Annotated in this window: 49 protein-coding genes and 1 pseudogene (1 of these 50 only partly in view); 20 read left to right on the top strand and 30 right to left on the bottom strand. The window is 59.9% G+C overall.

Translation table 11 applies throughout. From position 1 onward, the window contains the following. The first annotated feature begins 144 nt into the window (after positions 1-144). Positions 145-597: a thiol-disulfide oxidoreductase DCC family protein gene (locus tag V9L13_RS04595; RefSeq protein ID WP_338801639.1), complete on the top strand. Its 453-nt coding sequence runs from the start codon at positions 145-147 to the stop codon at positions 595-597. A gap of 8 nt (positions 598-605) precedes the next feature. Here V9L13_RS04595 and V9L13_RS04590 read toward each other — a convergent pair whose 3' ends face one another. Next, positions 606-1,097 carry a DUF2269 domain-containing protein gene (locus V9L13_RS04590; RefSeq protein ID WP_338801638.1) on the bottom strand — a complete coding sequence of 164 codons (492 nt, stop codon included), beginning with the start codon at positions 1,095-1,097 and terminating at the stop codon, positions 606-608. 2 nt (positions 1,098-1,099) lie between these two features. Continuing rightward, the gene (locus V9L13_RS04585) at positions 1,100-2,215 is read right to left on the bottom strand and encodes a saccharopine dehydrogenase NADP-binding domain-containing protein (protein WP_338801637.1); all 1,116 of its coding nucleotides are present in this window, start codon (positions 2,213-2,215) and stop codon (positions 1,100-1,102) included. Between the two features lie 136 nt (positions 2,216-2,351). Between V9L13_RS04585 and V9L13_RS04580 the strand changes: the two genes are divergently transcribed. From V9L13_RS04580 to V9L13_RS04560, 5 genes are all read left to right on the top strand, one after another. Beyond that, a complete protein-coding gene (locus V9L13_RS04580; protein WP_338801636.1) occupies positions 2,352-3,152 on the top strand; it encodes an FAD-dependent oxidoreductase in 801 nt (266 codons plus the stop codon). 124 nt (positions 3,153-3,276) lie between these two features. Beyond that, positions 3,277-3,579 (top strand): metalloregulator ArsR/SmtB family transcription factor, encoded by a 303-nt coding sequence (locus V9L13_RS04575; protein WP_003224321.1) that lies wholly within the window; start codon positions 3,277-3,279, stop codon positions 3,577-3,579. A 61-nt stretch (positions 3,580-3,640) separates the two neighbouring features. Beyond that, positions 3,641-4,615, top strand: a complete 975-nt coding sequence (locus V9L13_RS04570; protein WP_338801635.1) for a zinc-dependent alcohol dehydrogenase family protein — start codon at positions 3,641-3,643, stop codon at positions 4,613-4,615. A gap of 41 nt (positions 4,616-4,656) precedes the next feature. Continuing rightward, the gene (locus tag V9L13_RS04565) at positions 4,657-4,986 is read left to right on the top strand and encodes an antibiotic biosynthesis monooxygenase (RefSeq protein WP_003224317.1); all 330 of its coding nucleotides are present in this window, start codon (positions 4,657-4,659) and stop codon (positions 4,984-4,986) included. Between the two features lie 239 nt (positions 4,987-5,225). Then, positions 5,226-5,966, top strand: a complete 741-nt coding sequence (locus V9L13_RS04560; RefSeq protein WP_003224315.1) for an NAD(P)-dependent oxidoreductase — start codon at positions 5,226-5,228, stop codon at positions 5,964-5,966. 144 nt (positions 5,967-6,110) lie between these two features. Here V9L13_RS04560 and V9L13_RS04555 read toward each other — a convergent pair whose 3' ends face one another. Beyond that, positions 6,111-6,416 carry a DUF6506 family protein gene (locus V9L13_RS04555; protein ID WP_003224312.1) on the bottom strand — a complete coding sequence of 102 codons (306 nt, stop codon included), beginning with the start codon at positions 6,414-6,416 and terminating at the stop codon, positions 6,111-6,113. A 126-nt stretch (positions 6,417-6,542) separates the two neighbouring features. Between V9L13_RS04555 and soxR the strand changes: the two genes are divergently transcribed. Next, positions 6,543-7,019: a redox-sensitive transcriptional activator SoxR gene (soxR, locus tag V9L13_RS04550; protein ID WP_103486166.1), complete on the top strand. Its 477-nt coding sequence runs from the start codon at positions 6,543-6,545 to the stop codon at positions 7,017-7,019. A 597-nt stretch (positions 7,020-7,616) separates the two neighbouring features. After that, positions 7,617-7,979, top strand: a complete 363-nt coding sequence (locus tag V9L13_RS04545) for a DUF6124 family protein (protein ID WP_338801634.1) — start codon at positions 7,617-7,619, stop codon at positions 7,977-7,979. 128 nt (positions 7,980-8,107) lie between these two features. Here the strand turns inward: V9L13_RS04545 and V9L13_RS04540 are convergent, their stop codons facing one another. Beyond that, the gene (locus V9L13_RS04540) at positions 8,108-8,419 is read right to left on the bottom strand and encodes a hypothetical protein (protein ID WP_338801633.1); all 312 of its coding nucleotides are present in this window, start codon (positions 8,417-8,419) and stop codon (positions 8,108-8,110) included. Positions 8,420-8,541: 122 nt separating this feature from the next. Next, a complete protein-coding gene (locus V9L13_RS04535) occupies positions 8,542-9,174 on the bottom strand; it encodes a LysE family translocator (protein WP_103520317.1) in 633 nt (210 codons plus the stop codon). Positions 9,175-9,356: 182 nt separating this feature from the next. On the opposite strand from V9L13_RS04535, the gene V9L13_RS04530 reads away from it, so the two are divergent. Beyond that, a complete protein-coding gene (locus V9L13_RS04530) occupies positions 9,357-9,875 on the top strand; it encodes a DUF1993 domain-containing protein (RefSeq protein WP_338801632.1) in 519 nt (172 codons plus the stop codon). A gap of 19 nt (positions 9,876-9,894) precedes the next feature. Here V9L13_RS04530 and V9L13_RS04525 read toward each other — a convergent pair whose 3' ends face one another. Together V9L13_RS04525 and V9L13_RS04520 are read right to left on the bottom strand one after the other, a co-directional pair. After that, positions 9,895-10,329 carry a GFA family protein gene (locus tag V9L13_RS04525; protein WP_338801631.1) on the bottom strand — a complete coding sequence of 145 codons (435 nt, stop codon included), beginning with the start codon at positions 10,327-10,329 and terminating at the stop codon, positions 9,895-9,897. Positions 10,330-10,495: 166 nt separating this feature from the next. Then, positions 10,496-10,789: a hypothetical protein gene (locus V9L13_RS04520; RefSeq protein ID WP_003224302.1), complete on the bottom strand. Its 294-nt coding sequence runs from the start codon at positions 10,787-10,789 to the stop codon at positions 10,496-10,498. Between the two features lie 325 nt (positions 10,790-11,114). On the opposite strand from V9L13_RS04520, the gene V9L13_RS04515 reads away from it, so the two are divergent. Continuing rightward, on the top strand, positions 11,115-11,675 hold the full coding sequence (locus V9L13_RS04515) for a fasciclin domain-containing protein (RefSeq protein ID WP_003224301.1): 561 nt from the start codon (positions 11,115-11,117) through the stop codon (positions 11,673-11,675). Positions 11,676-11,740: 65 nt separating this feature from the next. On the opposite strand, the gene V9L13_RS04510 is transcribed toward V9L13_RS04515, so the two are convergent. From V9L13_RS04510 to V9L13_RS04500, 3 genes are all read right to left on the bottom strand, one after another. Continuing rightward, positions 11,741-12,973, bottom strand: coding sequence for an NADH:flavin oxidoreductase/NADH oxidase family protein (locus tag V9L13_RS04510; protein WP_338801630.1), 1,233 nt, complete (start codon positions 12,971-12,973; stop codon positions 11,741-11,743). 84 nt (positions 12,974-13,057) lie between these two features. Next, a complete protein-coding gene (locus V9L13_RS04505; protein WP_338801629.1) occupies positions 13,058-13,501 on the bottom strand; it encodes a MerR family transcriptional regulator in 444 nt (147 codons plus the stop codon). Positions 13,502-13,574: 73 nt separating this feature from the next. Further along, positions 13,575-14,270 carry a tRNA (adenine(22)-N(1))-methyltransferase TrmK gene (locus V9L13_RS04500; protein ID WP_338801628.1) on the bottom strand — a complete coding sequence of 232 codons (696 nt, stop codon included), beginning with the start codon at positions 14,268-14,270 and terminating at the stop codon, positions 13,575-13,577. 223 nt (positions 14,271-14,493) lie between these two features. On the opposite strand from V9L13_RS04500, the gene V9L13_RS04495 reads away from it, so the two are divergent. Both V9L13_RS04495 and V9L13_RS04490 read left to right on the top strand, forming a co-directional pair. After that, positions 14,494-15,525 carry an alpha/beta fold hydrolase gene (locus V9L13_RS04495; RefSeq protein ID WP_338801627.1) on the top strand — a complete coding sequence of 344 codons (1,032 nt, stop codon included), beginning with the start codon at positions 14,494-14,496 and terminating at the stop codon, positions 15,523-15,525. A gap of 114 nt (positions 15,526-15,639) precedes the next feature. Then, complete coding sequence (locus V9L13_RS04490; protein WP_003224289.1) at positions 15,640-15,804, top strand: DUF2986 domain-containing protein; 165 nt, start codon at positions 15,640-15,642, stop codon at positions 15,802-15,804. Here the strand turns inward: V9L13_RS04490 and V9L13_RS04485 are convergent. Then, the gene (locus V9L13_RS04485) at positions 15,799-16,395 is read right to left on the bottom strand and encodes a DJ-1/PfpI family protein (protein WP_338801626.1); all 597 of its coding nucleotides are present in this window, start codon (positions 16,393-16,395) and stop codon (positions 15,799-15,801) included. The two genes, V9L13_RS04490 and V9L13_RS04485, sit on opposite strands and share 6 nt — an antisense overlap. Positions 16,396-16,563: 168 nt before the next feature. On the opposite strand from V9L13_RS04485, the pseudogene V9L13_RS04480 reads away from it, so the two are divergent. The 3 genes and pseudogenes from V9L13_RS04480 to V9L13_RS04470 form a co-directional block, all read left to right on the top strand. Further along, a pseudogene (locus V9L13_RS04480) lies at positions 16,564-16,656 on the top strand (hypothetical protein); the annotation flags it as partial. 294 nt (positions 16,657-16,950) lie between these two features. Continuing rightward, complete coding sequence (locus V9L13_RS04475) at positions 16,951-17,127, top strand: GNAT family N-acetyltransferase (protein ID WP_338801625.1); 177 nt, start codon at positions 16,951-16,953, stop codon at positions 17,125-17,127. Between the two features lie 69 nt (positions 17,128-17,196). After that, positions 17,197-18,033, top strand: coding sequence for a PhzF family phenazine biosynthesis protein (locus tag V9L13_RS04470; RefSeq protein WP_338801624.1), 837 nt, complete (start codon positions 17,197-17,199; stop codon positions 18,031-18,033). A gap of 66 nt (positions 18,034-18,099) precedes the next feature. On the opposite strand, the gene V9L13_RS04465 is transcribed toward V9L13_RS04470, so the two are convergent. From V9L13_RS04465 to V9L13_RS04445, 5 genes are all read right to left on the bottom strand, one after another. Continuing rightward, the gene (locus V9L13_RS04465; RefSeq protein WP_003224278.1) at positions 18,100-18,678 is read right to left on the bottom strand and encodes a DUF4337 domain-containing protein; all 579 of its coding nucleotides are present in this window, start codon (positions 18,676-18,678) and stop codon (positions 18,100-18,102) included. A 39-nt stretch (positions 18,679-18,717) separates the two neighbouring features. Next, positions 18,718-20,064: an ATP-binding protein gene (locus tag V9L13_RS04460; protein ID WP_338801623.1), complete on the bottom strand. Its 1,347-nt coding sequence runs from the start codon at positions 20,062-20,064 to the stop codon at positions 18,718-18,720. Then, positions 20,040-20,705 (bottom strand): response regulator, encoded by a 666-nt coding sequence (locus V9L13_RS04455; protein WP_098968331.1) that lies wholly within the window; start codon positions 20,703-20,705, stop codon positions 20,040-20,042. The genes V9L13_RS04460 and V9L13_RS04455 overlap by 25 nt, the downstream gene beginning before the upstream one ends. 98 nt (positions 20,706-20,803) lie before the next feature. Then, positions 20,804-21,241: a hypothetical protein gene (locus V9L13_RS04450; protein ID WP_338801622.1), complete on the bottom strand. Its 438-nt coding sequence runs from the start codon at positions 21,239-21,241 to the stop codon at positions 20,804-20,806. 29 nt (positions 21,242-21,270) lie between these two features. Then, positions 21,271-22,035: a hypothetical protein gene (locus tag V9L13_RS04445; protein WP_338801621.1), complete on the bottom strand. Its 765-nt coding sequence runs from the start codon at positions 22,033-22,035 to the stop codon at positions 21,271-21,273. Positions 22,036-22,229: 194 nt separating this feature from the next. Here V9L13_RS04445 and V9L13_RS04440 point away from each other — a divergent pair, with 194 nt between their 5' ends. The 3 genes from V9L13_RS04440 (at position 22,230) to V9L13_RS04430 (ending at position 26,952) form a co-directional block, all read left to right on the top strand. Continuing rightward, on the top strand, positions 22,230-24,608 hold the full coding sequence (locus V9L13_RS04440) for a DUF3772 domain-containing protein (protein WP_338801620.1): 2,379 nt from the start codon (positions 22,230-22,232) through the stop codon (positions 24,606-24,608). A 223-nt stretch (positions 24,609-24,831) separates the two neighbouring features. Then, positions 24,832-26,013 (top strand): MFS transporter, encoded by a 1,182-nt coding sequence (locus V9L13_RS04435; protein WP_338801619.1) that lies wholly within the window; start codon positions 24,832-24,834, stop codon positions 26,011-26,013. A gap of 33 nt (positions 26,014-26,046) precedes the next feature. Further along, a complete protein-coding gene (locus V9L13_RS04430; RefSeq protein ID WP_045122408.1) occupies positions 26,047-26,952 on the top strand; it encodes a LysR family transcriptional regulator in 906 nt (301 codons plus the stop codon). On the opposite strand, the gene V9L13_RS04425 is transcribed toward V9L13_RS04430, so the two are convergent. The 5 genes from V9L13_RS04425 to V9L13_RS04405 all read right to left on the bottom strand — a co-directional run bounded on the left by V9L13_RS04425 (position 26,926) and on the right by V9L13_RS04405 (position 31,375). Then, the gene (locus V9L13_RS04425; RefSeq protein ID WP_003224271.1) at positions 26,926-27,690 is read right to left on the bottom strand and encodes an ABC transporter permease; all 765 of its coding nucleotides are present in this window, start codon (positions 27,688-27,690) and stop codon (positions 26,926-26,928) included. The genes V9L13_RS04430 and V9L13_RS04425 overlap by 27 nt on opposite strands. Continuing rightward, a complete protein-coding gene (locus V9L13_RS04420) occupies positions 27,690-28,889 on the bottom strand; it encodes an ABC transporter substrate-binding protein (protein ID WP_003224269.1) in 1,200 nt (399 codons plus the stop codon). Before V9L13_RS04420 ends, V9L13_RS04425 begins: the two co-directional genes overlap by 1 nt. Further along, positions 28,855-29,697 (bottom strand): ABC transporter ATP-binding protein, encoded by an 843-nt coding sequence (locus V9L13_RS04415; RefSeq protein ID WP_338801618.1) that lies wholly within the window; start codon positions 29,695-29,697, stop codon positions 28,855-28,857. Before V9L13_RS04415 ends, V9L13_RS04420 begins: the two co-directional genes overlap by 35 nt. Then, positions 29,694-30,764, bottom strand: a complete 1,071-nt coding sequence (locus V9L13_RS04410; RefSeq protein WP_338801617.1) for an acyl-CoA dehydrogenase family protein — start codon at positions 30,762-30,764, stop codon at positions 29,694-29,696. The genes V9L13_RS04415 and V9L13_RS04410 overlap by 4 nt, the downstream gene beginning before the upstream one ends. Before the next feature lie 65 nt (positions 30,765-30,829). Further along, positions 30,830-31,375: a carboxymuconolactone decarboxylase family protein gene (locus V9L13_RS04405; RefSeq protein WP_003224264.1), complete on the bottom strand. Its 546-nt coding sequence runs from the start codon at positions 31,373-31,375 to the stop codon at positions 30,830-30,832. A 103-nt stretch (positions 31,376-31,478) separates the two neighbouring features. Between V9L13_RS04405 and V9L13_RS04400 the strand changes: the two genes are divergently transcribed. Then, the gene (locus V9L13_RS04400) at positions 31,479-32,390 is read left to right on the top strand and encodes an AraC family transcriptional regulator (RefSeq protein WP_338801616.1); all 912 of its coding nucleotides are present in this window, start codon (positions 31,479-31,481) and stop codon (positions 32,388-32,390) included. A gap of 104 nt (positions 32,391-32,494) precedes the next feature. Here V9L13_RS04400 and V9L13_RS04395 read toward each other — a convergent pair whose 3' ends face one another. Next, complete coding sequence (locus V9L13_RS04395) at positions 32,495-33,442, bottom strand: IS110 family transposase (RefSeq protein WP_338801615.1); 948 nt, start codon at positions 33,440-33,442, stop codon at positions 32,495-32,497. A 156-nt stretch (positions 33,443-33,598) separates the two neighbouring features. Then, a complete protein-coding gene (locus V9L13_RS04390) occupies positions 33,599-33,982 on the bottom strand; it encodes a hypothetical protein (protein WP_338801614.1) in 384 nt (127 codons plus the stop codon). A gap of 489 nt (positions 33,983-34,471) precedes the next feature. On the opposite strand from V9L13_RS04390, the gene V9L13_RS04385 reads away from it, so the two are divergent. After that, positions 34,472-34,933 carry a DUF3574 domain-containing protein gene (locus V9L13_RS04385; protein ID WP_338801613.1) on the top strand — a complete coding sequence of 154 codons (462 nt, stop codon included), beginning with the start codon at positions 34,472-34,474 and terminating at the stop codon, positions 34,931-34,933. On the opposite strand, the gene V9L13_RS04380 is transcribed toward V9L13_RS04385, so the two are convergent. The 7 genes from V9L13_RS04380 to V9L13_RS04350 all read right to left on the bottom strand — a co-directional run. Further along, entirely contained in the window at positions 34,930-36,294 is a 1,365-nt protein-coding gene (locus V9L13_RS04380) for an APC family permease (RefSeq protein WP_338801612.1), read from the bottom strand. The two genes, V9L13_RS04385 and V9L13_RS04380, sit on opposite strands and share 4 nt — an antisense overlap. Positions 36,295-36,335: 41 nt before the next feature. Further along, positions 36,336-38,723 (bottom strand): TonB-dependent receptor, encoded by a 2,388-nt coding sequence (locus tag V9L13_RS04375; RefSeq protein ID WP_338801611.1) that lies wholly within the window; start codon positions 38,721-38,723, stop codon positions 36,336-36,338. Positions 38,724-39,259: 536 nt separating this feature from the next. After that, entirely contained in the window at positions 39,260-39,925 is a 666-nt protein-coding gene (locus V9L13_RS04370; protein WP_003224252.1) for a sulfite oxidase-like oxidoreductase, read from the bottom strand. Between the two features lie 40 nt (positions 39,926-39,965). Continuing rightward, a complete protein-coding gene (locus V9L13_RS04365) occupies positions 39,966-41,021 on the bottom strand; it encodes a substrate-binding domain-containing protein (protein ID WP_007966380.1) in 1,056 nt (351 codons plus the stop codon). A 31-nt stretch (positions 41,022-41,052) separates the two neighbouring features. Further along, positions 41,053-42,078, bottom strand: a complete 1,026-nt coding sequence (locus tag V9L13_RS04360) for an ABC transporter permease (RefSeq protein ID WP_338801610.1) — start codon at positions 42,076-42,078, stop codon at positions 41,053-41,055. After that, the gene (locus V9L13_RS04355) at positions 42,071-43,621 is read right to left on the bottom strand and encodes a sugar ABC transporter ATP-binding protein (RefSeq protein WP_338801609.1); all 1,551 of its coding nucleotides are present in this window, start codon (positions 43,619-43,621) and stop codon (positions 42,071-42,073) included. Before V9L13_RS04355 ends, V9L13_RS04360 begins: the two co-directional genes overlap by 8 nt. Before the next feature lie 8 nt (positions 43,622-43,629). Next, positions 43,630-43,915: the final stretch of a methionine ABC transporter permease gene (locus tag V9L13_RS04350; RefSeq protein ID WP_256617482.1), read on the bottom strand. Its footprint extends 374 nt past the window's final position; the window shows 286 of its 660 coding nt (coding positions 375-660); its start codon lies beyond the right edge, outside the window; it ends in the stop codon at positions 43,630-43,632.

Below are 43,915 nucleotides of genomic sequence, written 5' to 3'. Positions count from 1 at the left end.
AATTTCAGTTTTCTGTCGAGTCCCTGAAAAAGCCTGCTTATATATAGACGCAGTGTCGGCGAATGCGCAGCATGTTGCCCAACAACTCCTCTTGCCTAAGGATGATGCCTCGCAATGACTGACCCACTTCTTAGATCATCCCCCATGCCTGGATCCCGAATTCGCCCTTCCCCTGCCCCCCTGCTCAATCCAGGCGAAACCGTGGTTCTGTTCGACGGCGTCTGCAAGCTGTGCAACGGCTGGGCGCGCTTTCTGATTCGCCACGACAACCGGCACCGGATACGCCTGGCGGCGGTGCAATCGCCGGAAGGTCAGGCATTGCTGGCATGGGCCGGTCTGCCGGTGGATCAGTTCGACACCATGGCGGTGATTCGCGACCAACATTACTGGGTGCGCTCGGAGGCATTCTTCGAAGTCGTCGCGCAATTGCCTGCCCGCTGGTGGCCGGTCAGACCTCTGCGAATTTTCCCGCGAGCACTCAGGGATTGGGCCTACGACCGAGTGGCACTGAACCGCTACCGGATCTTCGGCAAGTACGACACCTGCCTGTTGCCCAATCCCGATCACGAACGCCGCTTTCTCAAATCGCCAATGTGAATGCCCCGCTACAACATCAGTTGCAGCCACTGCCCCGGCGTCATCTTCGTCACCATCATCAAGACAATCACGAACATACCGAGAAAACCGCAAACGCCCATCCAGAACCACTGGCGATAAACGGCCCGGTACTCGTCCGCCAGACGAGTACCACGCTCGACCGCACTTACCGCCATCCGCTGCAGGCGCTTCTGCAGCACCAGCACTGGCAGCCAAAGCGAGCCCACTATAAAGAAGAGGATCAGCGACATCAGCACCCAATCCGCGGTCAAGGGCAACCCGGTGAGCCTTGTCAGCCAATAACCTGTCGCAACCTGGATAAAACCGGCCGGCGTAGTGATCCAGGCGTCGTAGCGCACCACCATTCGCGCCACATGCGCAATCACCTGCGGATTGGCCGTGCGACTGGCGGCGATCAGGTACAGATAGGAACCCATGCCGAAACCGAACAGGAAAATCGCGGCAATGACATGCACGTACTTCAGGCCCAGATAGAGCATGCTCAGGGCTGCCCATCAGAAAAGTGCACCGCCAGGCTCAGGTTCTGCGGATCGTTGATCGCGGCCATGTATTCGTCGACGTTGATCTCGCCAACGCAAGGACGGGCACCCGGTTCGGGCAAGTAACCTCGGGCGATCTTCACGGCCAGGGCGACTGCGGCACAGCTTGGGATCTCCGGCCCCTTGTCATTCAGCGCGGTCAATTGCGCCGTCATCGACAACGGCTGGTCATTCAGGTCGACACCCTGCACATCTATATACATCGCACTTTTGCCATCGCCGAAACGTTCGAACCACGTCCCCCAGCGATGCAACCGGGCGGCCCACGCCATGTGGTCACGCACCAGCCCCTTCCTCATCGCCAGAGCAAACAGATAATTGGCCACGCCGCCGAGCTTCAGACCAGCCCCGGCCTTGAAGCTCAACGTGTGCGCACCAAACCGGCTGGCGAAAATATCCATGTCCGGGACATCAACATTGGCCAACGCACGCGTACCAAGATTTTGCAGCTTGCGCAGAGTCAGATCCTCCCACCCCATCACCTCATGTACACGACCATTTCTGAGCTGGCGAATCGGTTTGCCCGCATACGCGAGCACACCCTCGATCGTCGACAACCCCGGCATCTTCGCTGACGAGGAAATACCGTGTTCGATGGAGTCGATGCGTTTGAACCGATAGCGCTGCTCATCGATGATCGCCGACGACAGCGTCGGCACCGAACTGCAGCCACTGAGGAGGGCGACACCCGCCTGCCGGGCTCGGGCATCGAGCACGCCGATGCCATTGACGAATGTCCGGCAATCCGCCAGATCGCAATAGTTGACGCCCGCCTCGATGCAGCTCTCGGCCACCGCATAGGATTGCCCCTGAAACGGGCCGCCGGTGTGAATCACCCACTGAATGTTCATCGCGCGCAGAGCCGGGACGAACCCGGCACCCATGGCATCGCCGCACCAGCTCTCGCAGGTCGCGCCCAGCTCAGCGACTTTACGCGCCAGCTTCTGAGGATCGCGCCCCGAGATCGCCAGTTCGATGCCCGGCGTGTCGATCAGATGCCGACAAACGATACTGCCAAAGTTTCCATACCCGCCAACCACCAACACCCTGAGTACCATCAACGCTTCCCTGAACAATTCAACTACTGACCCATAACCGGGTTCGGCGCAGCTTCCCTTATATCTCTGGGCCAGGCAAGTCTGCGCCCATGAGCCGCGATGTAGTAACGTCAGCGCATCGACAACGGAGGTTGATATGAGCAAACGAATCATCGTCATCGGCGCGGGAATCGTCGGCGCGTCACTGGCGTATCACCTCGCCGCGAAAGGTGCAAAAGTGGTTGTGATCGAGGCCGGTGAAATCGCGTCCGGTGCAACGGGCCGCTCCTTCGCCTGGATCAACACTTCGCACGGCGGTCCGGACTCCGTTGCGCCGCTGCGCGCAGCGGCCATCGCAGAATACCGCCGACTCGAATCCGAACTGCCGGGACTGAAGGTGCGCTGGACCGGTGCGCTGTCTTACGGCGATGGCTGGTTTCAGGCTCCTTCTGTATGTAGCGCGCAGATTCTCGACCTTGAACCCAATCTCAAACATCCTCCAGAACGCGCGTTCCTTGCCGCCGAAGAAGGCGCGCTGGATGCCGTGCAGGCAACGCACGTCTTGATCGCCGGTGCCCAAGACCATGGCGCGACGGTTCTCACACAAACTCCTGTGCTTGGCTTCCAGATTTTGAACGGTCTGGTCACCGGCGTGATCACTGCGGCAAATGAGCTCGATGCCGACATTGTCGTGCTGGCTGCAGGAACCGCGACCCCGCAGTTGGCAGCATGCGTTCTGCCCTCTTCACGTGCCTACGCGCACTCAATCATAACGTCAACGTCAAGCGCGGGCCCACTTCAAGCCATCCTGCGTTTAAAGATTTTTTGCCTGGTGTTTAACAGACACCCTGCGTTGCATTCTGAAGGCTACAACGCCTTACGCCGTTGCCTACGACTACGCCAGAGTCCGTCGGCTTGTGCGCCTGGAGGGCTGTCGGTAACTTGGGGCGGTCACTGATTCGCAGTGATCAAATGTAGTAGCCGTGGTGTTTTTCAGATGTGAGGTAAATCATAACCTTGCCTATTTCTTCCTATTTTGGCGCTCGTATTGACATATCGATAAATCTCGATATCCTCAGCTCATGGAATTACTCGAAATATTCAAAGCCCTCTCCAACCCTACTCGCCTTGAAATCTTGAAAGGCCTGAAGGACCCCGTTAAGAACTTCCCTCCGCAGGATGAAGGAGACGTTCTCACGGTGGGGGTCTGCGTAAGTAGTATTCAGGAAGGCATCGGGCTGTCGCAGTCAACGGTGTCTGGTTATCTTGCAACGCTGCAACGAGTGGGCTTGGTCGAGGTCAAGCGCATCGGTCAATGGACTTACTACAAACGCAATGAAGCCACTATCAGTGCGCTTGCCGAGATCATAGGGACAGATCTCTAATTTTTTATCGCACAATATCGAGATATCTCGATATTCCTTTTTATCGATACAAGGATTCACAATGAAAGCATTGATGCTTAAATCATTTGGCGGCCCGGAATCGTTCGAACTCTGCGACGTGCCCAAGCCAGTGCCGGGTGCGGGACAAGTCCTGGTGCGGGTACACGCAACCTCCATCAACCCCTTGGATTATCAGGTTCGACGTGGCGACTATTCCGACCTAGTGCAACTGCCGGCCATTACCGGACACGACGTCTCGGGGGTTGTCGAAGAAGTCGGGCCGGGGGTGACATCCTTCGCTCCGGGAGACAATGTCTGGTACACCCCGCAGATATTTGAAGGGCCAGGCAGTTATGCCGAATACCACGTTGCGGCCGAAAGCATTATCGGGAAGAAGCCGCCATCGCTGAGCCATCTCGAAGCAGCAAGTCTGACCCTGGTTGGCGGTACGGTGTGGGAAGCACTGACCGGGCGTGCAGCGCTCAGAGTGGGAGAAAGCATCCTGATCCACGGCGGCGCGGGAGGCGTAGGTCATATCGCGATCCAGGTGGCTAAGGCCATTGGAGCGCGGGTCTTCACGACCGTGCGCGAAGCGAACTTCGAGTTTGCACGAGGCATGGGGGCTGATGTGGTCATCGACTATGAAAAGGAGGATTACGTCGACGTCATCAATCGGGAAACGGATGGCCGCGGAGTTGATGTGGTGTTCGACACCATTGGCGGCAATACGTTGGCGCGAAGCCCCGACGTGCTCGCTCAACTCGGCCGCGTGGTCTCGATTGTGGACATTGCCCAGCCGCAGAACCTCGTTCAGGCCTGGGGCAAGAACGCGAGTTATCACTTCGTTTTCACCAGACAGAACCGGGGCAAACTTGATGAGCTGAGCGCATTGGTAGAGCGGGGTCAGCTACGGCCACACGTTGGCGCTGTCTATTCGCTCGCCGACATGGCGCTCGCCCACGCCCGGCTGGAAAGCCCCAACAACGGCATTCAAGGAAAAATCGCGATTGCAGTCGAGCCATCGCTCATTTCGTAAGTGCTTACTTTTAACCGTTCGAGTTATATGAGAGGAACTCCATGATTTATGAAATCGCTCTGCTCCCCGTCCACAAAGAACGCATTGAAAATTTCAGAAGTGCATTTGCCGAGGTCGCTCCCCTGCTTACCCGTGCAAAGGGTTACGGCGGCCACTTGCTGGCGAAAGGGATTGAAAGCCCCGAGCGGTTCAACCTGATAGTGCGCTGGGCTTCACTGGAAGATCACACGCCAGGCTTCGAAGAGAGTGAAGACCATCGGATATTCATGATGGGCCTGGAGGAATATTTTTCGGAAGAACCGAGGGTCTACCACATTGAAGGGGCTGCTTTTTCTGCTGGCGAACAGGTAGTTGCCGATATCGTAGACTAGAGCGACTGACTGCTTTTGGCCAACTGGCTTCTGTCGTGAGCGCCTGCTATGGGTCGAAAGCGATCATTCTCCAGCGTCCGCTTTTGGCCGGAAGCGGCCCATCAACTTACTTGCTGCCTGTGATTGCTGCTTCTTGTCTGCCAGTATTTGGCATTTAAGCGTTTCACTCTTCATGGAAGTTGTGAATCGGTCACAAGGCTGAAAGGCTAGAGTGTCGTTTACCATAAGGACATACGGAAATGAGCAAGCAAAAAATTTTGGTTACCGGGGCTGCTGGCCATATCGGCAGAGCTTTTTGGATCGCGCGAGACGATAAATCAGATCTGCGCCTGGCCGATATAGACGTTTCAAAACTTCCTGACTCGGTCCAACGTTTCTCTCTCGACATCAGGGATCAAGCCAGTTGCCTTGAAGCCTGCGAAGGCATAGACACAGTGATTCATCTCGCTGCTGATCCGAACGCAGACGCTGAATTCACGTCTTCACTGCTGCCTGTAAATATTGTCGGCACCTACAACATGCTGTTTGCCGCAAAAACTCAAGGCTGCAAACGCTTCATATTTGCGAGCAGTGCGCAGGCGATTGAAGGTTATCCAAAGGATGTCCAGGTACATGAATGGATGGCCCCCAGACCCGGGAACCTTTACGGGGTCAGCAAGGCGTTTGGCGAGGCACTGGCTTCGATGTATGCCAACGATGGGCAAATGACAACAATCGCAGTCCGTATTGCAAACGTAGCCGAATTTCACCCTGGGGAAACCCACAGCCCTCGGGACGTAGCTGCATTTATCAGCTATCGGGATGTCGTCGCGTTGCTTGGGCGTTGCGTTGAGGCCGATCTGATCGGATTCCACATTGTCCATGGGGTTTCAGATAACCGCTACAAACGCCTTTCGATTGATAGGACCAGAAAAGCCGTTGGGTACGCGCCCCTCGACGACGCCTTTGAGATTCTGGAAGGACAGGCTCGAGCTGATTGATTGCAGGTGCCCTTGAGTTCCCCGGAGCACAAGCGATGTAGCTTTGCTGAAGTAACGGTGGGTGTCTTTATGCAAGATTAAAAATCGATCAGACAGACTGATTTCGAGCAAGAAAACAGTCCCCACCGTGATTTCAGTTCACAACTATTTTTCTTCAGCAAAGATTTCAACAAGCCTGGCAACCGATGCTCCGCCCGAAAAACCCACGTTGCCGACGGGAATGGTTCCTCCCGTCGCTTCAATGATTTTCCCGACCCAGACAGGCTCGAAGCCACCGCACAGTTCTATGAACTGAACGCCATCCTTGACCAAATCTACGGCAACTTGAACAGCGTCATGTTGCTCGGGTACAGCGACGATCGTATTACGCCGACCCGCGCGGTCGATGACGAATCGATCGGTTTCGGGGTTGGTTTCCGGTGCTTCAAAAATAAATGCCCAACTGACCATCTAACTAATCTCCATGCTGAGTAAGTCACAGAGAAACCGCCAGGCGGGTGACCACTTGTCTGAAGTTGTTTTTTTCTCTGCGCTGATTACACTCTAAAACCTCAAGAATGCTTGAGGTCAACAGCCGTGCAGGAAAGAATTACTGACCATCAAAACCTGAGCGTGGGCCAGGTCGCAAAACGAAGCGGTCTCTCTGTCTCCACGCTTCATTTTTATGAGTCGAAAGGCTTGTTGGCGTCTCAGCGCACAGCCGGCAATCATAGGGTTTATGCGCGCGGCACGCTTCGCCGGATCGCGATCATTCGAATCGCGCAAGCCAGCGGGATTTCGCTGGCGGAAATCAAGACTGCCCTTGAACCCATCCCCCATGACCGGAAGGCTTCTGCCAAGGAATGGGAGACGGTGTCGAAAGACTGGGCATCCTCCCTGAAGCGCCGCATCGAACAACTGACAAAGCTGTCGACCAGTCTGGAGGGCTGCATTGGCTGCGGTTGTCTGACCATGGGTGAATGCCCGCTACTCAATCCACAGGATTCGCTGGGCGAAAAGAATTCGGGTGCCGTGATATTTGATCAGGAACTTGAGAAAAGGCTGAATACGTAATCAGCCCTTTGTGTTCCCAGAGTGAAAAGCGAAGAAGTCAGACCGTGCCAAACCTCATAACTCAATGAATGAAAGGGGAATTCAAGTGTGAGGCGCCGCTTCTGGCGTGGCGACCGCGTTTTCAACTAAAGCGCGGTGGATGGCTGGCAATGCGTTCTGGCCTCCCCTTCTTCACGTGCCTGTACGCACTCAATCACAACGTCAGCGTCATGCGCGGGCCGACTTCACACCATCCTGCGTTTAACGGTTTTACCTGGCGTTTAATAGACACCCCGCGTTACGTCCTGAAGGCTACAACGCCTTGCGCCGTTGCCTACGACTACGCCAGAATCCGCCGGCTTGTGCGCCTGGAGAGCCATCGGTAACTTGGGTCGATCACTGATTCGCAGTGATCGGGTTTAGTAGCCCGTGGTAAATGAAAGCGCATGCGCGTCCGTCAGTCAGGTATTTTCCTACCTGCACTTGATGGCGGCTGTGTGTAGGGCGCCCTCGGGCGCGCCGGCTTTCTTCTTTTCCCCGGTCTACTAACCTGCGCACAGCTGCCACCCCCTGTTTAGTAGCTCGGAGTGGCCGCCAACAAACAGGAAAAAGAAGAACATGGTCAAAGTAACGCCAAACCCGCCAGACATCGATCCGGCCTCCCCCTACGAATCTCTCGATTCAAAGAAACTCCACGAAGCCGCCGAACGCGCCCTCGACCACTACCTCAGCCCTTCCGCCGCGATCATGGCAACCCCTTACCAAACCAGCAGCATGTTTCTCGTCAATCCCGACACCGACACCGAATCCCTTCTCGCCAACGCCTGCGAATCACTCGCCTCGGCGACGGTGATGCTCGGGGATGTGGCTGCACTGGTGGAAGGACCGATGCGCAAAACGCTGTTGGGGATTGCGCAGGTGGTGATGCTTGGGGAGCTAGCGGTGAATCGGGCGCTAGATAGGGTTGAGTTGGTGAAGTAGGTGACTGCTCCGTGGCGGGACATTTTCGTCACGGACATTTACGAACGGCGGATTTCGGCCAGAAGCGGACGTTCGCACCCGACCGCTGACGGCCAGAAGCTGCCTCCCAGAAAGCTATCGCTGAGTGGTCACTCGTCAAACAAGGTCCAGCCATGGCAAATGCCGGCAAAGTCTTTTGCCGTAAAAAATAATGTCAGTTCCTTTGGGTCAAATTCTTTGTAAAGCCAATGCCCAGAAATCGGTCCTCTCGTTATCACGTATTCCAAGCGGTATTTTTGAACAGTTCCAAAACTGAAGGAACGTGAATTCAACTCAAACCTGTCACCTCTGTTGAGCGCCCATAGCTTTTCAACAAGGCAGTCATCAAGCACCACCTCTCCCGCTACCTCAACGAGATACTTTGAATGAAGTTTCTGTTGAAGCCTAACGCTTCTGGCCATACATCAACCTACCTATGAGCAGTCCGAGCATCGGCGCAATAATACTGGAACATGATGATGACCGCTTTGGGTTGAAAAAAGTTAGCCTTGGACGTCCGCTTCAGGCCGAAAGCAGCCCCACCCTACCGCCCGGAAAACAATGCCAACCGACAAGCCAAGCCAAAAAACACCGCCCCCAACACCTGATTCAACCGCCGCGCGATCCGCGCATTACTCGCCAGCTTGTTCCCAACCTTGCTGGCCAAAACAATCACCGCCCCATTCACCAGCAATCCGATCACATTCAGGATTGTCGCAAACACCAACATCTGCAGCACCAGCGAGCCTTTCCCCGGATCAATGAACTGCGGAAACAACGCCAGCACAAACAGCGCCATTTTCGGATTGAGCAGATTGGTCACCAATCCTTGGCGGAAGATACGCAACAACGGGGTGGCTGGCAGGGTTTCGTTGGTGGCCAAGGGTGATACATCGCTGGTGAAGGCTTTCCACGCCAGGAATGCCAGGTACGCGGCGCCGGCGAAGCGGATGATGTCGTAGGCGGCGGGCACGGTGGCGACCAGTTGCGACAGCCCGAGGGCGGCTGCCAGTGCGTGGCAGTAGGTGCCAGCCTGAATGCCGGCGAGGGAGACGAAGCCCGAGGCGCGGCCCTGGCTCAGGCTTCGAGAGGCGATCAGCAGCATGTCCGGGCCGGGGGTCAGGGCTAGCGCAAAACAGGCGCCGGCGAACAGGAGTGCTACGGAAAGATCGATCATGGGGGGCCTCGGTTTTTTTATTGTCTGGGTCGCCTTGCGGGCAAGTCGAAGCAGTTTACCGAACGGTAAATCCCGTGGGGAGGCTCATTCGCAAAGTGCGATGTCGCGGTTATTTTAGATAGCGAATCGACTACCCTTCGCCACTGAGGTTTCACCTTTGAATGACTACACAGGGAATAACCATGTCGATCCATGCAGTGACCCTTCCTCGTTTCGCCCAGATGTTGCGCTCGCTGGCGGCCATCCTGTCCAAGAGCGAGGCTTATGCCCTTGAGCGCGGCTACGACGCGCAAGTTCTGCTCGACGCACGTCTGGCGCCGGACATGCACAACCTCGCCACGCAGGTTCAATACACTTGCACTCAGGCTCAGGACGCCGTGCAGCGGCTGACACAACAACCGCTGACCAAGCTCACACCGCCTGAGAATATGGCGGCGGCCAAGGCCTTGATCGACAGCACACTGGAGATGCTGGCGGCGGCAGATCCGGCGCAGATCGATGCAAGCGCGGACAAGAACATCGCCCTTGAACTGCAAAACGGCATCGCCTTCGATTTGACCGGCCGCGAATACGCCGTGGACTGGGCGATGCCGCAGTTCTACTTTCACCTGATCACCGCGTACAACATCCTGCGCCACAATGGCGTGCCGCTGGGCAAGGCGGATTATGTGCAGCACATGTTTGCTTATCTGCGGAAGTGATTGCAGGTCAGGCTTCGGGTCAATCAGGGTTGACCCGGAGCTCTTGCAGAAGAAATTCCAGTGACTCCACTGCACCGTGATGACTCCGCGCCGAGCGCTGCGTATCCCACGACATCGCATCGTCCACGCAGAAATCACCCACGCATTCCACGTTCAGATCCTCATCGAGCAGTCCGAGCGGAATCCACACGTAAGGCGATTCGCGAAGTGGATTCGGCACGGTCGAGCCGCATTGTGCGCAGAAGTCGTTCCTGTAGCCGCTGGGTTTGACCCAACTGCTGATCGCGTCCTGCCCTGCCTCCCAGCAAAAATCCCGAGCGTTGACCAGCGTGGCGAGGTTGAACCCGACACCGGTTTGCTTACGGCACAGAGAGCAATGGCAGCGATAGAAAAAGCGCGGTTCCACGGTTAGGGAAAAGCGTACTGCGGCGCAAAGACACTGCCCTGTTGTCATGGGGATCTCCTTGGAAAAACAATTGATCAGACGCTGGCATCAGGTTTAGAAACAAGCGCGCCGGCAGAACCTCCGGTTACTCACAGAATGTATTGCGCCACGCGTTGACAGCGATTTGAATGGAACAGTCTATCGATATGGCGATTCTTCCCTTTGCGCTCATAGCCTAACTCAGCTTTTCGACCAAAACCGTGTTCGCCTCAATAGTCATATCGCCAAAGTCGCCCTCTAGAGATAGAACGTTTTCAACAAAGCTGACCCCTTCCAGCTCTCCGAGAACGCGAGAATTTTGAATGTGCAGAGCACCGAGTCTGATGGTCAACTCGGCGCCATCGACATTCCACGCCGTCAGTTTGCATCGACAGCCGTCATTCAGGCTGACGACCATTTCGAAACAGCGATGCGCCTGATCCAACGTGAACGATAAAACGTCGCTACTTTCGAGCGTTTGTACATCCATACTGAGTTTCTTATGTTCAAAAGCGCATTCTAACTCTCTGCTAGCGCCCGGCCATGACTCAGATAAAAAAAGAACCGAGGACGCCCCCCCCCCGCGCATTCCAGGCAGCCTGGAACGCTTACGACATGGCGGCTTGGCGCATCCGAGCACTGGAGAATGTGACCCTGACCAATCCGCGCACAGGTGAAGCCATCCTGCGCAACCAGCCGTATTCCTTATATGTGCACCGCAAAAAATTTTCCGCTCTGCTCTGCATCCGTTTCACTCCCTGCTCCGTACATTCAACACCCTCATTCGAAGGGTCGAAGAATCAAGGAGACGCACCATGCACATGCTCATCAAACGCCTTGCTGTCGCTTGCTTCACCCTGCTCTGCCTCGGCGCCGGATCCAGCTTTGCCGCCGATACCGTGATGGTTGGCGGCGCGGCCATGTATCCGACCAAGACCATCGTCGAAAACGCAGTCAACTCCAAGGATCACACGACACTGGTCGCTGCGGTCAAGGCCGCCGGGCTGGTGGATACGCTCAACAGCAAGGGACCGTTCACCGTCTTCGCCCCCACCAACGAAGCCTTCGCAAAACTGCCCGCCGGCACAGTCGATACATTGGTCAAGCCTGAACACAAGGCGGACCTGACCAAGATCCTGACTTACCACGTCGTCGCCGGCACTCACACGGCCAAACAGCTGATGGACGACGCCAAAATGCACGGCGGCAAAGTGATGCTGAAAACCGTCCAGGGCGAATCGCTGACCGTAATGCTGCACGACGGCAAGCTATGGGTGCAGGACGCCAAGGGCGGCAAAGCTGCCGTTACCATCGCTGACGTCATGCAATCCAATGGCGTGATTCACGTGGTCGATACGGTGCTGATGCCGAATTGACTGGCTGACTTGGCGGGAACTCATCAAAGAGTCCCGCTAAAGTCACGATTGAAAGAACTACCGACTCACGCCGAACGTTTTTCCACCCAGCGCCGATATTGCCGGGTGCGAAACGCCATGGCGATCTGCTGCAAAATCAGCGCCCGCAACGGTGACACGCTCGGATCAGGCTTTTGCGCCCGACTGAGTTTACCCAGCTGAAACTTCACCACCGCCATGTTCGCCAGCGCGGCGATGACCTTGTTTTTCCAGGTGATCGGCGGCAATTGCGGGGCGTTGTCCTTACCCTGCTGCCAGTCGCGCGGCAGGTGCGGATCGATAGCCAACGCGGTACCGATGCCGACCATGTCCACCCCACTCTGCACGACGCTTTCGGCAACTGGACGACGGCGGATGCCGCCGGTGACCATCACCGGCATTTTCGCAACGGTCTGAATATCCCGAGCAAATTCGACGAAATAGGCCTCGCGAGCCAAGGTTCGACCATCGCGCGCTTCACCCTGCATGGCCGGGACTTCGTAGCTGCCGCCGGACAGTTCCACCAGATCCACGCCCAGACCGTTGAGCAGTTCAACGACCTTTTTCGCATCGTCAGAGGTGAATCCGCCGCGCTGGAAATCGGCGGAATTAAGTTTCACCGCTACGGCAAACTCTGCAGAAACCACCGCCCTGACTGCCTTGACGACCTCGACCAACAACCGCGCGCGGTTCTCCAGTGAGCCACCCCACTCGTCCGTCCTTTGATTGGTCAGTGGCGAGAGAAACTGGCTCAACAGATAGCCGTGGGCGGCGTGGATTTCCACGCCAGTGAAGCCGGCCTGTTCACCCAGGCGTGCGGTGTGCGCAAAGCGCTGGATGACGTCTTTGATCACACTGGCGGTCATGGCGTGGGGCGTGGCGAAACGCTTGGACAGTTTGCCCAGCTCCAGCGCCACGGCGGATGGCGCCCAGGTTTTCTGCCCGAGGTTGGACTGCATCTGGCGCCCCGGATGATTGATCTGCAACCAGAACTGCGCACCGGCAGAACGGCCAATCCGCGCCCAGCGCTTGAACTTGTCGAGTTGCTGATCATCCTGCAACACCACGCCCCCCGGTCCGGTCATGGCGCGGCCGTCGACCATCACGTTGCCGGTGATGATCAGCCCGGCACCACCGTCGGCCCATGCCTGATACAGACGCATCAGTTCGGCGGAGGGCGCCTGGTCGGCGTCCGCCATGTTTTCTTCCATGGCGGCTTTGGCGATGCGGTTCTTGATGGTCGAACCGTTGGGTAAGGTCAGGGGGTCGAACACATTCATGGGGCAGTCCTCAACTGGAGATGAGGCCACCATAAGATTGAAGGCAACTTTAAGGTCAATAGCCTTTTTTAGCTGATTCGCGCTTCAAAGCGCCACATCGCGACGCTCTGCTGCGCTCACCACACCTTGTTCGCGCAGACGATTTATCAGCATTTGCGCATTGTCCGCACACGCCACGCCCATGGGCTTGTCTTCAATGCCCTGGATGACGAGCTGAAGTTGCGCTTTGTTCTGCGCCAGGCGTTGCTGCAGAACATCGATTTCTTCAACCTTTTGCTTGAGGCCATTGAGCAACTGCTCGTGCTGCCAGCCACTCGCGTTCATCGGCATCAACTGACGGATTTCCTCCAGGGAGAAACCCGCCGCCTGCGCACCAGTGATGATCTGCAATACCCATTGGGTGTCGGGAGCGTAATCGCGATAGCCGTTGGCTTTGCGCGCGACCGAAGTGATCAACCCGCTCGCCTCGTAAAAACGGATACGCGACGGCGCCAGCCCGCTGATTTTCGCCAGTTCACCGATTCTCATGTCCGACTCCGCAAGAACGTTAACCTTGAAGCTGACTTTAAACCTGAAGGGGTGCAACAGCCAACACGGCAGATCAAGCCAACAGCTCAGTAATCCACTGCACCTGTCGCGCAACCTCTTCCAGCTTCTCCTCGGGCACAGCCTGACGCGCCTGTTTGAAGCTGTTCAGGGTTTTCTGTTTCTGCCTTAACGAACGCTGCCATTTGGCGAGGAATGCCGGGCTGCGCGCCTGCATCTGCAACGGGCCGAAGTACAACTGTTCGGCGCTGTAGCTCAGCGGGCCGCTGCGCTCGGCGACGATGATTTCGTAGAAGAAGCGGTTTTCCTGCAGCACTTCCTCGTCGAGGATGCGGTAGCCGTTGTCCATCAGCCATTGGCGCAGGGGTTGTTCGCCGCCGTTGGGTTGCAGGATCAGCCGTTCGTGCCCGCTCATGCGCGCCTTGCCGCTGTCGAGGATGTCGCGAATCGTCTCGCCGCCCATGCCGCAGAGGCTGATCGCGGTAATCCCGTCGGACGGCTCGATCGCCGCCAGACCGCTGGCCAGACGCACGCTGATGTGCTGCTGAAGATCGTTGTCGCGCACCGTGCGCACCGCGGCATGGAACGGCGTCAACGCCACTTCACCGGCCACCGCCGCAACGATGGCGCCACGGCGCATCAGGGCCACCGGCAGATAGCCGTGATCCGAGCCGATATCCGCCAACCGCGCGCCGTCCGGTACATGCGCCGCCACCCGCTCCAGACGCATGGACAATGTGTGTTCGTTCAACTGCCGCCCTCTTCCCCAGCCATCGCCGGCGCTGCTGGCCGGACAAGGGGCGCGACTGTAGCGGGCAATGGTGGGTATTTCAAATCCGGGCAAGCGCGGTCTTGTTCGGATTCGGCCTGTTACAGCACGGGCGAGACATCCGCTATCTTCTTTGCAACCGGTCTACTAACCTGCCCGCAGCCGTACCTCAAAACAACAAATGCACTCATGGAAGACATCAACCTTGAAAACAGCTCTCGGCGCCCTCCTTCTGATTGGCCTCTCCACCAGCGCACTCGCGGATTCCCACCCCATCGGCTTCCACAGCACAACCCTGCCAGACCCGCAGCGGCCGCTGGAAATGGTTGTCTGGTACCCGGCGACGACCCATGCAACCGCGCAAGTGATCGACGACAGTCCGGTGTTCGTCAGTGCCTCTGCCGTGCGCGATGCGCCGCCGACTGCCGGCGAGCACCCGCTGGTGGTGCTTTCCCATGGTTATCGGGGCAACTGGAGCAACCAGATGTGGCTGGCCAGTGCCTTGGCGGATCAAGGTTACATCGTCGCGGCGGTCAACCATCCCGGCAGCACCACCCATGATCGCAGTCCGCAAGCAGCGGCGCAGTTGTGGCAGCGGCCAGTTGATCTGCGGCGGGTCATCGAAGCCGTTGTGGCGCAGCCGGGAAAATTTGGCGCAGTGGCGCCGCAGCGGATTGCCGTCGTCGGTCATTCGCTCGGTGGCTGGACGGCTCTGGAGATCGCCGGTGCACGCTTCGACCCCGAGCGCTTTGCCGAGGACTGCAAAGCCCATGCGCAGCTCGCCAGTTGCAACGTCTACAAAAAGATGAACCCCGCCAGCACAGCGCAAGCCAAAGCCGACCTCGCTGCCGACCGGCGCTACGAACAGGTCAGCGCCATCGTTTCGCTGGACCTGGGCCTGTCACGCGGCATGACCGACGCAAGCCTCGCGGCGCTCCCCGTACCGGCACTGGTGATTGCCGCCGGCGCACCTTCCGAAGATCTTCCGGCGCAACTGGAGTCCGCCGATCTGGCCAAACGCTTGCCAGCGGCCACCACGCGTTATGTCGAGATCAACGACGCCACCCACTTCAGCTTCACGTCGATCTGCAAACCGGGCGCGATCGAGATGCTCGAGGAAGACGCACCGGGCGATGGCGTCATTTGCCAGGATCGCGACAATGCGCGACCGCGTGAAGTGATCCAGCAGCAGGTGGTGGCGCTGATCAGCGATTTTCTGGCGACGTCGAAGCCATGATCCGGGCAGCCGTTTGATCCTGCATCGCTGCAAGCGACTCGCCAAATCGCTCCGAGCCGGTTTTAATGCGCGCTTGATGGGCATATGCCCGGCTCCCCTTCACCGAGTAGAAACATGAACCGCCAAAAGAAACTGCAGCAGTTGTTCAAGGAAAAGGCCAAAAAAGCCAGCGCCAAACTGGCGCCGAAAAAGCCCAAGTACATCAGCAAGGCTGACCGCGCGAAGATGGCGGCTGAAGCGGCGGCAGAACCGGTTGAGACCGGCGAAAACACTTTATAAAAACGCTGAAATATTGCTCATTGCCCGCGTGACGTAGAGTTCTTTCTCGCCAACCGGTGCCACATAGTGAAGCGCGCTGCGTGCGGCCTCTACACCGGCAAGGCGGGCAATGAACCAGGCCGCCAGGTACTGCGAAGACAAGCACCCGCCCGCGGTGGCGACATTGCCATTGGCCACGAACGGCTGGTTGAGCACGGCAACGCCAGCCTCTTCCACCCAGGGTTTGGTGATCAGATCCGTACAGGCCGGTACCTCGCTGAGCAGGCCGAGCTTCGCCAGAATCAACGTGCCGGAGCACTGGGCACCCAACAATTGGCGAGCCGGATCAAGCTGCAGACGCGACATCAATTCGGCATTCGCCACCACGTCCCGGGTCATCCGCCCGCTTCCCACCAATACCGCGTCCGCGTCGCACGCCTCCTCCAATGACGCCTGTGCCTCAATCAACAGGCCATTCATCGAGCGCACCTTGTCCGTGGGACTGGCGACAGACACGCGCCAACCGGGCTGTTGGACCCGGTTGAGAATACTGAACGCGATCAGCGAATCCAGCTCGTTGAAACCTTCAAAGGTCAGGATGGCGATGTGCATGATGAGCCTCGAGCTTGATGGACGATGCTGCATCGTAAGAGCAGAGAATCACGACAATCAAAAAATTGTCATGGCTACATTTTCAGCTGTAGCCGAGGGGCGCTGTAGCTTTCAGCCCACGCCTGTAGGACAGTTACGTGCATCGAATGATGAAAAGGCCAGTACCCCATGAAGCCGCTGGACCTGACGCGTTTCGACCTCAATCTTCTGGTGGTGCTTGAAGCGCTTTGGGCGGAAAGGCACGTCGGTCGTGCGGCGCAGGTGCCGACGCTGATCCTGAAGCCCGAGGAAGACAAGCTGATCGGCAAAGAGGCTGCAGGGATTCTGCTGAAGGGCATAAAAGGCGCGCAGGAAGTCGTCATGCCGAGAACCGGGCATATGTTCAGATTCTCGCATCCGGCGGCGTATTCGCTGGAGGTCAGGAAGTTTCTGCAGCGGGTCGAGCTTTGAGTGTATTTGGGGCCGTCAGATGCTGCGCGGCATATCGATCCGAATTGCCGTTTATTGTTGCAGCCACTAGCCTCACCAAGCCAAAAGCACAAATCAGAGACCAGCATGACCGTACGCCCCGCCACGGATAGTGACCAGGTAATCCTCCAAAGCAAGGGCGTCGGCTCGCGCATTCTAAAGAAGCTCCAGCTGCAAGCCGCTGCCCGCCAGGTGCCCTTGCAATTGGGCGCTTTTCGCACAAATACTTTGGCGCAGAAGCTCTATGAGAAATCGGGCATCTGACAACAGCGGCCGTGATTCGAATCCATCCGTGAAAAAGATCTTCCCTGATTCAACCTATAAGGACATTCAATGCCACGCGCTCTGCAATTCGAACAAGTCGATGTATTCGCCGATCAACCCTACGAAGGCAATGCACTGGCAGTGGTGGTGAATGCCGATGAGCTGACAACCGAGCAGATGCAAGCGTTTGCCCGCTGGACGCAACTCAGTGAGACCACGTTTCTGCTGAAGCCCGAAACGCCGGGAGCGCATTACCGCGTACGCATTTTTACCCCGCTGCGAGAACTGCCCTTCGCTGGCCACCCCACCCTGGGCAGCTGCAAAGTGTGGCTAGCCCACAACGACAACCCTGAGCATGTCGAGATTATTCAGGAATGCTCGACCGGTTTGATTCGGATACGCAAGCAGGGCCCGCAACTGGCTTTCTCCGCGCCACCGCTGGTGCGCAGCGGACCGCTGGAGGCAGTGACACTACGCCTGATCGAACAAGGGCTTGGCCTCGCCGCCGGGCAGATCCGCGCGAGCCAATGGGTAGACAACGGCCCGGGTTGGGCGGGCGTGTTGCTGGCGAGTCGCGAAGAAGTGCTGGCGATCAAGCCTGATTACGCGGCGCTGCAGGGGCTGAATGTCGGCGTTATTGCGCCGTGGGCAGGGGCCGAAGCTGAAACGGACGTGGAGGTCAGAGCCTTCATCGGCGAGGAATGCACCGAGGACGCCGTCACTGGCAGCCTCAATGCAAGCCTGGCTCAGTGGCTGATCGGCGCGGGCATCCTCAGCGAGCGCTACACCGTCAGCCAGGGCACCACCCTGGGCCGCCGCGGCCGACTGCACATCGAAAGCGTTGACGGCACCGTCTGGGTGGGCGGAGCCGTTCAGCACTGTATTTCCGGCCGGGTGGTTTTTTGATGAAGCATGGAATCCGGGGCGATTAATCCCGCGATAACCGCTACCCCGTGCCGGAGTCCAAGGCGCTCAAATGTGCAGCCAGGCCAGCGATCCCAGCATGACGCCGACACCGGCGGCGCCAAACGAGACGCGCCTCAGCCATTCCTTGCGCGTCAGCAAGGTAATGGCTGCCAGTGAAATGGCGATTTGAATCGCCGTCATGGCCTGGGCCCAGCGGTGATGCTGGTGCAGCACCTGCTCAGATTTTTCCTCCCACTCGCGCGCCTGTTGCTCAAGTACTTCGGCTTTCTTGCGCGCCTCCTCTTTCTGCTCCCCGTAGCGTCGCGCCTCGGCAGCATAGTGGGCGGAATCCAGCCCCGGCAGATGGCTGGCCAGATCCGACAGGTTCTGCCGGCTGGACTTGGCCTGGTAGTAGTTCCATTCGTTGGCGGCTTCGGTCTTCTGGATAGCGGCGTTGTTTTTGTCCATGGCCGCTTCACTTTCCGTCGAGCCGGCCTGATAACTCATCAGGGCGCCGACGGTCGCCATGATCGCCGTCATCACCGCAATCTTGCTGGCAAAGCGATCGCCCTGTGCATGGGCATGATGGGTGGTGTGCTCGATATGTTGCTCGTGGGGGCTAGGGACTTCGAACTCTTCAGGCATGGCTGTCGAACTTGGATGGATGATTGGAGATGGGCGGCATTATGAGGACAACCACAGCGAAACACGCAAGCCACGCTGCGCCACTTCATCGACAAAACTCAACCCCACCCGAACCCCCGTGCGTTCGGCGATCGCCCTGACAATCGACAGCCCCAACCCGGACCCGGCCTCCCCGGTGCCCAGGCTGCGGTAAAACGGATCGAACACCAACGCCTGTTCTGCGGCGCGAATGCCCGGCCCCGAGTCCTTGATTTCGATGAGTGCGCCCTGCTCCGTCCGTTCGACGCTGAGGTCGACTCGTCCGCCCGCCGGGGTATAGCGGATGGCGTTATCCACCAGGTTCTTGATCAGGATGAACAGGTCCAGTTCGTTGATGACGACCTGCACGTCCTCAACGCTGTCAACGCCGATATCGATGGCTTTGTTCTCTGCCAGTGGCAGCAAGTCTTCCAGCACTCGGCGAAACACTGCATGCACCGACACGGCGGCCTCGGCGCGTTGCGCGATTGATTGCGCGGCGGCCAGAGCGAGCAATTGCTCGATCAGCTTGCGACTGCGCTCGATCCCCTGAACCAATGGCAAAAAGTTCTGCCGAGAGTCGGCCGACAGGGGCGTAGCGGCCAATCGCTCAGCCTGCAGGGACAACGCCGTCATCGGCGAGCGCAGTTCATGGGCGGCATCGGCGATAAACCGTCGTTGCGTTTCCATGGCCTGCGCCACACGTTTGAGCAATCGATTGATCGCCACAACGAAAGGCCGGATCTCGCTCGGCAGGTGCTGCTCATCGATCGGATGCAGCGCCTGCTGGTCACGCTGATCGATTTCCGCCGAGAGCGTCGCGATGGGCCGGAACAGCTTGCGCACCAGATCCCCCACCACCAACAGCAGCACCGGAAACAGAATCAGAAATGGCAGCAGACTGCGCCAGGCGCTTTCCCGCGCCTCCTTGTCGCGCACGTCGGCTTCCTGCGCGACCGCAATGCGTTCGCCTGCCGAGGTGGTTCTGACCAGCACACGATAGTTTTCACCGGCGATATTCAGCGTCGCCAGACCATCGGCCAGGGTCAGGGGAAAGGGCAACGGGATGCTCGCGTCATCAGTGCCGACGGCTTTGCTGCTGTCGGCCAGATATTGCACGGTGATCCGCGAGTCTTCGTCATCACCAACGACCTGCCCGGCAGCGGGATAACCCAGGGTCATGTGCTGCCGATCGAACAGCAGCGCCACCTGACGCAGGCTTTCGTCCTGCATTTCGTGCGCTTCGTCGAGTGCCGAGATAAACGCGAATGCACCGGCGAGCAAGGCGACGAGGAGAATCGCCAGTGACAGCGCGATGGATAGCCGTGACTGTACCGAGTCGCTCAAACGCCTTTTGAAACCATCCATCCCATCCCCCTGACATTCCTGATGACATGGTTGCCCAGTTTGCGCCGCAGCGAATGGATCAAAAACTCTACCGCGTTGCTTTCCACTTCGTTGCCCCAGCCGTAAATCCGGTCCTCAAGTTCGCTGCGCGAGAGAATCGCACCCGGGCGGATCAACAGTGCCTGCAACAGCGCAAACTCGCGGCTGGAAAGCTGCACATCGGCGACTTGCGCGGTGGAGGCCTGTTTCGAAATCAGGTTCAACGACACCTCGCCGTTATCCAGCAACGACTGCGCGTTACCGCCGCGACGGCGCAATACCGCGCGCATGCGTGCCAGCAACTCAGCCATGGCGAACGGTTTGAGCAGGAAGTCATCCGCGCCGCCATCGAGGCCGCGCAGCCGGTCATCGAGGCCATCGCGGGCGGTGATAATCAGCAGCGGCACGGGGTTGTTGCGCGCGCGAATGGCATCCAGCACATCGAGCCCGTCCTTGCCGGGCAGGCCGAGGTCGAGCAACACCAGATCGTAGGTCTGGGTGTCCAGCGCCGCCAGCGCGGTGAGGCCGTTTTTCACCCAGTCGGTGGCGTAGCTGGCCTCCTTGAGCGCCGCCTCGATGGCCTCGCCAATCATCAGGTCATCTTCGACCAGCAGAATTCGCATGCAGCGCTCCGACAGAAAAAGGCGCGACGGTCACTGCCATCGCGCCTGTATTGAAGCACTTGAACCGACGTTTGTCCGCCGCCGGTTCAGCGCTGCGATCACTGCTTGCCATTCACCGAATCGAAAGCCTTGAGCAGGTCGTCCATGGCCGCCTTGCAGTCAGCCTGCTTCGGCGAGCTGGCGCGCAGGGCATCCAGCGCGCGGTCAATGGCCTTGTCCAGCACATGCCAGTCAGCAGCGGCACGTGGCTTGATGCCGGCTTCGGCGGAGTCCCAGGAGGTCTCCAGATCCTTGATCCGGGTCCTGGCGCCGGGCAGGTCATTTTTCTCGACCAGCGCGCTGACGTCGGTGGCGATGTTGCGGAACTCGCTCAGGTCACCCAGCTTCGAGCCCGATTGCGGCGGCGCGCTCAAGGAGCTGGTCGGCGTAGCGGCAGCGGGTTTGTCAGCGGGTTTCGAGCAGCCGGCGAGGCTGCCGAGCAGTACCAGAGACGAGATGATCGCGACGTGGCGAAAAGCGGTTTTGAAGGCGTGCATGTTGATTCCTTGAGGGAGTATCCAAACGTTTATTGAGTGAGGGTTTTGCGATTGCCAAGGCTGATCTGTGCGACCGCGACCAGCAGCACGATGACGCTGAGGAAGATTGCACTGGTCCAGGCAGCGCCCATGCCCAGGCCACCGTAGGTCTTGGCCTGAGTCAGCAAGTCACCGAGAGAGGCGCCGAACGGACGAGTCAGGATGTAGGCGATCCAGAAGGTCAGCACCACTTTGGCTCCCATCCGCCAGGCCAGCAGCGTCGCCGCAATCAGCGCGCCGAATATCACCGCACCGACGGTGAAGCCCAGCCCCAGCGCTTCCGTTGCCAAGTCCCCGGCGGCAGTGCCCAGGGCGAAGGTGCACAACACCGTGGACCAGTAAAAAAGCTCGCGCCGCGGTGTGTTGATTTCGCGGATCGACAGGTTGTCCTCCACCGTAAACCAGATCAGGAAATTCACGGCCAGCAACACCGAGAACACCGCGGTGCTGACGTACAGGCTGATGTCGAGCATGTCGGTCATGATGTCGGTGATCTGCGTGCCGACGATGCTCACCAGCACCACGGTCAACCAGTAGATCCAGGGCGTATACGCGGTTTTACGCATTTGAAAGAACAGCGCGCACCCGAGTAACAGCGCCATGCCGATGCTGGTCCAGCCAGCGCCGAAACCGGCATCCACCGCAAGGAAGTCGGCGCCGGTTTCCCCCACGGTCGTCGAGAGAATCTTGATCACCCAGAAGGCCAGTGTCACTTCGGGGACTTTATTAAGCCATCCGGCTTTAGCGGGATTCATGTGTGGATCGCCTCTCCTGTCCAGCGCCGAACTTGCGCTGAGGGGAAGATACGAGCCAATACTTAGCTGAGACTGAGGGTGTACACGACGCGACCGATTCACCGGCCCGCCCTGCTCCCCGGAAATTTTCCGCCGTGCCCGGTTCGATCACCTAACCTCATAGATTGTGTGATCAACGAGAACCGGCCCCTCTCATGCGCAACACATTGAAGTCATTGTTTTTTGTCGCGCTGACCGTGCTTGTTCCGGGCGGTTCGGCGCTGTGGGCGGCGGATTTACCGGCGCCCACAGCGACCACTGCGGCACCGCTGGTGGAAGTCTCACAAAGTGATCTGCAAGCCCTGCAAATGCGCCTCGACGGGCTGAAGCAGCAGATTTCCGCCGCCAACAACTACAACCAGCTCGAAGGCCCGCAAGACCGGGTACAGACGTTCATTCTGGACATTGATCGGTTATCGGCGGCGTTGTTGCCGCAGCAAGCTCAATTGACGGTGCAACTGGGGGTGCTCGGCGCAGCGCCGGATACGCAGATCGCCGCCGAACAAGCGGAAATCGCCGCACAACGGGCGATGCTCAGCGAACAGAAAAACAAGGTCGACGCCACGCTCAAAAGCCTTGCCGCGCTCAAACAAAGCGCGGCTGATCTGATCACGCAAATCGCCGGCATCCGCCGCACGCTGCTTGAAAGCGAATTGACCCTGCGCACCGACAGCATACTGAGCCCGGACTTCTGGTCGCCATTGGTGTCGCCAGAGCCGGATGACCGTCAGCGCCTGAATTTTTTCATCAATCAGGTGAACCTCACCTGGGCCACGGTCTGGGCGCCCGGCCAGCGGTTTTTCACCTGTGTGCTGGTGCTGCTGGCGCTGGCTTTCTGGACGCTCGGCCGCCGACTCGCCGAGCGCGGCCTGACCTGGCTGTGCATCCACCGCATGCCGGAGGGGCGCCTGCGCCGCAGCGCGCTGGCGTTCGCTTCGGCGCTGGCGACCCTTGGCACCACGGCCATCGCCCTGCACCTGCTGTTTTACGCCTGCACCCGCCACGAACCGCTGACGCCGGTGCTGCAGACTTTTTCCGAGGAATTCGAAAAAGCAGTCTATGCCTGCGTCCTGATCACCGCGTTGAGCCGCGCACTGCTGTCGACCAAACATCCCTCGTGGCGGCTGCCGGCGATTGCCGACCCGGTGGCGCTGGCCCTGAGACCCTATCCAAGGATTCTCGCGGCCATCCTCCTAGTGTTGGTGACGCTGGTGCAGGTCAGCAATGCCACCGGTATGAGCAGCCAGATCGTGATCGCTCAACGTGGGGTGATTGCCATCGTGGTGATCGTGATTCTGGTGCCGCTGCTGTTGCGCGTCGGCAGAGTGCGCAAGGCGTTGATCAGCGCCAATGAACCGGAGGCCGGCAGCACATTTGCCGGGGCGATCTACAGCATCGCCACGGTGTGCATGTGCGTGTCGGCGCTGGCTCTGCTCACCGGCTATGTGTCGCTGGCTCGTTTCGTCACCTATGAATTGGTCTGGGCCTATATCGTGTTGGCCGGGTTCTATTTGCTGGTGCAGGTGGTCAAGGACGCCTGCGAATATCTGTTCTCGCCACGCTACTCGGCCGGCAAGACCATCAAGCAGACCCTGGGCTTGGGCGACCGGCGGCTGGAGCAGATTTCGATTGTGCTGTCCGGTGCCAGCCGCGCCGGGCTGCTGTTGCTGGCGGTGATTACCCTCTTCGTCGGCGGCATCGGCACCACGTTTGGGCAGTTGACCAGCAATGTCCTCGGCATCCTTGGCGGCGCCGGGTTGCGCAAGCTGAACATCGTCCCCGCGCATTTGATCAATGCGGTGCTGGCACTGCTGATCGGCATCTACCTGATCCGCGCCCTGCGCCGCTGGCTCGACAACGAATTCCTGCCCAAGACCGACATGGACCCGGGCATGTGCGCGTCGCTGAGTACGCTGTTTTCCAACATCGGTTATGCCACGGTCATCCTCCTGACGCTGTCGTCGCTGGGCGTGCGCTGGACCAATCTGGCGTGGATCGTCAGTGCGCTGTCGGTGGGGATCGGCTTCGGCCTGCAGGAGATCGTCAAGAACTTCGTTTCCGGGCTGATCCTGCTCACCGAGCGCCCGGTGAAGGTCGGCGACCTGATCAGCATCAGCGGCGTCGAAGGCGACATCCGCCGAATCAATGTGCGCGCCACGGAAATCCAACTCAGCGACCGCTCCATCGTCATCGTGCCCAACTCGCAACTGATCTCGCAGAACCTGCGCAACGTCACCCTCGGCGGCAGCGCCCAAGGGGTGGCAAGCCTGGAGCTGATGTTCCCGCTGGACATCGACCCCGAACAGGTCAAGGAACTGCTGCTGAACACCTACCGCGAAAACGAAAACATCCTCGACAAACCGGCGTCGTACGTGCGCTTCAGCAAACTCTCGCCGGATGGCATCACCTTGACGGTAACAGGCTACGTCGGCAGCCCGCGGATAGTTGGCGGGACCAAGAGTGATCTGTTGTTCGAGATACTCAAGCGGTTGGGGGATGCGGGGATTGCGTTGGCGAAACCGTCAGCGACGTAATCCTCCTTGCAAGAGTTGCGGCACGCTGCGATCTGTCGATCTTGAATCCAAACATCAAAAGATCACAGCCTCGTTGCAATCGACTGAGCCTGCAGGCTTTTGTGCCGCATATGGATTCTGGCAAGGTATGAATTTATTTATGCCAGTACGCGAAATCGCCAATTTCACTTATGCGTCACCAATCCCTAGCCTCTCGCCAAATTCCTTCTTGAGCGAGGCTCCCATGCCCTTTGTCATCTACATCTTTACCCTCAGCGCCTTTGCCTTGGGTCTGGCCGAATTCGTTCCGATCGGCCTCACCGACGTCATGGCTCGCAGTCTCGGCGTCGACGTCGAGGCGACCGGGGCAACCATCACTGCGTATGCCTTGGGCGCCACTTTCTCAGCACCGGTCTTCAGTGCATTGACCGCAAGTTGGTCGCGCAAGAACGTAATGCTGGTGACCGCTCTGGTATTCACCGTCGGCAGTCTCGCCGCGGCGTTTGCAACCTCGCTGACCTTGATGCTGGTAGCGCGATTCATCGCCGGCATGGGACATGGCCTGTTCCTGGCGGTGGCTTCAAGCACCGCGGCGCGTCTGGCCGGGCCGGGTCGCGCAGGGAGCGCAGTGGCAGTGGTGTTTGGCGGGTTTACCCTGGCGATGGCGATTGGCGTGCCTGTCAGCACCTATCTGGGTGGCGTAATGTCGTGGCGCGTGGTGCTGGCGGCGATTGCCGTGTTCGGAGCGATAGGTTTCTTCGGTTTGCTGTTCGGCATGCGCGATCCGCTACCGACTGCTTCCGACGGCAGCTCGGCGTTACACAGCCTTAAAGCGCTGCTCAACGGCAAGTTGCTGGCCGGCGCCTTGGTCACTGTGCTCGGCTACGCCGGTTCGTTCGTCGCCTACACCTACATCGCGCCAATGCTGACTGAAGTCACTCATACCACGGCCGCCACTGTCGGCGTGTTCATGTTGTTGTACGGCGCGATGGCAGCCATCGGCAATGTACTGGGCGGCAAACTGACCGATGCCTGGGGAGTGGATCGCGCCAGCGCCACATTGATTGCCGGGATCGTAGGGGTGACAGCGGGCATGTGGGGCTTTTCCGGTTCGCCGTGGATGATGGGCTTGCTCGTCGGCTTGTTGGGGATGTTCAGCTTTGCTGCAGTGCCGGCCTTGCAGGCCCGGCTGCTGGGAATCGCCGAACGACATGCGCCGCACGCACATGGCGTTGCGGCCGGGCTGAACATTGCCGGGTTCAACTCGGGGATCGCGCTGGGTTCGGTGCTAGGTGGCGTGACGATCAGCCAGGTGGGCCTCAGTCATGTCGGGCTGACAGGTGCGGCAGTCTCGGCGCTGGGGCTGCTTCTGGTGTTAAGTCAAATGTTCGCTACGCCGCGCTATCGCACGGCTGATAATCTGTAAGCCAACCTACATTTTCACGGGCGCCGAAGCACCATGAGCCACCTCACCCACCTGCGCACATTCCTCGAAGCGTACCGCACCAAGTCGTTCTCCAGGGCGGCGGACCATTTGGGCATCACCCAACCGGCGGCGTCGATGCATGTGCAGGCGCTGGAGGCGCTGGTCGGCAAACCGCTGTTTCAGCGTTTGCCTCGGGGGGTGGAACCCACCGAAGCGGCGGATGAACTGGCGCGTTCGGTGGCACCGTTTCTCGATGGTCTGGAAAACAAGATCGCGTCGCTGCGTCCGGGCCTGATCAAGGGCGGCACAGTGCATCTGGTCGGCCCCTCCGACTTCCTCCATGCGCTAGTCGCCGCTCGCCTCGCACCGCTGATGGACGAAGGCTTCACCCTGCGTTTTCACACCGGTGCCAAAAAGCGCATTTACGAGATGCTCGAAGCGAAGCAGACCGACTTCGCGATCACGGCCTCCATGCCCAACGAACAATCCCACGGTTACGCCCATTTGCTCACCGAACGCCTGTTGCTGGTGTATGCACCGAGCCTCCTGGATCGCCTCGGCAAAGACCCGAATCAAGCACAACTCAAGCAAGTCCCGCTGATCGCTTTCGATGAGGATCTGGCGCTGGTTCGGCCACTGTGGACTTCAATGTTTCAGGTCGCTCCGCAACTGCAAGCGGCGCTGACGATTCCCGACCTGCGGATCATCAAGGAGCTGGTGCTCGGCGGCCACGGCTGGAGCGTGCTGCCGGACTACCAGTGCGCCGACGCCATCGCTGACGGTCGGCTGATTTCACCGACACCGCCCAGCGAGGCACCGGTCAATGTGCTCTATCTGGTGTGGAGCAAAAGCGTGATGAAAAGCCCGAGCCTGCTTTACGTGCGTGACTATTTGCTCGCTGCATTCAGCGCCTCAGGCCGGCGCCCAGCGCCGATGTAGCCACCGCGCAAACGCATCCAGGGCAAAGCCCAGCACGCCAATCAGCAGCACCATCGCCATCAACTCCGAATACGCCAGTCGATCTCGCGTATCGAGAATGAAGTAGCCCAACCCCGCGCTGACTCCGAGCATTTCGCACGGCACCAGCACGATCCACAGAATGCCGATCGACAGCCGCACTCCGGTCAGCACATGGCCGAGTACGCCGGGCAGGATCACTTTGCGCAGGGTTTCCCAACGAGTGGCGCTGAGGCTGCGACTGAGTTGCAGCCAGCGCGGGTCGAGCTGGCGCACGCCGGCCACGGTGTTGAGCAGGATCGGCCATACCGCAGCGAAGGTCAGCAGGAAGTAGATCGGCTGATCACCGACGCCCAGCAGCATCACCACCACCGGCATCCACGACAACGGTGAGATCATCCGCAGAAACTGAAACGCCGGCGTGGTCGCCGCCTCCAGATGTCGGTAGCTGCCGATCATCAGGCCCAGCGGCACGCCGATCAGCAACGCCAGCAGCAGGCCGACCACAATCCGTTTCAGGCTGACCAGCACATGCTCGTACAGCTCCGGGCGCAGCAGCAGTTCGCCGAGGCTGGCCAGCGTCGCCTCGGGTGAAAAGCGCAGCGCCAGGCTGTCGTTGCCACCGAGCAGATGCACGCCCAGCCACCACAGCAGCAACAGGCACAACAGCCCTGCTACGCCCAACAAACCGTGCACGGTCGATGAAGATCGTTGACGCATCAGAGGCTGAACTCCTCGCTGCGTTCGAAGCTTTCCGGCAGGCCGAAGGTCTGCATGCCACCCACCGCCGCAATGGCGTTGCGCACAAAGCGATCGTCCACCAGATCTTTAGCGGTTTGCTGCGGATCAAGGCTGGCGAGGAAGCCTTTATCACCCTCGATCAAGGTGTCCTTCAGACGTTTGACCAGTTCTTCGGTGTAGCTGGGGAACGGGTACGGCTGAAAGTCGATGCGCTGCTCGTCCCACTGGCTGTGCTGGATCGCGCCGCTGGCCAGGTATTGCTCGCGGTCGCTGGTGGCCGGCGACAGCACCCGGTCGAGCACCGGTTGCGCGTGCGGGGTGTAGCGATTGGCGCCGTCCTTGGACAGTAGTTTCGCCGCCTCGGCGCGGTTGTCGCGGGTCCAGACCTGCGCCTTGACGATCGCGTTGACCACTTTCTGCGACCACTCGGGACGGTTGTTCAGATCCTGCTCATGCATGAACACCACGCAGCAGGCGTGATTGCGCCAGACGTCGCCGGTAAAGCGCTGCACGCGGCCGACCTTGAGCTCCTCGGCCAGGGCGTTGAACGGCTCGGCGACGATGTAGCCGGCGATGCGTTTGCTCGCCAGGGCCGGCGGCATATCCGACGGCGGCAGCACCAGCAGATTGACTTCGTTCGGCGCCAGCGCGGCGCTCGCCGATTTGCTCACCGGCACCAGTCCGTGGTCGCGGAACAGTTGCTGCACCACCACGTTATGAATCGAGTACCAGAACGGTATCGCCACCGATTGCCCACCGAGTTGCTTGACCTCGGTGATGCCCGGCGCCACGGTCAGACCCGAGCCACCAACGTGGTTCCACGCCACGACCTTGGCCGGCACCTTGCTGCCGTAGCGCGCCCACACCGTCATCGGCGACAGCAGGTGAATCACGTTGACCTGTCCGGAAATGAACGCCTCGATCACCTGCGCCCAACTGCGCAGCAGCACCGGGCGTTCAGCCTGAATACCTTCGGCCTCGAACAGGCCATTGTTGTGTGCGACCAGCAACGGCGTGGCGTCGGTGATCGGCAGATAACCGATGCGCACTGGCGCGTTCGGCTCGGCAGCGGCGCGCGCGCTGAGGCTGTTGAGCAGCGGCAACGCACCGCCGGCAGTCAGCAGCGCGCTGAGTTTGAGGAAGTCACGACGTGTGTGAGTGAAGTCGTCCAGGCACATGGTCAATCTCCGACGTAGCGGGCACAGGTTGAGTGAGGGAGTTGCGGCTCGCCCGCCGAAGGGTTTTGAGGATGTCGATGCGCAGCGCGCCCAGTTCTTCGACCAGCTCGGCACGCGGCTGAGGCAGGTCGATGCGCCACTCGCCGAGGATGTGCGCCGGGCTGTTACCCAGTAGCAGAATCCGCTCGGAAAGCAGCAGGGCTTCGTCGATGTCGTGGGTGATCAACACGGCTGCGGTGTGGTGCTCGGCAATCAGTTGCAGGAGCAACTGCTGCATGTCAGCGCGGGTGATTTCATCCAGCGCGCCGAACGGTTCATCGAGCAACAGCACCTGCGGCTGCCGCGCCAGACAGCGGGCCAACGCGGTGCGTTGGGCCATGCCGCCGGACAACTGCGCCGGGTGCTGCGACCGCGCATGTTCTAGGCCAACCGCGGCAATTGCGTGGTCGATCCGCGCCTTGCGCTGCTCGGCCGTCAGGTGCGGCTGGCGGGCGAAGTCGAGGCCGAAGGCGACGTTCTTTTCCAGAGTCAGCCACGGCAACAGGCTCGGGTCCTGAAACGCCACCGCCACCCGTGGATGCGCGCCGGTCAGTGGCTCGCCAAGCAGGCTCACCCGGCCCTGTTGCGGCGCCTGCAAACCCGCCAGCACTCGCAGCAGACTGGATTTGCCGACACCGCTGGGGCCGAGAATGGTCACCACTTCACCGGGCTGCAATTGCAGGTCGAAGTGTTCCAGCACGGTGTGCCAGTCCTGCTCTCGCGGGTAGCCGAGGCTGATGCCGTGCGCCTCCAGCAGCGGCGCAGTCATGCCGTCGCTTCCCGTTTCTGCCGCTGCAATTCGGCGCGCAGTTGCACCAGGCTTGGGGTGACAATCGGCACGAACGCCGACTCGCGCCAGCGCCGGGCGAAACCGCTGCCGTGCTCGGTCAGATAGGCTTTGCCGCCGCTGGATTGCAGTTCCAGTTGCACGGCGTTGGCGGCGGATTCGGCCAGCGCGATGCGGATCTGGAATAACGCACCCGGCTGGGTCAGGAAACGTCCGTCGTGCAGGCCCTGCTTGAGCGCATCGACGGTCTGCGCCAGTAGCTCGCGTTGTTCCTGCAACGGCTCCAGCAGGATCGAGCGCCCGTCCTGCAAATGTCCTTCGACCTCGGTCAGTGCCCGTCGCGCCAGACCGATCGCCATACCGCATTGCAGACCGAGAAACGCCGGGCGTACCGCCGGCAGAAACTTGCGTGCATCTTCATGCAGCAACCATTCGCGTCCGACCGCCACTTGCGCGAAATCGATCGCAGCCGTGTTACTCGATTGCAGCCCCATCAGTTGCAGGTCGGCGGAACGTTGCACACCAGCAGCGTCATCCGCAATCGCCAGCACGAACGGCGAGCCGCCCTCCTCGTGCTCGATTGCCGCTGCCACCACAAAACCGCTTTTGCGCAGATTGGTGACCCAGTGCAGGCGCCCGTTCAAGGTCCAGCCGTCTGCGGTGTGGGCGGCGCGCACTTGCAATGCCTCGATGCCGGACAGGTACTTCATCGCGTTGGACAAACCGGTGGCTCCGGCCAGCTCTCCACTGAGCAGTGACGGCAGCAGTTTTTCCCTCAGCGCAGCGTTGGGACTGTGCAGCAGGTATTCGATAAAGGCCCGTTGGCCCCAGAACACAAACGCCGCCGCCAGTGAATGGCTGGCGACAGCGGCCAGGGTTTCCACGGCATCACTGACGTGACCGCCGCTGCCGCCCAGCGCCGGGTTGATGCCGACGCGCAGCACCTGAGCCTGCGCCAATTGCGTCAGCACCTGCTGCGGATCGCCGTCGCCCACATCCAGTGCCTGGGCGTTGTGTTCCAGCCATTGAATCAATGCCGGATTGAGCATGTCGTTTTTCTCCTTTTTACGCAGCCGCATCAACCATAGACGACGCTGCCGGAACCGCTGGCCGATTACGCGCGATATGGGGCCAGCTCGGGGTTGAGCGGCGTGTCGGCGAATACGTTGGCGAAGTTGCACAGGGTCGCCAGGCTGATGCCGAGAATCACTTCCAGCGCATTGCCTTCGGTGTAGCCCGCGGCCTTGAACTGGTTGAAGGTCTGATCGCTGACCTTGCCCCGGGTGGCAATCACTTCGCGGGCAAACGCGGCCAGGGTTTCCAGTTTTTCCACGGGGACAGTGGCTTTTTCACGCAGCGCACTGACCACTTCCGGCGGCAGTTTTGCCTTATTCAGCGCGACAGCGGTATGACCTGCGACACAGAAATCGCAACCATGGTGGGTCGCCGCAATCAGTTGCACCACTTCGCGCTCGGCGAGGCTGAGTTCGGACTTGCCATTGAGCGCCGATACCGTAACGTAGGTTTCCAGCGCGGCCGGGGCATTGGCCAGCACGGCCAGCAGGTTCGGAATGAATCCGGAGTTTTTCTGCGCATTTTCCAGAAACGGTTTAGCGGCTTCGGGAGCGCTTTGCACGGTGTGTAGAGTAAGACGCGACATGGAGTGGACTCCTGCTGTTGAGTGTCCGGCCAGTCTGTTGGTTATAAAAATTTCGTTCCATATTCTAAAGTAGCGATTACTTGCTCCTGAGTGTTTCCATTAGATGATTTCGTCCAGCCCACTGGTTGATTGGTTATTAGAAAGCCTCGAACTCGACGCCAGTCTGTTTCACGTCGGCCGCTATTGCGGTGGTTGGCACGCCAGCACCCATGGGCTGGCGCGCGCAAGTTTTCACTTGATCGTGCAGGGCCGCTGCTGGCTGCACATTGACGGGCAGGAGCAGCCAATTCCGCTGAACACCGGGGATGCAGTGTTCCTGCTGCGGGATCTGAATTACCGCCTCTCCAGCGCCGAAGAGGCGAGCATCGCCCAGACGCTGCCGCGCATGGCCATGACCGCGCTCGACAGTCAGGCGCAGGACGGTGTCGGGCTGGTTTGCGGGTTCTTTCATTTCAAGTCGGGATTGTCATCGCTGATCATCGAAGGCTTGCCGGACTGGATCATCCTGCGCGCGGGCGATCCTTCTTCGAGCGCGGCGCGAGCCTTGTTCGAGTTGATCCTGCAAGAGTGCGAACGCCTGCCGGCGCCCTCCTCGGCGCTGCTCGAACGCCTGAGTCATCTGCTGTTTTTGTACGTGTTGCGCCAGCAGATGGCCGACAACCAGAGCCTCGGCGGCCTGGTGGCATTGGCGCGCAATCCGCAGTTCGCGCCGTTGCTGGATCAGTTGATCGAACAACCGCAATTGCCGTGGTCGCTGGAGAGCATGGCGGCGAGTATCGGCCTGTCGCGCTCGGCGTTTTTCAAACGCTTCAATGAGCTGGCCGGGCAGTCGCCGGGGCAAGTGCTGCTGGCGTTGCGCATGCGGCATGCCTGCCAGTTGCTACGGGCCAATCACACGGTGGAGCAGGTGTGCGCGGCGGTGGGCTATCAGTCGATCGCCGCGTTTACCCGGGCGTTTGCCAAGTCGGTGGGGGTGCAACCGGGAGCTTATCGCAAGCAGCATGAAGGGCGCTGAGCGGCATATTTATTTATGCCTTGATGGCGCGTTTTTCAGAGTCGATCAAGGGATCAGTGCACGCCACCAAACCTGTGGGAGATTCTATGGTTGAGGGATAGCCCTCAACCGGCCTTCGGTTGATATTCGCTTTGCCCCTTGAGCAGAGCGAATACCACCCGCGCAAGCTTTCGAGCCAGTATCACCAGTGCCTGTGTCGTGCTGAAGCCTCGGGCTCTTTGCTCCTCGTAGAAGCCTTTCCAGGCTGGCGTACGACTGGCCGACATGGCTGCGTTATGCAGCAGTCGACGAGCTTCCGGATCTCCACGCTTGGTCAGGCTTCGGCGACCATCCTTCTGCCCCGACTGTGACACTCGCAAATCCATCCCCAAAAACGCGATGAATGCATCTGCATTCCTGAAATCACCCCGTTGAAACGCAACAATCAAACGGGCTCCAGTCAGAAAACCAACGCCTTCGACTTTCGTGCATCGCTTCAGTTGGGCAAGCAAACCGGCTTCTTTCAACTGCTCGTTGATCATCTTCTCGACCAATGTCTCAAGCCTCTGCATTGAGGCCACTTGCTCGGCAAACGCGCTTTTAAGCAGCGGCTCATTTTTCCAACTTTGCACCAAGCCAACGCGCGCCTGAACCAGCGCTGCGCGACGACGAAAAAGGCTCAAGAGTCCGCGATACAGCGGCGATGGCGGAATCCAGGGATGCAGTTCTTCGTATTCATTTTTCAGATAACGGGCGAGCAGTTTTGCGTCCAGCGCGTCGGTTTTAGCGCGAACATTCACTCCTTTGCGGTAATGACTCAGCTCGTAGCCACCGACCATGTAAATCGTGCACCCGGCTTCATGGGCCAGATCGGCGAACGCCAAGTGATAGATATTGGTCGATTCGATGGCCAGATCAACCGGTGCAGGCAAGGCTTTCAGCCATTTCTCTATCGCTGCCTTGTCATTGGAAATAGTCTCGAACAGATCCAGCTCGGCCTGATAGATGACCAGCTCATTCTTGGCGACATCCACGCCCACGATTGGCTTGGAAACAGAAACCGACATTGCCATTGAACACCCCCCGAGATATGGTTTTGAACACTTGAAGGGATCACCCAGGGGCGCAGGCTTGTTCCTATCGTCGGTCTAGCCAGAAGCATTCTTTATCGGCGCTTGGGTGAAAGGAGGAGGAGCGAAATCTCCCACGGATCTGTACTGCGTCAACAGTCAGAATCTGGCTTTGTCCCTCCTCCTCCCTTCAAGTCCCAGCATACAAGCTGGCTTGCCAGCGATGACGTTGGTACATCCAACATCTTCGTTGACTGAACCGGCGCTTTCGCGGGCAAGCCCGCTCCCACAGTGGATGGTGTCGATCAGCGGATCTGTGCACACCGCAAAACCTGTGGGAGCTGGCTTGCCAGCGATGACGTTGGTACATCCAACATCTTCGTTGACTGAACCGGCGCTTTCGCGGGCAAGCCCGCTCCCACAGTGGATGGTGTCGATCAGCGGATCTGTGCACACCGCAAAAACCTGTGGGAGCTGGCTTGCCAGCGATGGCGTTGGTACATCCAACGTCTTTATCGACTGAACCGGCGCTTTCGCGGGCAAGCCCGCTCCCACAGTGGATGGTGTCGATCAGCGGATTTGTGCACACCGCAAAAACCTGTGGGAGCTGGCTTGCCAGCGATGACGTTGGTAGATCCAACATCTTCATTGACTGAACCGGCGCTTTCGCGGGCAAGCCCGCTCCCACAGTGGATGGTGTCGATCAACGGATCTGTGCACAGCGCAAAAACCTGTGGGAGCTGGCCTGCCAGCGATGGCGTTGGTAGATCCAACATCTTTGTTGACTGAACCGGCGCTTTCGCGGGCAAGCCCGCTCCCACAGTGGATGGTGTCGATCAGCGGATCTGTTTACACCGCAAAACCTGTGGGAGCCGGGCTTGCCCGCGAAGGCGGCGGTACATTGAGCATCCAGGACTCGTTGGTTTCTTATTCCATTAATCAACCAACAAACCACTTTTTAATCTTTTATCGCTATTAAGCTCGCCCCTTATAATTGCGCGTCTGCACTTAACTCATAAAAAGGGATGTTCCATGCAAAGACGCCTTTTACTGGCTGCACTGTTTGTCGCTGTCGCCGGGTGCGCCAGTCCTCCTGCTGTTTCGGTGCATACCAAAGACCCCGCCAGTTCGACCCTGCTAGGCGATGCCACACGACCGGCGCAGGCGCAGTGGATCCGCACCGAGCTGTACTTCTCGGTGGGCACCGTGGATGGCAAGGAAGGCGCAGTCAGCCCGGCGCGCTGGCGCGAGTTTCTCGACACGGAAGTGACGTCGCGGTTTCCCGACGGTTTCACCGTGTTCGATGCCTACGGACAGTGGCGTGATCATGGGGCGAAAGAGCCTGAGCGGCTGAGCACCAAGGTGATCGTGATCCTGCACGAGAACAATCCGCAGAACGCCGGTAACATCGAGGCGATTCGTCTGGCGTACAAACGCATTACCGGGGATCTGTCGGTGCTGCGTCTGTCGCAACCGGCCGACATATCGTTCTAATCGTTCATCTGTCCGAGAGCTTGCCGAGGCGTCGACGCCAGGCGGCTCGATCCCGCCAGCAGCAGCGCGCCGACCAGCAACACGCCAATCCCCAGAAATGCGCCCCACCCCACCACCGTCACGCTCGAATAGAGCATGTACAGGCACAGCCCGAAAAACAGCAGCGGCAACAGCGGATACAACGGCACCTTCACCGGCCTCGGCACCTTGGGAAAGCGCCGGCGCAGGATGATCAACGCCAGGCTGCTGAAGCTCAGAAACAGCCAGTACACCGGGGTCAGGTACTCGACCATGGTGTTGAAGCCGCTCTGGGTGAAACTGCCGAACAGCACCAGCAACAATGCCACCGCGCCCTCCGCCAGCAAGGCCTTGCGCGGCACGCCGTCGCGTTCGTCCCACTCGCCGAAACGACGCAACTGCGGCACATCGCGGGCCGCGGCGTAAGTGGTGCGCGCGCCGACCAGCAAGGTCGAGTTGATGCTGGCGATGGCCGCGATGCCGACCATCAGCAGAATCAGCAGCACCCCCGGCGCACCGAATGCACGGTTCAACAGTTCCACGGCCGGTGCGTTGCTCGCTGCCAGTCCAGCGAAACCCAGGCCTCGAACGAACGCCCAGTTCAGCGCCAGATAAATCGCCATCAGCAGCGTCAGCGCACCGAGCATGGCGATGAATATTCCACGTCGACCATCGCGCACTTCCGCCGACAAGGTCGCCGCATCGCTCCAGCCGCCGAACGCCAGAAACACGAAAATCATCGCTGCGGAAAATCCGGCCATACCGGTGTTTTCCGGCGTGACCGAAACGCTCGGTGGCGGTGCTTCAATCCCCTGCCACGCCAGCCACACACCGGCGCTGGCAATGCTCAAAAAGCCCAGCGCCAACAGGCCCACCAATAAGGTCTGAGTGATGAAACCGATGTGCTTGCCGGTGAGATTGAGCAGCACCAGCGCGGCGATCACCCCGCCGGCAAACAGCCCCGAGCCGTATCGACCGAGCGGCACCACGGCGTTGACGTAATCGGCAAACATGAACGCCGACAAGGCGATCCAGCCGGTATGCATCACCGAGAAGCGCGACCAGGCAAACAGGAAGCCCATGCGCTCGCCATAGGCCGTGCGCAGAAAGTGATAGTCGCCGCCCGGGTGCGGAAATGCGCTGGCCATTTCGGCGAAACACAAGGCCCCGCTCATCGACGCGAGACCGCCGAGCACCCAGACCCAATAGAAATATTCCGGCCCGACGTTCAGCGCCACGGTCGGCGCGGTTTTCAGGATGTCGGTGGTGATCACCATGCCCAGCGTGATCAGCAACGCCTGCAGCACCGGCAGATGGCGCTTGGGGCCGTTGGAGTGATTCATGGAGAGTTCCGCAAAAAGTCCGCCATCCGTGGCGGATCGGCTCAGAAGCCGTAGGTGGCGCTGGCGTAGTAGTACGCGCCGTTGGTGCCGATCGGCGACAGCACGTCATACGGCAGGTTGCCGCCGTAGTTGATCGCCGAGCCGGAGCGTTCCGGGTAATTGTCGGTGAGGTTGTTGCCGCCCAGGGCGACGCTGAATTTCGGGGTGAATTTGTAGGTCACCTCGGCGTCCAGTTGCCACACCGCGCCGTAGGTCTGCTCCGGTTGCGAGTCGCCGAAATCGAACACCCGAGTAGTTTCGCCCTGACGGGTCAGACGCCCGAGCAGACCCCAATGTTCGCTGGCCCAGTTGGCGGAAAACACGAAACGATCCTTGGGTGCGGCATCGGTCAGGGTGTTGGTTTCTTCAACGCCGACCAGTGCATCGTTGCCGATACCCAACGCCGTCAGTTGCGATGGCGTGCCTTTGGTACTGGTGACTTTGGTGTGGTTGTAGGTGTACGCGGTGGTCAGGCCCAACGTCCCTTCATACAGTGGCTGGTGATAGTTGAGCACCAGTTCGGCGCCGTGGGTGCTGGTGTCAGCGGCGTTGGTGAAGAAGTTCACGTCATGCACTCCGGCCACGCCGAAGTTGTCGTTGATGTATTGCTCCATGGCGTCGCTGCCGATGCGCTGCGACAGGGTGATGCGGTCCTTGACGTCGATGCGGAACACATCGAGCGAGGCATCGAAGCGTTCGTTGAGCTGAAAGGTCAGGCCGAGGCTGAAGTTCTTCGAGGTTTCCGGATCGAGCTTTTGCGCACCCAGCGCACGCGCGATCGGGTCGTTGACCGAAAGCACGCGAATATCGGTGAGCGTGCCGCCTTCGCCAAAGTTGCTGGTGGTGTTCTGGAACCCGCTCTGCGCCAGCGACGGCGCGCGGAAGTTGTTCGACACCGCACCGCGCAGCGCCCACTGCTCGGTCAGTTTGTAGCGACCACTGAGCTTGCCGGTGAGTTTGCTGCCGGCATCGTCGTAATGTTCCCAGCGGGTGGCGGCGTCGACGAAGAAGCGCTCGGTGAGATCGCCCGACAACTCGGCGTAAGTCGCGAACACGTTGCGGTCCAGGTCCGACTCTTCGCTGGGGCGCAGACCGTTGGCGCCATCAGCGCCGGAGCCAATGTAGGAGGCCTCGTCACCCGCGTAGGTCAGGTAGTTTTCGTAGCGATATTCGCCGCCCAGCGCCAGCACGAACGAGCGTCCGCCCAAGCGCAGCTCGCGGCTGAAATCGAGGTTGGTGGTGGTCTGGCGCAGCTCGTAATCGCCGGTGTCGAACTTGGTCGGCGAGTCCTCGCCGAGGCTGACGTTGAGGGTGCGGCGGGTGGATCCGTCGAAGCGGTTACGGCCATGGGTAACGCTGCTGTCGAAGTCCCAGTCTTCGCCGATCATTCCTTTGAAGCCGGCGGTGGCGGAAATGTCCTTGTTGTCGCCCAGCGACTGCGGCAGGTAGCCGTTGGGGTAGAACTGCGGTTGCTCGTAGGGGTAGCGATAGAACTCGGCGCCAGTGGTGTGGCGCTGGTTGTAAGTGCCGAAGCTGTAGGCTTTGCCGCCGGCCAGCGGCAGCTCGCTGTTGAACCACAGATTGACGTCCCGCGCCAAGCCATCGCCCATCACATAGTTGCGCTGGTCGGGGGTATCGGCAAAGCCATCGAAACCGGCGCGGTTGGTCGGGTTGCGATTTTTGTACTCGGTGCCGCCACGAATGAACCCGCCCTCTTCGCCCAGGCGCGTGCCGATCTTGGCAGTGGTCACGCTGTTCTGGCCGTCGGTGGTGGTTCTGCCGATGGCGTCCTGATGGGTGTGAAACGCGCCGTAGCTGGTGGACACTTCGCCGCCCTCGGGCGCGTCGTCGAGGATGATGTTGATCACCCCGGCAATCGCGTCGGAACCGTATTGCGCGCCGGCGCCATCGCGCAGCACTTCGATGCGTTTGATCGCACTGATGGGGATCGAGTTGAAGTCCACTGGTGCCGTGCCGCGACCGATTTTCGACGAGTCGTTGACCACCGCTGAAGTGTGGCGACGCTTGCCGTTGACCAGCACCAGCACCTGGTCCGGACTCATGCCGCGCAACTGTGCGGCGCGCACATGGTCGGCTCCACCGGAGTTGGACTGACGCGGCATGCTGAACGATGGCAGCAACGTTTGCAGCGCCTGACCCAACTCACCGTCGGCCGCGCCGGTGGACTTGAGGTCGGCGGCGGTCAACACGTCAACCGGCACCGGAGAATCCAGCACCGTGCGAGCAGTGCCACGGGTGCCGGTGACCAGCACGGTACCCAACCGTGTGTCATCGTCAACGCGTGAGGAAGCGTCTTCGGCTTGCGCCGGAAGTTGCCAGATCGCACCGACCACCGCGATGGCCAGTAATGAACGGGAACGCTGATACATGGGACAGCTCCTTTATCGCAGCTAATACCCGGCCGTCGCCGACAATAAGGGTTCGGCAATCAATGCACGGCAATGTCTGCTGTAGTTTTAGAAATCAGGAAGGCGGTGAAGGCTGGTTAAACGTTTTGAGTTGGTTAAGCGCAGAATCCCCAAAGTTAGTTATTTCCCCTTGAACACCGATGCTAGACGGGCTGAGGCTTGCCGTAAAAGAACCAATAACACTTAGGTTAGATCGGGCTGATTAACTGTATTTAGTCCAACACAAGTGTTGCCAGAACAACAGTAGCTCAACTAAGCAGCAACTAACTCAAGCATGAATGTTGCACCTTGTGGGAGCGGGCTTGCTCGCGAAAGCTATCGTTCAGTCGCCGAAAATATCGACTGGGCTGGCCCCTTCGCGAGCAAGCCCGCTCCCACAGGTTGATCGGGGTGAACGCATTGCTTTCATCCACCGCAGATCCAATGTGGGAGCGGGCTTGCTCGCGAAGAGGCCAGTCCAATCACTCGAGATGTTGCCTGCAGACAAGCACAAAACCTCAGTCGAATTCCTTTTCCAGCCAGGCATCCGCGGCGATGTCCAGGGCCTGCGCACTGAAGCGTTGTTCCGCAAACGGATCAGCGTGCAGGTGAAAGCCGTTGCGCTCCCAAAACCCGGGTTGTTCTTCGTCGACAAACTCCAGACCGCGCAGCCATTTGGCACTTTTCCAGAAGTAGCGCCCGGCGACCACCAGTCGCAGCGGCCAGCCGTGCTGGGCGGTCAAGGGTTGGCCGGCGTAGTGGGTGGCGAGCAGGCTGTCCGGGTGCAGCAGGTCGTCCAGCAACAGGTTGGTCTGGTAATCGTGATCGGCGTGGGCCATGACAAAACGTGAAGCGGGCTGGATCCCGAACTCGCTCAGCAGATCCTGCAGATGCACCCCGCTCCATTGCGTGTCGAACTTCGACCAGCGTGTCACGCAATGAATGTCACATTGCAGCTCGCGCTGCGGCAACCTTTGCAGGTCAGCAAAACTCAACTCGACGACACGTCCGACCTTGCCGAACAGGCGCAGTGACCAGGTTGCCAATTCATACTCCGGCACCGTGCCTTCGTGGAGAATCGGGAAGCGCTCCGTCAACACCTGCCCCGGCGGCAAGCGTTGACCAAGCGCCGGGTCAGCCTTGGGTGCGCGGCTGTTGCGCAAGCGCATGGCTTTGTTGTGCATATTCACTCCCAAACGCGTCACCCGGTGATAACGGCTGCATTCAGTTCGCCACAGGAATCCACTCGGCCCGCGCCACATTGGCGGTATCGCCGAACGCCGGGAGTTTCTGCGCTAGGTCGCGGACGTTTTTCACGTCCAGATCGAGCAACTGCTGACGGGTGATCAGGGTCGGTGGAACCAGCACTTGATGCCCAGGATTTTCGCCCGCAATCAACATCGCCAGACTGCGCACGCTGATCGCCCCCGCCACTTGCGGATTGACCGCTGCGGTCGCCGCCCAGGCGCTGTCCGGTTCTTTCATGATCTGAATGTCGGCGGTGGAAATGTCGGCGCTGTAGATCTTCACCTTGCGCCCCAGCCCGGCCTCGTCGACAGCGATTTTCGCGCCTTTGGCGAACTCGTCGAATGGCGCGAAGATCACGCTGATATCCGGATTGGCCCGCAACACCGCGCTGGCCTGATCCGCGACCGAGTTGGCAATCGGCGGGTTGAGCGTGCCGAAACGCGCCTTCTCGATGATGCCCGGATTGGCTTTTTTAACCTGACTCCAGATCTCGTCGCGGCGCTCCATCGGCGTAAAGCCGCTGATGTACACGTAACCGGCATCGAACCGCGTGCCGTTGTCCTTCACCGCCTGATCCAGCGCCAGTCGCGCCAGTGCATGGTGATCCTGCTCGACCTGGGTCACTTGCGGGCTGTTCAGATCGACGTCGAACGCCACCACCTTGATGCCTTTGGCGATCGCCCGGTCAATCGGTCCCTTGAGGGTTTCCGCCAGGCCCAGTTGCACGATGATCCCGTCCACGCCGAGGTCGATCGCCTGATCGATCATCTCGCCCTGACTCGCCGCCTGCTGCCGCGCATCGAACACTCGTAGATTGGCCCCGAGCGCCTCGGTCTGTTTTTCCACGCCGCGCAGATAGGCCTCGGGAAAGTCCCCGGAAAACAGATAACCGACCAGCGCGATCTGCACCTGACCCTTGTCGAACGGCGCCGGAGCACCCGGCAATGCCTTGGCCTGAGCGCTCAACGCCAATGCCGAGAGCACCGCGCCGGCGAGGCAATGGCGTGCGAACTGCTTGATTGAACCGTGCATACATCTTCCTTGCAGCGACAAATGAACCGGCTCAGCGCGCCCGATGCGCGAGGCCGAAGGTGAACATCAGGGCCAGCACCAGCACCAGTCCCTTGACGAAATCCTGCGCGTAATACGGCGCGTTGAGCATGGTCAGGCCATTGAGCAGCGACGCCACCAGCAGTGCGCCGACCAACGTGCCGAAGGCATTGGGCTTCTTCGCGCCGAGCACGGCAAAACCGATCAGCGCCGCGCCGAGGGCGTCCAGCACCAGACCATTGCCGGAGCTGACATCACCCCGACCCAGGCGCGCCGCCAACAGCAATCCGCCAAGCGAGGCAAGCAATGCCGAGAGCACATACGCGAGCAGCTTGAAGCGCAGCACCGGCGCGCCTGCCAATCGTGCCGCCTGCTCGTTACCGCCAATCGCATAAAACAATCGGCCGACGCGCGTACGCTCGAGAAACAGCCACACCGCCAGCGCCACCAACGCAGTGATCAATACCGGCACCGGCACCACGTCCCACAAGCGACCGCGGCCGAGGGCGAGAAACGCCGTACTGAACGAGCCCTCGGTTTCCACGCCACTGGGCAAGGTCATGCCCACCGCAATCGAGCGCCCACCGGTGGGAATCAGTTGCACGCCGATCACCAGAAACATGCTGCCCAGCGTCGCGAGAATATCCGGCACCCGCAGCTTGACGATCAGCCAGCCATTCAGCAGCCCGACCAGTGCGCCACCGGCCAGACTGATCAGCACCGCCGGCACCGCGCCCCAGCCGAGCACCACCATCACGTAACTGGCGATCATCAGGCTCATCGCTGCCACCGCACCGATCGACAGATCAAGTCCGCCGACGGCCATGGTCAGCGTCACACCGAGGGCCAGCAGCGCGACGATCGACACCGATTGCAAGATGCTGAACAGATTGCCGACGCGCAAAAACGCCGGTTCCGCAACGCTGAAAAACACCACGATCAGCGCCAGCAGCCACAACAGGCCGTAGCGGATCAGCGCGTGCAACAGGCGCTCGGCGGGTGCCGTAGCGGACGACAACAATGAACTCGAATCAGGCACTCGCTCTGCTCCTTGGCGTGGCGTGAAAGGGATTTTCGCTACCGTCGCTGCCGGCCAGCGCGGCGACCAGGGTCGCGTGTTCAAGGCCGGCGCGCGGGTATTCGGCGACCACCGCGTGATCGCGCACCAACAGAATCCGGTCGGCGATTTCCAGGGCTTCGTCGACATCGGCGCAAATCACCAGGGTCGCGCGGCCGCCGGCACTGTCGCGCAGCAGTTGGCCGATCTCGCGGCGGGCGCGCACGTCGACGCCCTGAAACGGCTCGTCGAGGATCAACACCCGCCCTTCTCCGAGCAGCCAGCGGCCAAGCACGACCTTCTGTTGATTGCCGCCGGACAGCGCGCTCATCGGCACCTCGATGCCGGCGGTCTTGATCCCCAGCGCCGCGACTTGCGCCTCGACCGCTGCGGCTTCGGCGCGGTTGCGAATGAAACCGGCACGGGTGAAGCGCTCCAGAAACGGCAGCGTCAGGGTACGGCGCAGGGAGAAATCCGGCACCAGCGACTGACTGGCGCGATCCTCCGCTGCGAGAAACACACCGCTGCGAATCGCCGCCCTTGGCGAACCCGGCAGCCATTCCACGCCATCGAGTTGCAGGCTACCGGCCACGGCTTTGCGCAAGCCGAACAGCACTTCGGCGATCTCGCTTTTGCCGGCGCCGAGCAGCCCGGTCAGCACCACCACTTCGCCTTGGTGCAGGTCGAAATCGAAACGCCTGGAGCGCGGCAAAATCTGCAAACCGCGCACACCAAGGACTTTTCGGCCCACGCTGCCGGGCGTGTAGACATGCCCGTCCAGCGCCTGCCCGAGCATCGCCTGCACCGCTTCGGGCAACTGCCGCGCGCTGAATTCTCCGGCCAGTCGCCCATCGCGCAAGACAATGGCGCGATTCGCCACCCGTTGCAGATCGGACAAGCGATGAGAGATGTAAACAATCGCCACGCCACGGCTGCGCAAGATATCGATCAGATCAAACAGACGCTGCGCCTCGGCATCCGACAACGCCGCCGTCGGTTCATCGAGAATCAGCAGACGCGGCTGCAAGGCAAAGGCCCGCGCCAGCACCACCAATTGCCGTTCGGCCTGACCCAGGTGTTCAATCGGCTGCTCCAGCGGCAACACCAGACCCAGCCCGGCCGCGATACTCGCGGCGCGTTCGAGCAAGCGTTTGCGATTGAGCCAGAAGTCCGCGTCAGGCTTGCACAACTCATCGAGCAACAGGTTTTCCGCCACGCTCAAACCGGGCGCAATGCCCTCGTTGATCTGCTGATGCACCGCGACAATCCCGACCCGACGTGCCGACAGCGGCGAGCTGAATTGCCGGGGCTGGCCGTCGACATAAATCTCGCCGCCATCGCCGCGCTGGCTGCCGGCGAGTATCTTCACCAGCGTCGATTTGCCGGCACCGTTGGCACCGAGCAACGCCACCACTTCGGCGGGATGAATCTGCAGGCTGACGCGATCCAGTGCGCGGTTCGAGCCAAAAGTTTTGCTTAGTTCGCGCACCTGAATCAGCGGCGCGCGGGCCACGACGACACTCATAAAATTCCTTAACGTCGATGGGCCAGCGAACGTACCAGCCGGTCGCCCAGGCTCTGCACGCCCTGCACCAGAATGACCAGCACCACCACAGTGGCGACCATCACTTCATTGTTGAAACGCTGATAGCCGTAACGGATCGCCAGATCACCGAGGCCGCCACCGCCAATCACCCCGGCCATGGAAGAAAAACCGATCAGCATCACCAGCGTCAGAGTGATCCCCGCCAGCAACGCGGGCAGCGCTTCGGGCAACAGCACTTTGAAAATCACATGGCGGATGTCGCCGCCCATGGCG

This window comes from Pseudomonas sp. RSB 5.4 (assembly GCF_037126175.1).
Taxonomy (GTDB): domain Bacteria; phylum Pseudomonadota; class Gammaproteobacteria; order Pseudomonadales; family Pseudomonadaceae; genus Aquipseudomonas; species Aquipseudomonas fluorescens_H.
The sequence above is the reverse complement of the archived record's forward strand: the minus strand, read 5'-3'. Positions and strand labels throughout refer to the sequence as shown.

Excerpts from the sequence above, each read along its gene's own strand:
- V9L13_RS04595 (WP_338801639.1), top strand. The coding sequence starts at position 145 with ATGCCTGGATCCCGAATTCGCCCTTCCCCTGCCCCCCTGCTCAATCCA.
- V9L13_RS04590 (WP_338801638.1), bottom strand. The coding sequence starts at position 1,097 with ATGCTCTATCTGGGCCTGAAGTACGTGCATGTCATTGCCGCGATTTTC.
- V9L13_RS04585 (WP_338801637.1), bottom strand. The coding sequence starts at position 2,215 with ATGGTACTCAGGGTGTTGGTGGTTGGCGGGTATGGAAACTTTGGCAGT.
- V9L13_RS04580 (WP_338801636.1), top strand. The coding sequence starts at position 2,352 with ATGAGCAAACGAATCATCGTCATCGGCGCGGGAATCGTCGGCGCGTCA.
- V9L13_RS04575 (WP_003224321.1), top strand. The coding sequence starts at position 3,277 with ATGGAATTACTCGAAATATTCAAAGCCCTCTCCAACCCTACTCGCCTT.
- V9L13_RS04570 (WP_338801635.1), top strand. The coding sequence starts at position 3,641 with ATGAAAGCATTGATGCTTAAATCATTTGGCGGCCCGGAATCGTTCGAA.
- V9L13_RS04565 (WP_003224317.1), top strand. The coding sequence starts at position 4,657 with ATGATTTATGAAATCGCTCTGCTCCCCGTCCACAAAGAACGCATTGAA.
- V9L13_RS04560 (WP_003224315.1), top strand. The coding sequence starts at position 5,226 with ATGAGCAAGCAAAAAATTTTGGTTACCGGGGCTGCTGGCCATATCGGC.
- V9L13_RS04555 (WP_003224312.1), bottom strand. The coding sequence starts at position 6,416 with ATGGTCAGTTGGGCATTTATTTTTGAAGCACCGGAAACCAACCCCGAA.
- V9L13_RS04545 (WP_338801634.1), top strand. The coding sequence starts at position 7,617 with ATGGTCAAAGTAACGCCAAACCCGCCAGACATCGATCCGGCCTCCCCC.
- V9L13_RS04540 (WP_338801633.1), bottom strand. The coding sequence starts at position 8,419 with ATGGCCAGAAGCGTTAGGCTTCAACAGAAACTTCATTCAAAGTATCTC.
- V9L13_RS04535 (WP_103520317.1), bottom strand. The coding sequence starts at position 9,174 with ATGATCGATCTTTCCGTAGCACTCCTGTTCGCCGGCGCCTGTTTTGCG.
- V9L13_RS04530 (WP_338801632.1), top strand. The coding sequence starts at position 9,357 with ATGTCGATCCATGCAGTGACCCTTCCTCGTTTCGCCCAGATGTTGCGC.
- V9L13_RS04525 (WP_338801631.1), bottom strand. The coding sequence starts at position 10,329 with ATGACAACAGGGCAGTGTCTTTGCGCCGCAGTACGCTTTTCCCTAACC.
- V9L13_RS04520 (WP_003224302.1), bottom strand. The coding sequence starts at position 10,789 with ATGGATGTACAAACGCTCGAAAGTAGCGACGTTTTATCGTTCACGTTG.
- V9L13_RS04515 (WP_003224301.1), top strand. The coding sequence starts at position 11,115 with ATGCACATGCTCATCAAACGCCTTGCTGTCGCTTGCTTCACCCTGCTC.
- V9L13_RS04510 (WP_338801630.1), bottom strand. The coding sequence starts at position 12,973 with ATGAATGTGTTCGACCCCCTGACCTTACCCAACGGTTCGACCATCAAG.
- V9L13_RS04505 (WP_338801629.1), bottom strand. The coding sequence starts at position 13,501 with ATGAGAATCGGTGAACTGGCGAAAATCAGCGGGCTGGCGCCGTCGCGT.
- V9L13_RS04490 (WP_003224289.1), top strand. The coding sequence starts at position 15,640 with ATGAACCGCCAAAAGAAACTGCAGCAGTTGTTCAAGGAAAAGGCCAAA.
- V9L13_RS04485 (WP_338801626.1), bottom strand. The coding sequence starts at position 16,395 with ATGCACATCGCCATCCTGACCTTTGAAGGTTTCAACGAGCTGGATTCG.
- V9L13_RS04475 (WP_338801625.1), top strand. The coding sequence starts at position 16,951 with ATGACCGTACGCCCCGCCACGGATAGTGACCAGGTAATCCTCCAAAGC.
- V9L13_RS04470 (WP_338801624.1), top strand. The coding sequence starts at position 17,197 with ATGCCACGCGCTCTGCAATTCGAACAAGTCGATGTATTCGCCGATCAA.
- V9L13_RS04465 (WP_003224278.1), bottom strand. The coding sequence starts at position 18,678 with ATGCCTGAAGAGTTCGAAGTCCCTAGCCCCCACGAGCAACATATCGAG.
- V9L13_RS04460 (WP_338801623.1), bottom strand. The coding sequence starts at position 20,064 with ATGGATGGTTTCAAAAGGCGTTTGAGCGACTCGGTACAGTCACGGCTA.
- V9L13_RS04455 (WP_098968331.1), bottom strand. The coding sequence starts at position 20,705 with ATGCGAATTCTGCTGGTCGAAGATGACCTGATGATTGGCGAGGCCATC.
- V9L13_RS04450 (WP_338801622.1), bottom strand. The coding sequence starts at position 21,241 with ATGCACGCCTTCAAAACCGCTTTTCGCCACGTCGCGATCATCTCGTCT.
- V9L13_RS04445 (WP_338801621.1), bottom strand. The coding sequence starts at position 22,035 with ATGAATCCCGCTAAAGCCGGATGGCTTAATAAAGTCCCCGAAGTGACA.
- V9L13_RS04440 (WP_338801620.1), top strand. The coding sequence starts at position 22,230 with ATGCGCAACACATTGAAGTCATTGTTTTTTGTCGCGCTGACCGTGCTT.
- V9L13_RS04435 (WP_338801619.1), top strand. The coding sequence starts at position 24,832 with ATGCCCTTTGTCATCTACATCTTTACCCTCAGCGCCTTTGCCTTGGGT.
- V9L13_RS04430 (WP_045122408.1), top strand. The coding sequence starts at position 26,047 with ATGAGCCACCTCACCCACCTGCGCACATTCCTCGAAGCGTACCGCACC.
- V9L13_RS04425 (WP_003224271.1), bottom strand. The coding sequence starts at position 27,690 with ATGCGTCAACGATCTTCATCGACCGTGCACGGTTTGTTGGGCGTAGCA.
- V9L13_RS04420 (WP_003224269.1), bottom strand. The coding sequence starts at position 28,889 with ATGTGCCTGGACGACTTCACTCACACACGTCGTGACTTCCTCAAACTC.
- V9L13_RS04415 (WP_338801618.1), bottom strand. The coding sequence starts at position 29,697 with ATGACTGCGCCGCTGCTGGAGGCGCACGGCATCAGCCTCGGCTACCCG.
- V9L13_RS04410 (WP_338801617.1), bottom strand. The coding sequence starts at position 30,764 with ATGCTCAATCCGGCATTGATTCAATGGCTGGAACACAACGCCCAGGCA.
- V9L13_RS04405 (WP_003224264.1), bottom strand. The coding sequence starts at position 31,375 with ATGTCGCGTCTTACTCTACACACCGTGCAAAGCGCTCCCGAAGCCGCT.
- V9L13_RS04400 (WP_338801616.1), top strand. The coding sequence starts at position 31,479 with ATGATTTCGTCCAGCCCACTGGTTGATTGGTTATTAGAAAGCCTCGAA.
- V9L13_RS04395 (WP_338801615.1), bottom strand. The coding sequence starts at position 33,442 with ATGGCAATGTCGGTTTCTGTTTCCAAGCCAATCGTGGGCGTGGATGTC.
- V9L13_RS04385 (WP_338801613.1), top strand. The coding sequence starts at position 34,472 with ATGCAAAGACGCCTTTTACTGGCTGCACTGTTTGTCGCTGTCGCCGGG.
- V9L13_RS04380 (WP_338801612.1), bottom strand. The coding sequence starts at position 36,294 with ATGAATCACTCCAACGGCCCCAAGCGCCATCTGCCGGTGCTGCAGGCG.
- V9L13_RS04375 (WP_338801611.1), bottom strand. The coding sequence starts at position 38,723 with ATGTATCAGCGTTCCCGTTCATTACTGGCCATCGCGGTGGTCGGTGCG.
- V9L13_RS04370 (WP_003224252.1), bottom strand. The coding sequence starts at position 39,925 with ATGCACAACAAAGCCATGCGCTTGCGCAACAGCCGCGCACCCAAGGCT.
- V9L13_RS04365 (WP_007966380.1), bottom strand. The coding sequence starts at position 41,021 with ATGCACGGTTCAATCAAGCAGTTCGCACGCCATTGCCTCGCCGGCGCG.
- V9L13_RS04355 (WP_338801609.1), bottom strand. The coding sequence starts at position 43,621 with ATGAGTGTCGTCGTGGCCCGCGCGCCGCTGATTCAGGTGCGCGAACTA.